Below are 57,671 nucleotides of genomic sequence, written 5' to 3'. Positions count from 1 at the left end.
GTTGTATAATATTATATTTATTACTTAATGATTCACAAGTCAACCATAGATACTGTATTCGAAACTGCCAGATTAGAAGAGGTGATAGGAGATTTTGTACAGCTTAAAAAATCAGGAAGTAATTTTAAAGGGTTGAGCCCTTTTAGTGAAGAAAGAACACCGTCTTTTATGGTTTCTCCTGTTAAGCAAATCTGGAAAGATTTTTCTAGTGGTAAAGGAGGTAACGTAGTTGCATTCCTTATGGAACATGAACATTTCACCTATCCTGAAGCGATAAAATATCTTGCAAAGAAGTATAATATAGAAATTGAAGAAACAGAACAAACTGATGAACAAAAAGAACAAGCTAATGAACGAGAAAGCATGTATTTGGTCAGTGAATTTGCAAATACCTTTTTTCAAAATATACTTCATAAAACTGAACAAGGTAAGGCGATAGGTTTGTCTTATTTTAAAGAACGAGGTTTTACTACAGAGACAATACAGAAATTCGGCCTAGGGTATTCTCCGGATACTTGGGATGCATTTACATCGGAAGCAATAAAAAAGGCTTATAAGCTAGAGTTTTTAGAGAAAACAGGACTTACCATTGTAAAAGAAGAAAAGCAATTTGATCGATTTAAAGGAAGAGTAATGTTCCCTATTCAATCAATGTCTGGTCGTGTGTTAGGTTTTGGCGGAAGAATTTTGACCAATGAAAAGAAGGCTGCAAAATATCTAAACTCCCCAGAAAGTGATATTTATCATAAGAGTAAAGTGCTTTATGGTATATATCACGCGAAGCAATCAATAGCAAAAGAAGATAATTGTTATTTAGTAGAAGGGTATACAGATGTAATTCAGTTTCATCAAACAGGAGTTACAAATGTGGTATCTTCTTCTGGTACTGCGCTTACGTCAGATCAAATTAGATTGATAAATCGGCTTACTAAAAATATTACTGTTTTGTTTGATGGAGATGCTGCAGGTATGCGGGCATCTATCAGAGGGATCGATTTGATTCTAGAACAAGGGATGAATGTAAAAGTATGCAGTTTTCCTGATGGGGAAGATCCAGATAGTTTTGCAAAGCAAAATACATTAGAGGAGCTGACGGCTTACTTAGAAGAAAATGCTCAGGATTTTATAAGATTTAAAGCTTCGCTTTTACAAGAAGAATCTAAGACAGATCCTATTAAAAAAGCAGAATTAGTAAGGGATATGGTAGCGAGCATCGCTAAAATCCCTGATGTTATTAAACGAGAAATCTATGTGCAGGAGTGTTCACGTATTATGGACATTTCAGAAGATGTACTTTTCGATACGTTAGCTCAAATTCGTAATGTTGATATGAAAGATCAACGAAAACAACAAAAAGAGGTTAAAAAACCTTTAGAAGTTGTTAAAGAGCAAGTACAACAGCAACCTAAGATAAATGAGCAAAACGGTCTGGAAAAAAAGATTATCGAAATCTTATTATTATATGGAACTCATGAAGAAGAGTTTGAGGATCTTATTATGAAAGAAAATGATGAAGGAGAGCTTATTCTAGAGCCAGAATTATATACTACAAAAGTTTTTGAGAAGATATACCTAGATCTTCAAGAAGATGAAATTGAATTTACACAAAGTACATTTAAGGAAGTATATAAAATTCTGATGGATCAGTTAAATCAGCAAGAGGATTTTAAAATTGATCATTTCATAAATATAATTCCACCAGAGATTGCTTATGAAATTACAGAAATTATGATGAACGAAGAACGACACTCTCTTCACAGATGGGTAGACATGGAGATTCATGTAAAGAAGAAAGAACATTCTGTATCACAGTATGTTTCTGATACAATTCTTAATTTGAGAAGGTTTTTGATTAACGAAAAAATAAATGAGCTTTCACAGGAAGTGAAAGCCCAAAATTTTGATGATAATAGAAATATCCTCGAGGATATTAATAATTATTATACCCTAAGAAGACTGCTATACAGAAAATTAAACCGTGTGATTTAATTAATATGTAGTAATCTACTTTGATGAATTAGATCCGCTAGATTATCTACTTTTAGTTTCTTAAGTAATCTAGTTTTGTATGTGCTAACGGTTTTTTCGTTTATGGATAAAGTGCTAGCAATATCTTTATTACGTTTTCCCGAAGACAATAAATTCAATACTTCTATTTCTCGAGAAGATAGTTTCTTGTATTTCACAACCATATTGTTTTCGTTGGTATTACCATTCGCTAACTGTTGAGTTAGATTATCATTAAGGTAAATACCACCACGAGCAACACGCTCTATTGCTTTCTTAAGAGTTTTAGTAGCAACTGTTTTTGATAAATATGCAGAGGCACCGGCTTTAATAGCACTTAGTGCGTACATTTCTTCAGGATGAGAGCTAAAAATAATAACTTTAATTCCTGCGAATTCTTTTTTTATGGTTCGCAATGCCATAATGCCATTAATTTGAGGCAAGTCTAATTCCATGATCAATATGTCAGGAGTATTAGATTTCAAAATATCATACATTTCATTTCCGTTACTTACTTTTCCGATGATTTCAAAATCTTCAGAGTTTCTAAGTAAAGAAACAATCCCTTTTCTAGTAATAGGATGATGATCTGCGATTAGTACGTTTGTCATTCTTGTTTACAATTGATAAATGTTAATTTTTAATTTAAAGGGGTTAACATCTCTAGGGGTAATTCTGATATTTAATTTTATTGCAAAATTACTAAGAACTACTAGTCGTAAACTTTTTTTTACGAAGTTATCGATAAAATGTTATTTAAATCAGATCAACGGGTATCTCACAGACAGGAATCGGTATCATTTTGTGTTGATTTACCGTATTTAAACGGGAATAAATATTAAAGACCTCTTGTTCTCGGCCAGAAAAATCCTCATTTTTCTTACCTAAGTCCTTCATTTTCATAGCCCATTCCAATTCGTCATAACTCGCTCCAATCTGATCTTCATCACTTCTGCTATCTCCAAATAAACCATCAGTTGGAGTAGCAACTTGTATCGAATCAGGTACTTCTAGTATTCTTGCTAATTCATAAACTTCACTTTTTAATAAATCTGCAATTGGACTTATATCAACGCCGCCATCACCATATTTAGTATAAAAGCCTACACCAAAATCTTCAACTTTATTTCCAGTACCAGCTACCAAGTAACCATGTAGTCCGGCTAAATAGTATAAGGTAGTCATTCGTAAACGCGCTCTGGTATTGGCTAGAGACAAGTTTAAGCGTGCGTCAGAACCACTTTTTGGAACAGAATTTTTAAATTCTTCAAAAACTGGTGTTAGATCTACTTGGGTGTCCGATACTTTGCTAAATCGTTTTTTTAATTGTGCAATATGTTCTTGTGCTCGGGTTACTTGGCTTTGTGCTTGATGTATTGGCATTTCTACACATAAAACGTTTAAGCCTGTTTTGGCACATAAAGCAGAGGTAACTGCACTGTCAATTCCTCCGCTAATTCCAACAACAAATCCACCAATATTTGCCTTAGTCGCGTAATCTTTCAACCAATGTACAATATGGTCGATTACTTTTTCAGTTTGCATATTTTATTTTTTTAGTAATGATTGTATTAAAGTTAATATTGCTTTTGTAAACAATTATCTTGCAAAACGTAATTTGATAATATTAAATTTGTGGTTATAAAATTAATAAAAAAAGATGGCGTTAAAGGGTAAGGCTAATTATTTATGTAGATATGATAATATTATAATGAAGTGTACTAAGTTTTTAAAAAAAGTTATAGTTTTTTGCATTTTATGCTCATGTGCAAAAGAAAATAAAATCGAAAAAGAAATAACAGCAATACCTATGGAAATCGGTGTTGAACGTTTTGACAGAATTTTTGCCGACGTAACAGCAGAAAATTTGGCGGATGTAAAGATGAGGTATCCTTTTTTGTTTCCAGAAAAAACGCCGGATAGTGTTTGGATGAAAAAAACCGAAGATACTATACAATTGGAAATTAATAGGGAAGTAGAAAAAGTCTTTAGCAATTTCTCAACAGAAAAAGAGCAAATCCAATCGCTCTTGCAACACGTGAAATATTATTTTCCAGAAGTTACAAAGCCAAGAGTAATTACTGTAACATCTAATGTCGATTATCAACGAAAAGTTATCTTATCAGATAATTTGTTAATTATTTCTCTTGACACTTATTTGGGAGCTGATCATCACTTTTATAGTGGAATACAGGCGTACCTTAAAAGTCACTTTGTAAGGGATCAAATTTTACCAGATATAGCTACTATGTATGCCAGACAATTGGTTGAATTGCCACGAAACAGAACTTTTTTGGCAAATATGATATATTATGGAAAAGAAATGTATCTAAAAGACTTGTTTCTCCCTAGCTTTTTAGACAGTCAGAAAATGGCATATACAGAAGATCAATTTGCTTGGATGCAAGCAAACGAAGAAGAAATATGGAGGTATTTCATTGATCGTCAATTATTATATAGTACAGAAGCTGATTTGTTACCTAGATTCTTGTATCCAGCACCTTTTTCTAAGTTTTATTTAGAAGAAATCGATCAGGAGGCACCAGATAGAGTAGGACAGTATATAGGTTGGAAAATAGTAGGCTCGTATATGAAAAATAACAATGTATCTTTGCGACAATTATTATTAACAGATGCTGAAACGATTTTTAATACTTCAAAATATAAACCCGCAAGATAATGGCAGATACTCATAAATCCGAAATCAAAATTGAAATAGAACTTGATGAAAATAAAGTTCCAGAAAAGTTACACTGGACTGCTAAAGATGGAGGGATTGAAAATGAAGAAACCAAGGCAATGTTATTATCCGTTTGGGATAATAAAAGTAAGGAAAGTCTTCGGATTGACCTATGGACAAAGGATATGCCTGTTGATGAGATGAAGGTGTTTTTTCACCAGACTTTAGTATCAATGAGCGAAACATTTAATAGGGCTACACAAGATGAAAAGATGTCTGCAACAATGAAGGATTTTTGTGATTATTTCGCAGAGAAACTAGAGTTAAAAGAAAAATAATCTAATTTTGATATAAGAGATTACCCTTTTTGACGACTAAAGCGTCAAAAGTCGAAAGGTTGAAAAGAACAATTATATTCATATACAATGCTGATTCAAATGTTTGGAGTAAGTATTTAGGTTTTGCACATAAAATTATAAGCCCATCTACCTATTCTTGTGATCTTTGTAGTTTAACACACGGAAATTTTTCGGAAAACAGTATATGGAAGGAGTTTAGAGAAACTACTCCTTATGAATTTGTTTTTAAGTATAAAGATGAATTTATAGAAGAGCTTAAGGATGTTGAATATCAAAAGTTTCAGCTTCCTGTTATTCTAGAGAGAAAAGGAACTATATCGAATGTTTTGGTAAATGCTGAGAAACTTAATTTGATGAATTCTGTAGAAGATTTAATAGCATTTTTAAGAGAGAAATTGACTTAAGAATTAGCCATTTTCTGATTTATATCTTGTATGTAGTTTAGTACTTCGTCTTTACCTAATCCAGAAGAAGATGAGCTAATAAAATAGTTGGGCATTTCTTCCCAGTGCTTTAGCATTTCTTTAGTGTAAGCCTCAATGTTTGAGGGTAATTTTGTTTTTGTGAGTTTATCTGCTTTCGTAAAAACTATAGAAAAGGGGATTTGGTTTTCACCTAGCCATTGCATGAATTCCAAATCAATTTTCTGGGGTTCATGTCTAGAATCTATTAATACGAACGCAGAAACTAGCTGAGTTCTCTTAGCAAAATATGCTGTAATAAATTTCTGAAATACTTTTTTAGATGATTTTGAAACTCTTGCGTATCCATATCCTGGTAAATCTACTAAGAACCAATTTTTATTAATTAAAAAATGATTTATCAGTTGAGTTTTTCCAGGTCTTCCAGATGTCTTTGCTAGACTTTTTCGACTGGTTAACATGTTAATTAAAGAAGATTTACCTACATTGGATCGCCCGATAAAAGCATATTCTGGCAAATCGTTTTTTGGACATTTTGCTACATCACTGTTGCTCATTACAAATTCAGCGCTACTAATCTTCATAAACTATAGTTGATTAGAAATTACGCTCCTGCAACCAAGAATGTAATAATTTATTAAACTCTTCTGGATGTTCCATCATTGCAGCGTGCCCACATTTATCTATCCAATATAAATCAGAATCTGGTAACAATCTATTAAAATCATCTGCAACTTCGGGAGGGGTAACATTATCATTTCTGCCCCAAATAATACAAGTTGGAGTTTTCATGTTAGGTAGATCTTTGGCCATATTATGTCGTATGGCACTTTTAGCAATTGCTAATGTTCTTATAAGCTTATTTCGATCATTAACAGTAGCATATACTTCATCAACAATTTCTTTAGTGGCAATTGCGGGATCATAAAATACATTTTCTGCTTTAGCTTTTATGTATTCATAATCGCCTCGTTTAGGGTAGCTTTCACCCATGGCGCTTTCATAAAGTCCTGAGCTACCTGTTATTATTAAGGCTTTTACTTTTTCAGGAAACATTTTAGTACATAATAGTCCAATGTGTCCTCCAAGAGAATTACCCAGTAAGATTACTTCTTTGTAACCAAGCTGATCGATAAAGTCTTTAAGGTATTTAGCAAAAGTACCAACGCTAGTTTTTATCAACGGCATTTCATATAGCGGAAGCTCAGGTATGAGAACCTTGTATCCATTTTCTGGAAAATAAGTACTTACACCGTCAAAGTTGCTTAAGCCACCCATCAATCCGTGTAAAATCACGATTGGTGTGCCTTCCCCTAATTCAAGATAACTGAATTTTCCGTCTTTTTTTAATTCGTGCTTCATTAATACTTCTTACAAGAATTAGAAGCAAATATAGCATTTTCATAATTAGTTTGAAGATTTTTTATCATTAGTGCGATATGATTTTTTTAGATTTTTTCAATCGGTCATTTTTTTTAATCATGAATACGTCAAAACCAAGATTTTATAACCCTAAGAGTACTTTATTGATAAACAAAATATTAAAGTTCATGAACATATCTGACCTCGCTTTTGAGTGACAACTTATTAACAATGTGGTAGATTGTGGTAAAAAGTGGTAAATTTTTCAATATATTTGACTAATTATAGCAGCAAGAAAGGAAAAGTGGTAAATCTTATAGGTACATACGAGTGTAAAGCAGACGCTAAGGGGCGTCTGATGATCCCTGTTGCTTTTAAAAAACAACTTTCACCTGTATTGCAAGATGGATTTGTGTTGAAAAGAGCTGTGTTTCAGCCTTGTTTGGAGTTATATCCTATGGAGGAATGGAATCTTTTGATGCAAAAAATGAATAAGCTAAATCGGTTTAAAAAGAAAAATAATGATTTTATCCGAAGGTTTACAGCGGGAGTGAAAGTAGTAGAAATTGATGCGAGCGGACGTCTTTTGATACCTAAAGATTTGATAAGTTTTGCAGGAATCAAAAAAGAATTGGTTTTGTCTTCTGCTGTTAATATTATAGAAATTTGGGATAAGGATCAGTACGAAAAAGTAATTGATGATACCGCAGTTGATTTTGCTGACCTTGCCGAAGAAGTAATGGGATTTGACGATGAAACAGATGGAATATCATAACCCAGTTTTATTAAAAGAAACTGTCGATGGTCTAGCGATCAAACCTGATGGAGTTTACGTAGATGTGACTTTTGGTGGAGGAGGTCATTCTAGAGAGATTTTAAAAAGACTTGGAGAGAAGGGTAAATTATATGCTTTTGATCAGGATAAAGATGCATTAACTAATGTTATTGATGATGAGAGGTTTGTTTTGATTAATGAGAACTTTAGGTTTATCAAGCGTTTTCTTCGTTTTCATGGAGTGCGAAAAGTAGATGGGATTTTAGGAGATTTTGGAGTTTCATCTCATCAATTTGACGTTGCAGAACGAGGTTTTTCTACACGGTTTGAAGCGGATTTGGACATGAGAATGAATCAGGGTGATGAGTTGTCAGCTTATCATGTGATCAATGAATACGACGAATCGAATTTGAGAACGATGTTTTTTCAGTATGGAGAGTTAAGAAATTCTCCTAAGCTGGCTAGAGCTATTGTTAACTCAAGAAAAGAAAAACCTATTAAGACGAGTGTAGAGTTAAAAGAAGTGCTAAAGCCATTTATGGTAAAATATAAAGAGCATAAAATATTGGCACAAATATATCAGGCAATTAGAATTGAAGTAAATCAAGAAATCGAAGTATTAAAAGAGTTTTTAATGCAAACACAAGATGTGTTAGATGAAGGCGGAAGAATTAGTATGATATCATATCATTCTTTAGAAGATAGATTAGTAAAAAGATATATCAGAAGCGGTATGTTCGAAGGAGAACCCGAAAAGGATATGTATGGTAATATATCTGTGCCTTTCAAAAAAGTGGGAGGACTTATAATTCCTGCGGATGAGGAGATTAAAATAAATAACAGAGCGCGAAGTGCGAAACTAAGAATAGCGAAAAGAATTTGAAGCAAACAGTATACGATATATTAAAGGGTAAGTTTCTAATTGCTGATGATGCAATGAAGAACTGGCGTATGCTTCTCTTTTTGTCATTTTTGGCAATCATTATGATTGCGAGTTCTCATAACGCAGAAAGTAAAGTTCATGAGATTGCAAAACTAAATAATGAAGTACGAGAATTAAGAACTCAGTTTGTAGATGGTAGAACAGAATTGATGCAATTAAAGATGGAATCATCTGTCATCGAAAAAATGACAAAAAAAGGAATCAAAAGACCAACAAAACCACCACAAAAAATAATAGTAAAAGAATAAAGTTGTTTTGGCAGTAAAAGATAAAAACATATTAAACAGGTTATACTTCATTGCGGGATGTATGTTCATCTTCGCAATTTTAGTTGTGGTAAAGCTGGCAAAGACACAATTCGTAGAAGGTGATATGTATCGTGCTAAGGGAGAGCAGCGTGTTTTCAAAACATTTGATATACCAGCAAACCGTGGCAATTTGTATGATAGTAAGGGCAATTTGTTGGCTACATCCGTACCTAAGTATGATATCCGTTTTGATGCTGTTACTGTTACAGATAAAGATTTTAGAGAAAATATTAAGGAGTTATCTAAAGCATTGTCAAAAGAGTTTGGTAAATCTGCAGAACATTATGATGATGTATTAAGGAGGGCTAGAGATAACAAAAATAGGTATTTTTTAATTCGAAGAAATCTTGGGTATTCTCAGTACATGCGTGTTAAGAATTTCCCTTTATTGAAATACGGTGCAAACCGTGGTGGATTGATTGTAGAACAACGAACAATTCGAGAGCATCCAATCGGGAAAATAGCAGAAAGAACTGTTGGGTACGAACGCCGCGATGATCAAGGCTATTATACCAGAGTTGGTTTAGAAGGTGCTTATGGGCCTTTTTTAAGAGGAAAAGAAGGGAAACGTAAAAAACAAAAAATCGCAAAGAATCAATGGAAACCTATTGGAGATGCTAATGAAGTAGAGCCTCAGGATGGGTATGATGTTATTTCTACAATAGATGTGAATGTTCAAGATATTACACATCACGCCTTATTGGCACAATTAGAAAAGTTTGAAGCGGAACATGGAACGGTCGTGGTGATGGAAACTAGAACTGGAGAGATAAAAGCAATTTCTAATCTTGGTCGTACCAAATCAGGTAAGTATTATGAGAAGTTGAATTATGCCGTAGGAGAATCTCACGAACCAGGATCAACTTTTAAATTGATGGCCTTGGTTGCTGCGTTAGAAGATAGAGTGATTGATTCTAGTTATGTGGTAGATACTGAGAATGGTCGCGTGAAATTTTATGATAGAGTTGTAAAGGATTCTAAATGGGGGGGATATGGCAAAATATCTGCGGCGAAAGCATTCGAATTATCATCAAATACTGCTTTTGCAAAAATAATCGATGAAAATTATAAGAATGATCCAAAGAAGTTTGTGAACCGATTAATGAATATGGGGTTACACAAAACATTGGGATTATCTATTAGAGGTGAAGGTAAACCAAAAATTCCTTATCCCGGTGATAAAGATTGGTATGGTACTACATTGCCTTGGATGGCACACGGATATGGTGTGGCGTTGACTCCATTACAAGTATTAGCTTTCTATAATGCTATTGCCAATGACGGAGAGATGGTAAAGCCACGTTTTATAAAGGAAGTAAAAGCTTGGGATAAAACCAAAGAAAGGTTTGATAAAGAAGTGCTTAATCCTGCAATATGTTCTAAAGAAACTGCAAAAATTGTACAGGAGATAATGAAGAATGTAGTGATTAGGGGAACAGCTGATAACATACAGACGGAGAATTTTCAGATAGCAGGAAAAACAGGGACATGTTGGGGTAACTATGGGAAAGCTAAAGAAAGAGAATATATATCCTCCTTTGCGGGATATTTTCCTGCAGAAGACCCTAGATATTCCTGCATAGTTGTTATTCATAAGCCTAATAAGAAAAAAGGATACTATGGAAATATTGTCGCAGCTCCGGTTTTTAAAACAATCGCTTTAAAAGTTTATAATGATATTCCTGTTGTGGATGAGGTGTCTTCTAGCATAGTTGAAAGCAAAGAGATAGCAAAGAGCTATGAAGAATACTTTCAGAAAGCACGAAAATATAAAACTATAATGCCAAACCTAAAAGGAATGCCCGCTATGGATGTTATTTCTCTTTTAGAAAATATGGGATTAAAAGTAGAAGTAAAAGGCTCGGGTAAAGTAAAGAGTCAATCTATAGAACCAGGAGCTAAAGTACAAACCAATCAAACTATTAGAATAGAATTATCGTGATCGAGCTAAAAGATATTTTATATAAAGTTCCTATGAATGCTGTGGTTGGAAACACAACGACAAGCATTAAAAAGGTTGAATTCGATTCAAGAAAAGTCGAACAGAATGATGTGTTTGTCGCCATCAAGGGAACTGAGGTCGATGGTCATGATTACATAGAAAAAGCTATTAATCAAGGTGCAATAGCTATCATATGTGAAACAATGCCAGAATTCTTGATTGATGGTTTAGTTTATGTTCAGGTAGAAGATGCACAGAAAGCGCTGGCGATTATCGCAGCTAATTTTTATGAGGGCCCATCAGAGAATTTAAAACTTGTTGGAGTAACAGGTACTAACGGGAAAACAACCATAGCTACTTTGTTGTATCAACTCTTTAAAAAGGCTGGTTATAAAGTAGGATTGTTGTCTACTGTGAAAATACTTGTTGATGATTTAGAATATAAGGCAACCCATACAACGCCAGATTCTTTAACAATAAACTACTACCTAAAGGAAATGAATGATGCTGGTGTAGAATATTGTTTTATGGAAGTAAGCTCTCATGGGATTGATCAGAAGCGTACAGCTGGATTGGTGTTCGAAGGAGGTGTTTTTACGAATTTGTCACATGATCATCTTGATTATCACAATACATTTAAAGAATACAGGGATGTAAAAAAAGTGTTTTTTGATGAATTAGGAAATAAGGCGTTTGCATTGACTAACAAAGATGATAAAAACGGAAGCTTTATGCTTCAAAATACTAAGGCGAAGCAATATACGTATGCTCTAAAATCTTATGCTGATTTTAGAGGGCAGATTTTAGAAAATAGTCTCGGTGGCTTACTGTTGAAGATAAATGATAATGAAGTTTGGACAAGACTTATAGGGAGCTTTAATGCTTATAATCTGTTAGCAATTTTTGGGACTGCAGAATTATTAGGACTCGAAACATTGGAGATTTTACAACTATTAAGTGATCTAGAAAGTGTTAGTGGAAGATTTCAATATCTAATTTCTGATAAAAAGATTACTGCTATAGTTGATTATGCACACACACCTGATGCTTTGAAGAATGTTTTAGAAACAATTAATGATATACGTACTAATAATGAAACTTTAATTACCGTTGTGGGGTGTGGAGGTGATAGGGATAAAGGGAAAAGATCTGTGATGGGCAATATCGCTACAACATTAAGTAATAAAGTGGTTTTTACGAGTGATAACCCAAGAACAGAGAGTCCGGAGAAGATTATAGAGGATATAGAGAAAGGTGTAGAACCTCAGAATTATAAGAAAATGATTTCAATTTCAGATAGAAAGCAGGCTATAAGAACTGCTTGCCAATTTGCAGAAGAGAACGATATTATTTTGATAGCAGGAAAAGGTCATGAAACCTATCAGGAAACAAATGGAGAAAGATTAGATTTTAATGATTTTGAAATAGTAAAAGAAGAATTAAAAAAAATAGGAAAATAAATAAATCCTTTCAGTTGTATTCTGTTTAGAATGGAGCTAAAAGGTGAAGATATATATGTTATATTATTTGTTTCAATATTTAGAAAGTGAATACCAATTTCCTGGAGCATCCTTGTTTCAGTTTATCACATTTAGAGCAGCAATGGCAATTATTCTATCGCTATTGATTTCCACTATTTATGGTAAACGAATCATAGTTTTTTTGCAGAAAAAACAGATGGGCGAAAGCATTAGGGAGCTTGGTTTAGACGGGCAGGCTGAAAAAGCAGGCACTCCAACTATGGGTGGTATTATAATCATTCTAGCGACACTGGTTCCTGCATTACTTTTTGCTAAGCTTGATAATATTTATATCATCCTCTTGATTATAACCACTTTATGGATGGGTGTTATTGGTTTTACAGATGATTATCTAAAAATAAAAAAGAAAGATAAAGAAGGATTAGCCGGAAGATTTAAGGTAATAGGTCAAGTGGGGCTTGGACTTATCGTGGGTTGTACTATGTATTTTCATGATGATATTACAGTTAAAGAAGAAAAGGTTAATTCTGATATTGAACAAGTTGTGAAAGTAGAAAGTCAATCTGATTTTAACCCTGCAATTAAATCTACGAAAACAACTTTACCGTTTATTAAAAATAACGAGTTCGATTATGCTAGTTTGATTACATGGATCAATCCCAGTCTAGTTAATTATGCTTGGTTAGTTTTTATTCCTATTGTGATTTTTATTGTGACAGCTGTTTCTAATGGCGCTAATCTTACCGATGGAATCGATGGATTGGCCGCTGGTTCTTCTGCGATTATTGTGCTCACATTGGCATTATTTGCTTGGGTATCAGGTAATATTGTTTTTTCTGATTATCTCAATGTAATGTATATCCCTAATTCTGGTGAGATGACTATTTACATAGCGGCGTTTGCAGGAGCATTGGTCGGTTTTTTATGGTATAACACCTATCCAGCGCAAGTTTTCATGGGAGATACTGGTAGTTTAACAATTGGAGGTATAATAGCGGTAATTGCAATTGCAATACGAAAAGAGTTTTTAATTCCGATTGTATGCGGAATCTTTTTTATAGAAACCTTATCGGTTATGATGCAGGTAAGTTGGTTTAAATATACCAGAAAAAAATATGGTGAAGGAAGAAGGATATTTCTGATGTCCCCATTACATCATCATTATCAGAAAAAAGGAATACACGAAAGTAAGATTGTAGCTAGATTCTGGATCATTGGAATTTTTTTGGCAATCATCGCTGTCATTACTTTAAAAGTTAGATAAAGTGAAAAAACTAGTAGTTCTTGGTGCAGGAGAAAGTGGAGTTGGAACCGCGGTTTTGGGTAAAAAAGAAGGTTTTGATGTCTTTGTTTCAGATAAAGGAACAATTACAAATCATTATAAAGAAGTTCTTAGAAATTTTGAAATCGAATGGGAAGAGCAACAGCATACAGAAGATGAAATTCTGAAAGCAGATGTGGTTATGAAAAGCCCTGGAATTCCGGATAATGTAGCTCTAGTTAAAAAACTAGTAGAGCAACGAGTACCTGTAGTATCTGAAATAGAATTTGCATCAGAGTTTACATCAGCTAAAATTGTTGGGATAACAGGAAGTAATGGTAAAACTACAACAACAATGCTTACGCACTATGTGCTTAAGAATGGAGGTTTGGATATAAGTATGGCGGGTAATATTGGAGATAGTTATGCAAAACAGGTAGCAGAAAATGATACTCCATATTATGTGTTAGAATTAAGTAGTTTTCAGTTAGATGGGATTAAAAAATTTGCACCGCATATTGCTGTGCTAACAAATATTACACCGGATCACTTGGATCGATATGAATATAAATTTGAAAATTATATCGCTTCAAAATTTAGGATTACAATGAATCAAACAGAAAGTGATTATTTTATCTACAATGGAGATGATGAGGTAATTACAAAGTATATAGAAGAGCATCCTATTCGTTCAAAATTATTACCATTTTCATTAAAGAAAAAGGTAGAAAATGGGGCGTATTTGGAAGGAGAAAATATAAAAATAACAATAGACAACAACGAATTTATCATGCCAACAAAAAAATTAGCATTAGAAGGAAATCACAACGTGAAAAATGCAATGGCAGCAGCCACTGTATCACAATTATTGAAAATTAGAAAGACAACGATACGAGAATGTCTTGAAAATTTTCATGGAGTAGAGCATCGTCTTGAGAATGTTCTTAAGATAAACAATGTTCAGTATGTGAATGACTCTAAGGCAACAAACGTTAACGCTACTTTTTATGCTTTGGATGCCATGAAATCAGCAACAGTATGGATCGTTGGAGGTGTCGACAAAGGAAATGATTATACCGAATTGTACCCTCTAGTCAATGAAAAAGTGAAAGCAATTATTTGTTTAGGAGTAGATAATACCAAGATAATTAATGCTTTTGGTAACTGTGTAGATAATATAGTTGAAACACAGTCTATAAAAGAAGCTGTTAATATGGCTTATAAAATAGCAGAGCGAAATGAAAATGTGTTGTTGTCACCAGCTTGTGCAAGTTTTGATCTTTTTAAAAATTACGAAGAGCGTGGGAGGCAATTTAAAGAAGCTGTACGTGAGTTGTAGTGAAGTAAAAGAGAGTAAGGCGAAATAAATAATTTATAATAGAAAATAAAGAAGAGCTAAGTTGACAAAGGTTTTAAGAAATATAAAAGGAGATAGGGTAATATGGGCAATCGTTGCTTTATTAGCCTTGTTTTCGTTTCTTCCAGTGTATAGCGCTAGTAGTAATTTAGCATATTTATATGGGGATGGAAATACTTTTGTGTTTTTGGTAAAGCATTTTGCACATTTGCTTCTGGGGTTTGGTATTATGTACTGGGTTCATAAAATCCCGTATCACTATTTTAAGGGGCTTTCTATTATCATGTTACCCGTAGTAGTAGTGTTGTTGTTGTTTACTATGGCTCAGAATAACACAATTGGAGGAGCAAATGCTAGTAGATGGATTCGTTTGCCATTTGTAGGGGTTACTTTTCAGACTTCTACCTTAGCAGCTGTTGTTTTAATGGCGTTTGTAGCTAGATATCTGTCTAAAATCAAGGATAAAAAAGTAACTTTTAAAGAGTCATTGATTCCACTTTGGCTCCCCGTTTTTATAATCCTTATGTTAATATTACCGGCTAATTTTTCTACCGCAGCGATTATTTTCTCCATGGTGATTATGTTAGTGTTTTTAGGAGGATATCCATTAAGACATATTACGGTAGTGCTTGGAACGGGTTTGTTAGCACTGACATTTTTTATTTTAACAGCTAAGGCTTTTCCAGATGCTTTTCCTAACCGAGTTGATACATGGGTGAGTAGAGCAGAAAACTTTTTTAATGACAAAGATACACCAGAAGATTATCAGATAGAACGTGCGAAAATAGCTATCGCCAGAGGCGGAGTAATGGGAAAAGGTCCAGGTAAAAGTGTGCAAAGAAATTTTTTACCACAATCTTCATCTGATTTTATTTACGCTATAATTATTGAGGAATGGGGGTTAGTTGGGGGTGTTTTTCTAATGTTCCTCTATTTAATGCTCTTATTTAGATTGGTTATCGTTGCTCATAAAAGCTCTGATGTATTTGGTAAGCTGTTAGTAATTGGCGTGGGATTGCCGATTGTTTTTCAGGCGTTGATTAATATGGCAGTTGCTGTAGAATTATTTCCGGTTACTGGTCAGACACTTCCTCTAGTTAGTAGTGGAGGGACATCAATTTGGATGACATGTATGGCAATAGGGATGGTGTTAAGTATAAGTAGTAGTAGAGAGGAAATGTTAGAAACAAATCAGTCTGGTCCGAATAGTGAAAATGAAGAAGATTCAGATATAAAAGAAGAAAATCCATTAGAGGTTTTGAGTGAAGCAATATGAAGCAACAACCAAGAATCATATTATCGGGTGGAGGAACTGGAGGACATATTTATCCTGCGATTTCTATTGCCAATGAATTAAAGAATAGATATCCTGAAGCTTCTATATTGTTTGTTGGTGCTAAAGACCGTATGGAAATGCAAAAAGTTCCGCAGGCAGGTTATGAGATAGAAGGCTTATGGATTAGCGGGATTCAGCGTAAGTTGTCGTTAAGCAATTTGTTGTTCCCTTTCAAGTTATTAAGTAGTCTTTGGAGGTCTAAAAAGATTATTAAAAATTTTAATCCAGATATAGTAATAGGTACAGGAGGTTTTGCAAGTGGTCCATTATTGAAGATGGCAAATTCAGCAAAAGTCCCAACAGTACTTCAGGAGCAAAATTCTTTTCCAGGTATTACCAATAAATGGTTGGCAAAGGCTGCGGATAAAATTTGCGTTGCCTATGATGATATGGAACGCTTTTTTCCAAAAGATAAAATTATTAAAACAGGAAATCCTGTGCGTCAAGATTTATTGGAGATACATAGTAAGAGGAAAGAAGCAATTGCTAAGTATAATCTTGACCCTGAAAAGAAAACAATTTTGGTTATCGGTGGGAGTCTTGGTGCAAGAAGAATAAATCAATTAATAGAAAAAGAACTTGAGTTTTTTGCGAAGAAAGAAGTTCAGATACTTTGGCAATGCGGTAAGTTGTATTATAATGAGTACAAAAAGTATGATGCTAATAGAGATGTGCAAGTACATCAGTTTTTAGATACAATGGATATGGCATATGCTGCGGCTGATGCAATCGTTTCAAGAGCTGGAGCGAGTTCTGTTTCAGAATTATGTATTGTGGCAAAACCAACATTGTTTATTCCATCACCCAATGTTGCAGAAGATCATCAAACTAAGAATGCTGATGCCATCGTAAGTCAGAATGGAGCTAAAATGCTAAAAGAAATTGAGTTAAATGAAAAGTTCCAGAAAACGATCACTCAGCTATTAGAATCTGAAGCTATGCAGATAAAACTGATGCACGCAATAAAAAAATTAGCATTACCAAATGCAACCAAAGATATCGTAAATGAAATCGAACAAATAATTAAATAAAGAAAAGGTAGAGCGTTGAAGAATGAATAAGGGCTTAAAAGACATAAAGAATATATATTTTATCGGTATCGGCGGTATCGGAATGAGTGCTCTTGCACGATATTTTAAGTTTTTGGGTAAAAATGTAGCTGGATATGATAAGACATCAACTCAGATTACTTCAGATTTAGAAGATTTAGGAATTGATATTCATTTTAGGGATGATGAAAATGCAATTCCAGAATTATTTTTAAACCCCGATGAAACACTTATGATTTATACTCCAGCAATCCCAGTGAGTCATAAAGAACTGAACTATGTAAAAAATAATGGGTTTTCGATTAAGAAAAGAGCTGAAGTTTTAGGGATTATTACCGAAAATACTTACACCTTGGCCGTAGCTGGAACTCATGGGAAAACAACTACAACTGCAATTTTGGCTCATTTATTAAAAGAAAGTGGAGCAAAAGTAACAGCTTTTTTGGGTGGTATAAGTGAAAATTACAATTCAAATCTCATACTAGAAGGGAGTGAAGTAGTGGTAGTAGAAGCGGATGAATTTGATAGATCATTTTTGCAACTCTATCCGGATATTGCTGCGATTACCTCTATGGACGCAGATCATCTAGATATTTATAAAAAAACTAATGAACTAGAAGAGTCATTTAAAGAATTCTCATCTAGAGCAAAAGACCACCTTTTGGTTTGTAATGGATTACCTCTTTCTGGTAATACCTACGGAATAGAAGACGATTCTGACTATTGTGCTCAAAATGTACGTATTGATAATGGAGTATATATTTTTGATTTAAAAACACCTATTGAAATAATTAAGGATTTGCATTTAAACCTGCCAGGTAAACATAACTTGTTAAATGCTACAACGGCCTTTGCTATGGCATTGCTATACGGCTCCCCGACCCCTGCCTTAGCAAAGGCTTTATTTTCTTTTAAAGGAGTTCAGAGGCGTTTTAGTTACCAGATTAAGTCCAATGATTTGGTTTTTGTGGATGATTATGCACATCACCCAACAGAGATTAATGCATTACATCAAGCAATAAGAGAAATGCATCCTGAAAAAGAAGTGTTAGCAATTTTTCAACCTCATTTATATAGTAGGACACAGGATTTTGCAGCTGACTTTGCGGAAAGCTTGAGTCAATTTGATCAGTTGTTGTTGTTAGACATATATCCTGCAAGAGAGTTGCCGATTGAAGGTGTAACTTCAGAATGGTTGCTAGAAATGATAAACTTAGAAAATAAAAAACTAGTTAAGAAGGATAATTTAATAGAGGAGATTTTAAAAAGTAATGCTCGTGTTATCACAACCATCGGAGCAGGTGATATAGGAGAAGAGGTAATTAGTATAAAAGAAGCATTGTTGACGTTATGAAGAACATTTTGATATATGCGAAATTTGCAGGCCTTGTTGCTTTGATAGCATTTCTTTTTGCATTTACAGGTAGTCGAAATGATAACAGAAAGATCAAAGAAGTAGAAATAGAATTTGTCGAAGAACAGAATCCTTACGTAAATGAATTGACGGTTAATAAATTGTTAATACAAAATCAGGTAGGAGTGACGGACGTAGGCAAAGAAATTTTAGTTTTGAATATCGTAGAGAAGGGATTGGATGCGCACAAAATGATTGAAGATTCAGATGTGTATCTTACTGTAAACGGACAACTTAAGGCAAGAATCAAGCAGCGTACCCCAATCGCTAGGGTGAATGCAGTTGTTCCTTTTTATGTTGATGTTACGGGTAATACGATGCCATTATCAGATAATTATTCGGCTCATGTTCCTTTGGTAAGTAATGTTTCGGAACGAGAAGTTTTGGAAATTTTTCCATTGTTAAGAAAAATTCAACAAGACGAGTTTTTAAAAAAACATGTGATAAGTGTTTATAAAAACCAAAGTGGAGATTATGAGTTAGGATTAAGAGTGTATGCTTTTGAGGTAATTTTTGGTAAAGTAGAACAATTGGATAGTAAGGTTAGAAATTTTAAGGCTTTTTATCAAAAAGCTTTAAAGGATCATAGCCTAGATAAATATAAAAAAGTCAGTTTGCAGTTTAGTAACCAAGTGGTGTGCACAATAAAATAATACCAATATGGGAAGAGAAGAGAATGAAATAGCGGTAGGATTAGACATAGGAACAACAAAGATTGTTGCTATGGTAGGTAGATATAATGAGTACGGGAAGATGGAGGTTTTAGGTGTGGGTAAATCCAAAAGCCTTGGTGTGCATCGTGGTGTCGTAAATAATATTACCCAAACTATACAATCAATACAACAAGCTGTGCAAGAGGCAGAGAGTGTTTCTGGAATGAAAATAACTGAAGTAACAGTGGGTATAGCTGGTCAGCATATAAGAAGTTTACAACATAGTGATTATATCACACGTCCTAATGCAGATGCAGTTATCGATGAAGACGATATTGATGCTTTATGTAATCAAGTGCATAAATTAGTTATGTTGCCAGGAGAAGAGATATTACACGTATTACCGCAAGAATATAAAGTAGATGGTCAAGCAGAAATCAAAGAACCTGTTGGGATGTATGGTGGACGACTTGAAGCTAATTTCCATGTGGTAGTAGGTCAAGTAACCTCTATTCGTAATATAGGCCGATGCGTAAAAAGTTCTGGATTGGAATTATCTGATGTAACCTTAGAGCCTTTAGCTTCTGCTAATGCGGTATTGAGCCAGGAAGAAAAAGAAGCCGGTGTCGCATTAATTGATATAGGTGGTGGTACTACGGATCTAGCTATTTTTAAAGATGGAATTATTCGTCATACAGCTGTGATCCCTTTTGGAGGAAACGTAATTACTGAAGATATTAAAGAAGGTTGTTCCATTATAGAGAAACAAGCGGAATTGCTTAAAATCAAATTTGGATCTGCATGGCCAGGAGAAAATAAAGACAATGAAATTGTTTCTATTCCAGGGTTAAGAGGAAGAGAACCAAAAGAGATTACACTAAAAAATTTATCTAAGATTATTCATGCACGGGTTGTGGAAATTATAGAACAAGTTTTTTTAGAAATCAAAAATTATGGTCACGAATCTCCTAAGAAAAAATTAATTGCTGGGATTGTTTTGACTGGTGGAGGATCTCAACTAAAACACTTAAAACAGTTGGTAGAGTATATTACAGGTATGGATACGCGTATTGGATATCCTAACGAGCATCTGGCAGGCAATAGTGACCCGGAAACGACAAGTCCAATGTATGCAACAGCGGTTGGATTAGTTATGGATAGTCTTGTGCATATTAGCAAACAGAAAAAAGCGGCGATAAAAGAAGTTATAGTAGAAGAAGAAATAAAAGAAGAAACAACAACAATCGCTGGAGAAGGTATCGAAGAAGAAAAACCAGTAGTGGATCATAGACCCAGAAAAAACATCCTAGAGAAGTGGACAGAGAAGTTCAAGGAGTTTTTGGATAATGCAGAGTAGTTGGAAAATTATATAGTTCAGTTTTGAACATAAGAAGATATTAAAAAAACAAAAGTAAGAGAACAAGAAAATTAGCAATTATGAGTGACAAAGAGGAGTTCGAAAACATTTCTTTTGATTTGCCCAAAAATCAATCAAATGTAATTAAAGTTATTGGAGTTGGAGGAGGTGGTAGCAATGCCATTAATCATATGTTCCAGCAAGGAATCAAAGGAGTTGATTTCGTTATTTGTAATACAGATGCACAAGCATTGGAAAATAGTTCTATTCCGAATAAGATACAGTTGGGAGTGTCTCTTACAGAAGGATTAGGAGCTGGTGCTAACCCAGAAGTGGGTGAGCAGTCTGCCGTAGAAAGCTACGAAGAGATTAAACGAATGTTAGACACCAATACCAAGATGATATTTATCACGGCTGGTATGGGCGGAGGAACTGGTACAGGGGCAGCACCTATCATTGCTAAAATGGCAAGAGAATTAGATATTCTTACGGTAGGTATTGTTACGATACCGTTTCAGTTCGAAGGGAAAATGCGTAATGAACAAGCACAGTTAGGAGTAGAGAAACTTCGAACTCAGGTGGATTCCTTAGTAGTTATCAATAATAACAAGCTTCGAGAAGTATATGGTAATTTAGGTTTTAAAGCCGGTTTCTCTAAAGCAGATGAAGTACTTGCTACAGCATCTAGAGGAATTGCCGAAGTAATAACGCATCACTATACACAGAATATTGATTTACGTGATGCAAAAACTGTACTTAGTAATAGTGGTACGGCTATAATGGGGTCTGCTAATGCCTCTGGTGCCAAACGAGCTCATGATGCTATTGTAAAAGCATTAGACTCACCATTGCTTAATGACAATAAAATTACGGGAGCTAAAAATGTACTATTATTAATCGTTTCTGGAAAAGAAGAGATTACTATTGATGAGATCGGTGAAATCAATGATCATATTCAGCAAGAAGCTGGTCATGGAGCCAATATCATTATGGGAGTAGGAGAAGATGAGTCACTAGAAGATGCCATTTCTGTAACAGTTATAGCTACAGGATTTGATGTAGAACAACAAGATGAAATTGTAAATACTGAAACAAAAAGAATCATTCATACCTTAGAAGAGGAGCAACGTGCGACAACTCAGGATTTGACTCCTAAGTCAACATCTAGAACGATTCCGGTAATAGCTCCTGTCCCTTTGAAGGAGGAGGTGAAAGAAGAGCCGATTATCAAACATGAATTAGTTGAGGAAGAAGAGGAAGAAAATATTAAAGAATCTTTGTTATTACCTACTACCGAATTCCTTAAGAATTTGGATGTTGTAGATCATGAAGTGGTAAGTCCTTTTTCTACAGATAATGATTTTGTTATCATTAATGCTCAGGAAATTATCAACCAGATAGAAGTTAACGATGCTAATGAATTAGCTGCAAAAGCTGAAAAAGAAAAAGAAGATCAGTTTACCTTGGCATTTGATATGCCTGCAAGTGGAAATGAGGATAGAAATGAACAAAATCTCATTGAAGAGACTACACCTACTATCTTAAATCAAGAAGAAGAGGAAAAGCCAATAGTTTTTGACCTCACAGATGATATTTTAGAAGTAGAGGTAAATGAACCTATAGAAGTTGTTCCTGTTAACGAAAACACATCTGGAGGAGTACGCAAGTATAGTCTTGAGGAATATATGGAAGAGGAAAAACGGTTAACAGAAGCGAAACCAGAGGCAGAGGTGATGGAGGAAGATAAAGAAGTAGTTTTCGAAAAGAAAACTATTGCTCCAGCTCCAGCTCCAGAACAAGAACCTTCTGAAAGTGCAGATCCAATAGATCAACCGATTTCTGAAACGCTAAAAGCTAGAGCTGCTGAACGCAGAGCTAAAATGAAGGAGTTTAATTATAAATTCAGAAATAATGCATCTAATATTGATGATATCGAGAAAGAACCTGCGTATAAGCGTGCGGGGTTAGATGTTGATTCTAAACCTGGATCGTCTGAGTTGTCTAGAACTTCATTAGGAACAGATAGTAATGACGATATTCAATTACGAAAAAATAATTCTTTTCTACACGATAATGTAGATTAAGAATTCGTAAGTATTGTTTGAAAAGATGTAATATTTGTCATTCCAGTTTAGACTGGAATCCAAAATTTAGTAATAATAAATAAACTAAACCGATAATCTAAAATGGATTATCGGTTTATTTTTTATCTTCGCAATCCAAAAGATTAAAACTGATTATCTATGAGTTTACAAGCAAAAGTAATGACTGCTATGAAAGAAGCAATGAAAGCTAAGGATACTAATGCTTTAACATCATTGCGTGCTATTAAATCTGCCATTTTATTAGCTCAAACAGAAAGTGGAGCTAAAGAAGAGTTGACAGAGGATCAAGAGCTAAAGTTATTGCAGAAGCAAGTGAAACAACGTAAAGATAGTGCAGCAATTTTTGCAGAACAAGGTAGAGAAGATTTAGCACAACCAGAATTGGATCAAGCAAAGGTAATCGAGCAATTTTTACCAGAGCAAATGAGTGAAGCGGAGATAGAAGCGGTAGTTGTTGATATCATTACGAAGACTGGAGCATCAGGTATGAAAGATATGGGTAAGGTAATGGGAATGGCTTCTGGACAATTAGCAGGTAAAGCAGATGGAAAAACGATTTCTACTATTGTAAAAGATAAATTATCTTAAAAATTTAATAGGCCGTGTGGCGCAACTGAATAGCGCATCAGATTTCGGCTCTGAGGGTTGGGGGTTTGAATCCCTTCACGGTCACATCAAGCACAAAACCTGCAATGAAATTGCAGGTTTTTGTTATTTGAAAAAGATTGAAGCCTAAAGCTTCAAATTTTTGGAAAATAACAAAAATTGTAAAGCGGTAGCTTTGCTAGTTTTGTATTTGGCAAGGGGAGCGCAATAGGAATGAATGCCAGTTAATCCATTCGTTGTCAATGCACAGGACAAGTGTTCTTTCTCTTGTTTTCCTTTTTATTATTTCTTGGGTAAATTTTTGGTTTGTCTAAGTTCACTGCAGAGTATTGACAGAAAATAGATAATGAGATCTCAAAATTAATATTTAGAAAACATTAGATTGTCAATAGTTTTGAATTCTTCTTAGAACAATTATAAGTAATGTGATATGAGTAAATCAAAACTAATGACATTAAAAAAACTTGCAGAGTTGTCTATTTTTTCGATTTCTACAGCTTAAAAAGCATTAGCTAACAATCCCGAAATAAGTGATAAAACTAAAAATAAGATTAAAAAGCTTTCATTGATATAAGAAACAGATTGGAGAACAAAGGTGTAATATTCTTACTTGTATATAGTAAGAACCTTATGAGAAAGAGGTGAAAAGTGTTGACATGTTAGTAAATGAGAGTGTTGATGTTGTTATTACAGCATATGAGCTTTCTGCAATCTATATACTCAATTTAATATAGGGTTAAGATTGAAAAGTTTTTGAGGATGTTTCGGTTATTGGTTTTACTGATGGAATTCTTGCAGAAAACAGTAATCTAACCTTAACCACAGTTGATCAACACGGAACTAATTTTAGGTTTTATAGCTACCAAAAGGATTCTTGATAGATTAAACTAGTGAAGTAGAAAAAGAAAAGTATAATGCAACTACTGTTCTTAAAACCATTCTTATTGAAGAAAGTTCCTTAAAAAAACTTCTATAACCTATTTATTTTAAAATAGTGATTCACTTTTTTTGAAGGTCATATTTTTTAAGATAATCAGATGGCGTAATTCCCATGAATGATCTAAATTGGCGATTGAAATTTGTAATTGTATTAAAACCAGATTGATAACATACATTGGTAATCTGTAACTCTCCCTCTATAAGTAATTTACAAGCATTTCCTATACGGATTTCATTTAAGAATTGCGAAAATGATTTTTGAGTATGTTTTTTGAAGTATCTACAAAAGGAATTAGGCGTCATGTTGGCAATGGATGCTATGGTTTCTAACTCAATTTTCTTATCAAAATTAGCATTCAAGTAATTGATAATTTTTGCCATTTTTTCTTTTTCGTCTTTTTTAAAATAAAAGCTATTCAATCTAGGACACAATTGTTTATAATCTTTATTAGCGCATAGTAAATGTAGTGTTTCAAGTATTTTTAAGATACTCAATGTTCCTTTAGAATCTACTAGTTGTATTAAAATATCACGAATTTTCTTTGTTGATGTTTTGGAAAATTTTAAACCTTTATTAGCTTCTTGAAAAAGAAATTTAATAGCTTGCATTTCAGTGAGATTTAAAAAATGATCACCTAAAAAATCAGGTTTAAACTTAACAATAATGATGTCAACAGCTCTATCATCCACCTCATCATTATTGTAATATTCTCTGTCATTCCTAAATAAATGCGGTAAATCACTTCCTATCAGATATAATTCACCGGGTTTGAATCTGTTAACAGAATTTCCTACATAACGAGTTCCGGTACTTTTTATAAAGTATATTAATTCTAATTCTTTGTGGAAATGCCAATCCTCTTCTATACAGGGAATATTTGCTCTCTTGACGGAAAAAGATTTTTCTGGTTTTAGTTCAACTTTTTTGTAGGTAAGTTTCATTATTCTTTGGGGTTCTTGATTGGCTAAATTTATAATTATATATATATATATTGTCTTAAAATAATATAATAATTACATAATTTTTCTTAAAAATTTTAATAAACTTCTAACAAATGATTTGATTAAGTTTTACTTTGTCGTTGTTAATTATTTTATTTAATTGTATTTCAATACGGTAATAAATAGGTTTTTATGTATTACTAATTTTTAAGTTTTTACTTTGGATTAATACTTAAAAGTCTTGATGCGGAATTATTTTCATTAGAGTCATATCTCAAAATTTTAAAATTAAGTTTTACAACCTTTCTAGTTTATAACAATTTTAAATTGTGTCTAAGAATTCTTTTAATCTTGTTTCTTCCGGAAGTTTCATTTTCTTCTTTATTCTTTTTCTTGCCATTTTAATAGCATGACTTGACACACTAAGGAGTTGAGAACAATCTTTAATACTTAAATTTAATTTTAATAACAAGCAGTGTTTTATATCATTTGCAGTTAGTTGAGGGTAATTATCTTTAAGAACAATAGCTAGATTTGGATACCTTGATTCAAGCTTGTCATAAATCAAATTGATGCCATTGGAACTATTTAGCAAATCGTTTAGTTCTTTTTTTATGTCAGTGAGTTGATGATAATCTTTTTTATTTATTATGACGTTTAACTTTGATTTTACGTACTTAATTTTTTTGTTTTGATCTTGTATTGATGCAGCGGTAGCTATTAGTTCTTCTTCTCTTTTTTTGAGCTGATCTTCATAATTCTTTTTTTCGTTCGCCTTAAGTATTTTAACAGTGATTTTACTTTTATTATATTTTTTTAAAATCAAAGTCGTGATAAAACCTAAACAGATACATAATAAGATTAATGATAGGATTATTATTCTAAATTTCTGTTTTTGATTCCATAATCGTAAAGTGTTTTTTTCTTTTCGCTCTCTTATAAATCGTAAATCTGAATTATAATAGTTCAAGATATTCTTATCTGTTATATTTCTTATGCTATCTGTTATTTCAATATATGATTTGATAGCTATATTGGCTTCTTTATGCATCTTAAGAAGATGATAGTTCTCAGATTTATACTTGTAAGCTTTCATAAGAACTTTCATATTTACTTTTGGAATTGTTATAATACTATCATAATATTTATTGGATATATGTAATTTGTTTAGTTTAAAGTTTAATTGCCCTTTGATTTCATAAAAAAGAGAAAGTATTTCATTATCCAAGGGACTAATAATTGTTTCAGAGAATTTATTAATTATAACTTCTGCTTTCTGTAAACTATCCGAGAGTAGAAAAAGGTTAGATGTCTTAAGTAAAGAATATGCCTTTAATCTTTTGTTTCTGTGATCGTTAGCTACAGATGTGTTTTTTTTCCAAATTTTTAATGCATTTTTTAGATCTTTTTTTCTTTCATAAGCATTGGCTAGAGTTTCAAAATAGTTAAAAACAATTAACCAATTTTTTAGGGTATCATTGGTAAATCTATTTTTTAATTTTGTTAATCTTTCAATGGTTTTTTTTTCTTTACCTAATTCGTTGAACATATTAAAAATGTTAAGCTTTAGAAGTAAAGTGTCTTCCATTTTATTGTTTATGGCTATTTTATACGCTTTTCGGTATAAAAAAAGAGCTTTTGTGTATAAGCCGTTTTTAGCATTGATAGTTGCCCTATTAGTAAGTATATTTTTTTTTAATTTCTTATAGTTTCTTTTTTTTTGAATTATTGAATAGGCCTTATCTAAATAGTAACCAGCACTATCATATTTGTTTAGTCTCATAAAATGATCACTATAGTTGTAGTACACAGTAATTGTACCTCGTTCATAGTTATGTTTTTTGGATAAACTATCAGCTTTGCTTAAAGCTTTAATATTGTAATTAGCACCTTTTCTCGATAATTTTAATAAGCTATCTATTTGCGTGTGGAATTTATTTTGTTGTCCAAAACAAAAACAGAATTTTATAATCAATATTATTTTTAAAAGCTGAATGGGTTTAGGAGTTTTTAGTTTATCGCAAAGTTTAGAAAAGTATGGGCGCATTAGTTCTGATATGGGGTTATACTATTTAGAATTGTTTTATAATTATAGATAAGTTTTTTTTCAAACGCCTTAAATTTATTCATAGTATACTAAATGTACTCCTTAAAACTTAAGAATAATAAAATGTACACTTATTGTACACCAAGTTCTATAACTGAAGCATTAGAAACTATATACTTTTGTTCCCACACTTTTAAAAACTAATACTTTAAACTCAATAACGCAAAATTATGTTAGTATCCATTTACTCATATTATCCTCTCAAAAATTAAAGATTTGAGGATATGAATTTTTACTGATCCCACTCTTTATATTCATTTTAATCCAGACTTCTACAAATATTTTTTATAAAAGTTAGTATGTTTTGAAAATTCATTTTTGAGTTTCACTTTTTGATAGAAAGCTTTTAAAAAAACTATTTGCTACAATAAATAAGGATCAAAAAATGAGATTTATTTTATTAAAAACAAAACTTAAACAATTACACAATGAAAAATCACACACTTATTAAGTCTTATCTATTAATTTTTTTAGTAAGTACTTTTTTTACAGGATATTCACAATTTGAAAGAATGATTCCAGAAAATACTGTAACTCATAAAGCTGTTACGAGCGGAAATTGGTCTGACCCCAATACTTGGGGGAGTAATAATATTCCTGGTTTAGCATCTATAGTATGGATACCTGAAGGAATCAATGTAGATTATGATATGAATAGTAACGAACACATTTTTGTGATAAGAAACGATGGGACTATTTTGATGAATGCAAAAAATAATAAGAAGAGGAAGTTGGTAGTAGATTCCTTTTTAGGGAGCAGCAATTCATTTCTAAATATCAATGCTTCAGGAGAAAATAGTGGTGCTGTAGAAATCGTTCTAAAACCTTTTGATATTGATAAGAAAAAAAATCAAGAAATACGAGGGGCCAATTGGAATACATATGCAATGGCTCATTACAATGATAACAAAAGAGTAACTAATCATTTTGGAAATCAGTTGTCATCAGATGGGACTGGAGTTTTGGGGAGGTATGAATGGGATCCCAAACAAGCATCGATTTCAATAATGACTTGGGGAAAAGTTAGGATTAAAGGGAAAGATAAACTAGATTTTTCCGAATCTTCACGAGATATTTTAGCAAATCAAGATAAAGTTTATTTGAAATCTCAACCAGTGGGCTGGAAAAAAGGAGATTTCATTTTAATTTCAGGAACTGAAGGAGGAGGAGATAACGAGGTTATTCAAATTAAAGAAGTTTCTGGAAACGTGATAACTTTAGAAAAGAGAACTAAGAAGAATCATAAGGGCGTAAAATTAAATGGAAAAGATTATTTTACTTATATAGCTAATCTGTCAAGAAATGTAATAGTTAGATCATTTCATACTAGTATTGAAGAAAACCATACAAGAAGGGGGCATGTTATGTTTATGTTTAATGGTGATGTAATTGTGAAAAATGCTACTTTTAAAGATCTGGGTAGGACAAATAAGGTAAATGTTTTAGATGACTTAAAAATTGGAACACCTGTAATTACTGGATCAGGAGATAAAAGAGAAATAAGTCTGCCAAATTTTGTTAATGAACCAGAAACGAATTTCTCTAAAATTGAAAATCAAAGAGGAAGATATGCCTTACATTTTCATAAAAGTCTTAGAGGAAAAAATAAAGAGAAATTAATTAAAGCGATTGGTAATGTAGTGTGGGGGTCTCCAGGATGGGGTATGGTACATCATGATAGTCACGCAGACTTCAGTAACAATGTAGTTCTAGAAATTAACGGAGGAGCTATGGTTGCAGAAAGTGGTTCTGAAACTGGTATTTGGAAAAATAATTTTGTAACAGGAGGTGCTCCTAAAAGGATAAACAATGAACCAAGTGGAATTCCTTTAACTGACAAAATTCGTAGAGTTCTTAGAGAAGTAATTGATGATGACTTTAAAAATCCGTCTGGATATGCATTGCAAGGTCGAGCGGTAGAGATGGTAAATAATGTAGCATCTTCTATTAGTGCTGCTTATCATTATCAAGGAAGCGGAGAAAAAGTGCTCGTGGCTGACAGATTGGATGTTAGTGTGTTTGAAAAACATGGTAAAGTAAATCCTTTTCCATTTCAGGAATCGGTAGTACGTACTGCTGCACCTTTCATAAGGTTTGATGGAAACATAGCTTTTAATTGTGCAGATGGATTTAAATCTCAAAATCGATCAGTTTCTGGTGCTTTTAATCGAGTAACTTCTATAGTTTCTAATATGTTAGTATGGAACGCTGATAGATTCGGTATCTACATCTCAACTAATTTTGGTTATCTAATTAAAAACTCCCAGTTTCACGCAAATGAGAATACAGGGAGACAAAATACAACAGGTGTTTTGATTCAAAAAGATAATGATAATTTAAATTTTCACAATGTTACGTTTTATGGTTATCAAGATAAAGGAGTTAATATTAACAATAGTTTAAATAGTAATACTTCTGGAAACAGTTCTAAAGCACGATTTATATTTAATAAAGTCAAATGGTTAGGTAGTCCTTCTTCTTTTAAACCATATAAGAATAATACAGATAGTCAAATCCGAGTGATGGATGTGGAACCCATAGAAAATCCTGAGATACGTTTTATAAAATCAAATGATATAGATGATACGATAGATTTAAATGGTGATTTTGAGTTTACAATAAAAGGTGAGGTTATTGATCAGATTGGTAAAAGTGATTTTGCACATTATGCACCAAAGAAAGCTCCTTTTTTGAAAAGGATATATAGTTTTGATAGTAAACAAAAATTGGAAGAAAAATTTCTAGATGGACGAGAAGTGAAATCTGATCAGAGAGGTAGTTATGTGAATTTTATAGAATATATATCAGATAGAATAACAGGAGTTACAAAACCAGTTAAATTTAAAATCTACATAAAAAATTATAGTACTAGAGGAAGTAAGAATCAAACTAACGACGATTTTTTCATTTATCCCAATCCATCTGACGAATATATTTCTATAAAACTTCAAGACAAAAATGAAATAGTTTTGAGAAAAATTATTATAACTAATCTTAATGGAATTATTGTAGGTCAAATTGATTTGACTGGAGAACAAAAGGTGTTTGATGATCTTATTAAACTAAATATTGCTAATTATAGTTCTGGGATCTATTTAATTAGCTTTATTGACAACAATGATTTGATCGTAAAGACAGCAAAGTTTGTGAAAAAATGACAAGATATTTTAGAATATATAATTTTTAATCATAAAAGCAAAGGAAAAACACATCTGACTTTTATTAAAAACAAATAGGTTAAGAAAATGTAGTTGAAGGATAAAATATGAGAACTAAGATACTCAGACTTCAATTATTTTTGAATCAAACTTAAAACCTCATTTTTAACCAAACGTAAATCACACAATGAAAACTCCTCTAATTAATATTTTTTGATAGACTAACTCGTGGTATATCAATTCTCTTCCTAGTGACTTAACTAGTTACAAGGTGATATATATGCAATTTATTGATTAAAAAGTATACGACTTTTTGATCTAATAGATAATTGCACTGATCAAAAATTTATTTCACAAACTCAACTGTACATATGAAAAATTTAAAATTATTTGCGCCGATCGCAGCGATTTTTTCTGTGATTGCATCTTGTTAAAAGGATGAAATTATAGATAATACTCAGACAGAGGTTCAGTCACTTACATAAAGTATCTTGATGCCTTATGTAAGGCGTGAGTGAACCCTAATGGAGCAATCCATTCGTCGGTGAGATATTTGGATGAGCCAAATAGCATTATAGATTCTCCTTGGAGTACCTTATTAGTTAATTAAGAACTGAAATGCATGAACTTTTATCTGGTGTAGACTTTAATAATCTTTACGGGGTTAGGTCTTATTTAGGCGTTATTTGATTTTTATGTGTTGCTGCACCAGATATAATATTTAACATTTAAAGCATTGTTAGTTATTGCTTTATGTTTGTTTTGATTCTACGCGAGGTAGATGTTACTATAATTTTTTGATTTATTGAATCTGATTAGTCTACAGTCCCCAATTGAGTTCCAGTCAAATTTTGAAAAAAAATAAAGAGTAGTGTCTCCTCGTGTATATCATTTTAGCCCTTTAATTTTTAAAACTCAAATCAAGTTAATACTTAAAACTTAACATAATGAAACTTTTAAAACCTTACTTTTTAATTGCCTTTGTTTTTTTTGGATTTATTTCAAAAGCACAGGTTCTCGAAGGAGAACCTAGACGATGGCACAAACTGAGTCTTACATTTAATGGACCTAATACAACAGAAACGTCAAACCCTAATCCTTTTAGTGATTACAGGTTAGAAGTTACTTTTATTCATAGAGACAGTAATAGAAGATACATAATACCTGGCTATTTTGCGGCTTGTGGAGATGCTGAGGATACTAGTTGTGACACTGGTAATAAATGGCGAGTACATTTTACTCCAGATGATATCGGAGCTTGGAATTGGTCAGCTTCTTTTACATCAGGATCTAATGTTGCTATTAATGGAGGAGGATCTGCTGCAGGATTTATGAACGGCGAAACAGGATCCTTTACTGTTATTGAATCTAACAAATCAGGTAAAGATTTTAGGAATAAGAATTTAGGAAGACTAACGTATGTAGGTGAGCATTATCTTAAACATACAGGAACGAATCCTGAAAATCCTAATGGACCGTGGTTTTTAAAAGCAGGAGCTGACTCTCCTGAAAATCGTTTTCATTATGATGATTTCGACGGAACACCAGGTAACACAGCAGGTGGAAACAGAAGCAAGACATGGCAACCTCACCAAAGAGACTACGTGAGTGCAGATGCGAGTGCATATACCTGGAACGGAGGAAAAGGAACTGAATTATTAGGAGTAGTTAATTACCTGTCAGGTCAGGGAGCAAATGTAATGTCATTTTTAACTTGGGCAGCAGGAGGCGATGATGGTGCCGTTTTCCCTCATATTTTGAAAGGTTCATTACAAGATTATTCCAATACGGGTAAGGCTGGTCAATGGAATAAATTACACAAAGATCGTTTTGATGTTTCTAAACTAGCACAATGGGAAAAGATAATGGAGTATGCTGATAAGAAAGGTGTATATCTACATTTTAAAACAATGGAAACAGAGAATTGCGAGAAAATGGATTCTCATACTTTTGGTAGAGAGAGAAAATTATATTATCGTGAACTTATTGCTAGATTTGGTCATCACCTAGCGCTTAATTGGAATCTTTCTGAAGAAACGACAATTAAGGACGGTGTAACCAAAGCGACAGCAAGTTATATAAAAGAAATAGATGCCTATGGTCATCATATTGTGATACATACATATCCTGGAGAACAGGATCAAAGATATACTCCACTATTAGGCAATAATTCTAGTTTGACAGGAGCATCGGTTCAAACAGCTCAAAACAATATACACAGAGATGTAAAAAAATGGATTACAAGATCTAGTGAATCTGGTAAAAAGTGGGTAGTTGCTAACGATGAACAAGGTAGCGCTAATGAGGGTATTATGGTTTCCGATAAGCAAGTGAGAGAAAAAGTACTTTGGGCTACTCTAATGGCAGGAGGTACTGGAGTAGAGTATTACAGCGGTTATACAAATGATGATGGAGATTTAAATGGACAAGATCATAGAAAAAGAGGTAAGAAATATAAAGAGGGAAGTTATGCTCTTGATTTTTTTAATACTCACTTGCAGTCCTATTTGACAGAGATGACTTCTTCGGATGAGGTAACTTCTGACCGTAAAGATTATGTATTTACAAAAGCAGGAAGCATCTATGCAGTTTACAGACCTAATGGGGGATCTACAGGATTAAATTTACCATCTGGTAATAACAAATATGATGTACAATGGTTTAATCCTAGGACTGGAGGAGATCTTACTACCAAAAACACATTAGGAAGTAATTTAGTAGCACCGGATACCAATGACTGGGTAGCTTTAATAACAAGCAAGGATGACGACGGAAACGGCGGCAGTTGCGATAACACAGAAGTAGTAACCTCATCACAAGATGCTTATCTACAAGGAAACACTCGATTTAATAATGGAGAATTAAGAGTAGAAAGTGGAAAAAGAGTATCGTATACTCAGTTTATAGTACCAACAATAACAGAAAATGTTACGAGTACAAAATTAGAACTTTTTGTATCTGCAGATGGCGGGAATGGATTAATAGAAATCTTTAAAGGAAGTTCGAATAACTGGACAGAGGCGAATCTTTCAGGTGCTAATAAACCTTCTGAAGGAACCAAAATAGGGTCTCTTAATACTACTTATAGTAAGGGGCAATCTTATCAGTGGGAATTATCAGGAGTTACTTCTGGTGAAACAGTTTCTTTAATTATTAAGCAAACAGGAGGGAATGATGTTTCTTTCTCATCAAAAGAAGGAACTACAGCACCAAAACTTATTTTGGAACTGGATTGTAATGATGCGAGGAATAATAATGAAGTAGTAGAAATTTCTGGAACTGTAGAAGCTGAGAGTTTTGATACTCAATCAGGAATTCAAGTTGAAAGTACTTCTGGTATCGGAGGAGAACAAAATATTGGATATATTGAAAACGGTGATTTTGTTACTTATAATGTAAAGGTAAAGGCATCTGGAGAATATGAGTTGACCGCAAGAGTTGCTGCTAATACATCAGGCGGAAAAATAATAGTAAAAGCAAAAGGTGCTAAAGTAGGAGAATTATCCGTGGTGAATACAAGTGGATGGCAAACTTGGGAAACCGTAACAACCTTAATTGATCTTGAGGAAGGAGAGCAAATTTTAAGATTGGATTTTTCTGGTGGGAATGGATTCTTATTTAACTTAGACAAGTTAATTTTCATTGAGAGTGATAATAATGGCGGTACAGGAAAAGATTGTATAGCTGTAGAAAAAAATGGAATATTAGCTGTAGAGGCCGAACATTTTGAGAGTCAATCGAAAGATGGAGATAGAAAATGGTATACTTTTGATGAAACTACAACAGGTACTCCGACTCCTGATCCAGATCCAAATCATTCTAATGGAGCAAGTGGTAATGGATATTTAGAAATTTTGCCAGATACAAGAGTTACTCATGGTGACCCTCTTACTTCTGAAAGTTTCTCGAATAAACCAGGAAAAATAGCAATAGTTGATTACAAAGTTAAGTTCACTAGTCCAGGAAAATATTTTGTTTGGGTAAGAGCTCATTCTACGGGATCAGAAGATAATGGTGTACATGTTGGTATTGATGGAACGTGGCCATCTTCTGGACAAAAAATGCAATGGTGTACAGGTAAGCGTGAGTGGACTTGGGAGAGTAAACAACGAACAGGAGCAAATCATTGTGGAGAGCCGCAAAAAATATTCATAAATGTACCAACGGCAGGTGTACACACGATTTCTTTTTCAATGAGAGAAGATGGATTCGAAATGGATAAGTTTGTATTATCAAAAACATATACAAAACCCACAGGATCTGGACCAGCTGAAATACTGGAGGATTGTACGACTACACGTATGTTTGGGACTAATGTTGAACCTGAAAATATTCAAATCAAAGCTTTTCCTAATCCTGTAGATGATTTGGTAACTATTTCAGGAGCTGAAAAAGGAGATCATATTATATTTTATAATCTCTTGGGTAAGGTTGTTTCAACAAAAACAATTTCTGGACAAAAAGAAGTGATAAACCTTTCTAATATTCCCTCAGGAATATACTTAGCTAAAATACTCGGTAAAGGGGTTATTAAAGTAATTAAGAAATAAAAATATGATATATAGAGCAGACACAACATTTTTTGTGTCTGCTCTTATAGTATATTAATGTATAAACAATAAAATTAATTGACATAAAAATCAAATAATGAAAAATCAAATAATAGGATTTGGATATTTAGTCTTGATGATTATGATGTCTATGCTATATGCTCAAACTAGAGTTGGGGACCCAGGAGTTTCTTTTGATTCTAGTAAGTACGACAGCCGATACCCACAGATGAAAGAGTGGGAAAAAGCAGGTGTTAGAGGAGGTGTTCCATTAATGAATAACTTACAAATAGTGAAAACTATTGACGCAGGTGCTAATAGTATAGTGATTAATCAGGCTATTAAAGATGCATCTAGAGAAAATGGATTAGTGGCAGTATTATTAAAAAACGGGAATTATACTATTGATGAACGGATTAATATGAGATCTAATGTCTCATTAATAGGTGAAACAAGAGAAGGTGTAACTTGTACTATTAGAATGAATAATAATAGTGCATTCTACTTTGATGATGTCGAGTATAGTGGAATTTATAGGCTTACGATCCAAGGAAGTTGGGGTAAACCAAAATATGATTGGAATTATAGTTTAAATGCGAATGATGAACTTCCTAGGAATGATAACATAGCTGTTAAGTTTAGAAAATCAACAGACTGTTGGTTGGATAAAGTGAATATTTATGATTGCGCAAAAGATCCGGTAAGAGTACCTTCTAACCACATTACACTAAGAGATCTAAAAGTAGATGGAGCTCATAAAAAAGCTGGAGGAGCGCAAGGATACTTTTTTATTCAGGGAGCTTATAATCTTATTACAGGATGTCAGATTACCCATTTACGTCATATATCACTACAAGGCGGTAATGTAGAATATAATGTGGTTTATGACAATAATTTTAGACAAGAGGTAAGCTTTCATAGCGGCGATAATGGAAATAATTTGATAGAAAATAATACAATAGTATTGCCTTGGGATATGCCGAATTCTAAAGCAGATACCCCTAATGCGGTTTACAATAACAGAAATGAACCAAATTATTACGCCATAATGGGGCCTTGGTCAACACAACATCAAAACTCTAAGAATCCTAATTTTATTTTTAAAAATCGATGTAAAGAGCAGAATCATAATGATGCTACACCTTGGTCTGACCCCAACGTATTATATAAAGGCCCAAGAAAGGTTAAACCCGCAGATCCTTCCACTAATTTTCCAGCTCAACCATTATCTGAAACACCAACAGGAGAAACCTTGTATCCAATAGTGCTTGATAATATATTGAGTATAAGCAATGATGACGTAGAGTTACGATCTGATAATGAGGTGATTTTTTCCCCGAATCCTGCACGAAATTCTATAGCTATCACTGGATTAAAAAAACCGACATTAATAAGGATATATGATCTGCAAGGTGTCGTTGTTAAAGAGGCCATGTCTAATGATTTTAAAGAACTTTTGGATGTTTCTTCATTACAATCAGGGACTTATTTGATTAAATTATCAGGTAGTAAAACCTTTCAGCTAGTTAAAATTTGATGCTTTAAAAATCAGTAGATATTATTAAGTAATGCATATGAATAAAATTATAGAATATGATTTTTATCTGATTTCTAACAGTCATATTTCAGTCTAATAAGAATAAGATGTTTTTCATTTTTTAGTATTGCTAAATGTCATTTTTTTTGATAATTAGATTCGAATAAAAAACAGTAATTAGTTAACACATAACTCAATATTTAGATTAAAAAGAATTTTATTAATCATCTTAAAACCCTAATTAAATTATGAAATTTCAATTATTAATGTTTGCCATTTTATTATCATCCTTGAATATGGCAGCAAAGGATTTTTATGTGTCTGTAAATGGAAAGGATACTAATACAGGCAATTTACAATCGCCATTTAAAACAATTCAAAAAGCAGCTGATATGATGGCTGCAGGTGACACTTGTTATATACTGGCAGGAACCTACAGAGAGAATGTTACAGTTAAACAAAACAATACAACGTTTAAAAATTACAACGGTCAGAAGGTAACAGTATCTGGAGCAGATCAAATCAAAAATTGGTCTCTTTATAAAAATGGGATTTATTCTGCAAATTTCTCAGGAGCAGAAACAGAATTCACAATGCTATTTTTAAATGGTAAGCACCAACAAATGGCACGATGGCCGAATAATAAAACAGGCGAGATGATGAATCCAGAAAATAAAAACTCTGGATACGAGGATTGTCAAGTTTTTACTGGAGTTAAAGGAAGAAAAAACAGAAAAGTATTGTTTCCAAATATGACTGGTTTTCCTACGGATTTTTTCAAAGGAGGTATTTTTAGAGGAATAAATGGGAAAAAGTGGATAAACCCTATGGGAGTCATCACTGCTTCAAACGGAAAAGAACTTAGAGTAGATGCAATAACTGAAGGTTGGATAGATAACAGCGAAAAAATCTTTACCGATAATGGGAAAGGTTTTGGATTTATTTTTCATTTAAATGCGCTTGACAGGGACGGAGAATGGTTTCAAAAAGGGAACAAAATTTATTTTAAACCTCCTAATGGTGCCAATCCAAATAATTTATCGATTTCAGCTAAAAACAGAAAATGGGCTTTTCAAACGAATAAAAAAAACGGAGTTAAAATACAAGGAATAAATATCCATGCTGCTTCTATTCAAATGGATAAATCCTCAAATTGCCAAGTCACGGATTCTTCAATTCAATATTTATGGCCATTTTTTACCAGAAAAGGATACGGAGTTTCTAGGACAGAGCAAGGTGGTGTTTTTGTAAATGGTGATAATAATAAGTTTACAAACTGCTATATCGCTCATAGTTGGGGACACGGACTATTTATAGATGAAGGAAGAAACACAAAAGTGAAAAATTGTTTTATCGAAGATATCGGTTGGATCGCTCAGTTTACCTCATCTATACAGAATAATGGCGGAGATGGAACCGAAATAACGAAAACAACACTCGGATCAACAGGTAGATTTCATATCCGTACCAATGACGGTAAGATTGATATTAAGTATAATGATTTATATGATTGTATGAAAATGGGGCAAGATGCTGGTTCTATTCAATGTACCAATGGAAGTAACTGGGGTGTTCCTGTAGATATGAAAGGTTCAGAGATAGCTTATAATAGGATACATGATTCCAACACATTAACAGATGGTCATAAAGAGTTTGTGTTAGCATTATATCTAGAAGGATGTTATAATTATACGGTTCATCATAATTTGATTTATAATTTTAAAACTGATGTAGTACCAGATGGAACTTTTGCTTATCTAGGACCTAGACAAGCTAAGATAAAGGATAGTTATTTTTATAATAATACAGTTTGGAATATGGATTGGGGAATTAGAATATGGAATAGAGATAATAAAGGTAAGATAGAAAATATACGTTTCTGGAATAATATTATTGATACTAAAGCTAAAGATGATGATAAAAACCATATTTATCAAAATATAAATTTTCAGAATAACGTAAGAAATGTAACAGGTAATGGTAATGCATTATTTGTTAATGCAGCACAAGGAGACTTTAGGTTAAAACAAGGTACCTCTCCAATAAATAATGGAAGATTTATTAACGGAATAACAACAAATGTTAATGGAGCTAAACCAGACGTTGGAGCTATAGAATATGGTAGCTCATTTCCTGATGTTGGATCTACTCTTAACCCAAATGATTTTAACCCTAGAAACAATTCAGGAGGAAATTCTTCGGAAAAGAGACATATAATTCCAGGAAAAATAGAGGCGGAAGCTTTTCTAACTCAATCAGGAGTTAAAATAGAAAATACTACGGATAATGGAGGAGGAAAAAGTATTGGGTATATAGAAAATGGTGATCATGCAGAATATTTAGTGACCGTAAAAGAGGCGGGAGAATATAAGATATCTGCTAGAGTAGCTTCTTTAAACTCAAGTGGTAAGATAAATGTTACCTATAAAAAAAGAAATATAGGAGAATTAAATGTTGTTAATACAGGTGGATGGCAATCTTGGAAAACAGTTACGATGGTTGCTAATTTGACAGATGGTGATAATAAAATCAGATTAGATTTTTCTGGAGGAAATGGATTCTTGTTTAATCTAAACTGGGTAAAATTTGTAAAAACAGGATCTAATAAGGTGCTAAATATAGATCAAGAGGATAGAATTGATTCTTATCTTAAAATTATTCCTAATCCTATAAAAGAAGGTTCTATGCATCTTTTTCAAAAAGGAAATACAGAACTTAAAATTGTCAATATGTCTGGTGCTGTTGTTAAAGAGATAACTGTTAATCAAGAAGAAACAACTATAGATGTTTCTGGATTAACTAAAGGAAATTATATATTAAAATCAGGTTCAAGTAGCACAAAATTCACAATTCAATAGCATTATTAAAAAAATCAATTTTTAAACTAACGTAACTCTGAACAATGACAAGCTAAGTTTAAAGAAATTATTGAGTTTTTTGTTTGTTGTTTTTTCAACAAAATGTAACTAGAATTTCTTTATTTCATTTATACATAAATATCCTTGTACAGTGTAAGCGATAAAATCCAATAATTAGGATAGGGTCGGATTTCAGAACAACAAAATCGAATGTTATTATGTTAAAAAAGAAATAAACTTTTTTTAACATAATAACATTCAAACTCACAAACTCATAAAACTCAAAAAAATGTCATTAGTAACAAAACCTACGATCCTGTTTCCGGATCATCAAATAAGTCAAGAACAGATGATAGATGTTCTAAAAAATTTATTTCCTTACCATCCAAAATGGAATACTGTAGAACGAATGATTAAAAATACCCAGGTAAACACAAGGAATCTTCTATCTCCTATTAATCAAGTGATCACCCATCCTGGTTTTGAATACCGCAATACACTTTACAAGGATCAGGGATTAGAAATGTCTTCTAAGGTTGCTAAGAAAGTATTATCAGATAATAACATGAAACCGGAGGATATTGATTTACTTATTGTTGTTTCTTGTACTGGTTTTCTGATGCCTTCGCTAACTTCATATTTGATAAGTGATCTTAATTTTAGGTCCAATACGAAACAACTTCCTGTAGTGCAATTAGGTTGTGCTGCTGGTGCTTGGGCACTAAACAGAGCACATGAATATCTAAAAGCGTATCCCGATCATAATGTTTTACTTATCTCGGTTGAGTTTTCATCCCTTTTATTTCAGCCTCAAGACGACAAAATATCTTCTTTAATTTCCAATTGTTTGTTTGGAGATGCCGTTTCTGGTTGTATTATAAAAGGAATTCCAGAAAGTGGTGATGAAGGTTATTTAATAGAAGGTATTGACTCTTATTTAAAAAAGGATTCAGATCATTATATCAAATATGATGTAAAGTCAACAGGTTTTCATTTTGGATTGGATAAAGATGTTATGCACAGTATAAAAGAAGTGGCTCCAATAATGAACGGTTTTATTCAAAAAGATTTTAATACTAATATTAATGAACTCGATTTCCATGTATTTCATACCGGAGGTAGAAAGATTATGGATGAATTAGTTTCTAATCTAGATCTTGTGGAAGAGAATATAGTCAATAGTAGAGATAGTCTTAAAAATCATGGAAATATAGCAAGTGGTGTTGTCTTAGATGTTCTAAACAGCGAGTTTACCTCTAAAACCAGAAAAAATGGTGATAAAGGTATTATGGCAGCTTTTGGACCAGGTTTTACAGCAGAAATTAATAGAGGAACTTGGATTAAAAATTAGATAATGATTGTGCATATTGTAATATTTAAGCTAATTCAACCTAGTACCTCAGTTATTACTAATCTAAAAGAAGAGTTATTAACGTTAAGAAAGCTATCTCATTTTTTAGAGTTCAGTGTTTCAGAAAAGTTTCAGATGTTAAAAACCTCTTTAGAAGGAGATGTTATCTTATTCTCTACATTTAAGAATGAAAAACAATTAGAGCTATATATGACTGATCCAAAACATTTAGAAGTTATAAAGAATACTTCTGAAATTATTAAAGAGAAGTACGTTTTTGATTTTATTACTAATTAAAAACTTTAATCTACAAAGGGTCAATATTAGACTATTGACCCTTTAATATTTCGGCTTTTCTTTACCATTCTTTTTAATCTTTTTTCAGCTTAACTATTTGGGTATGAATGTGTTTTTTTGCTAAATATGTTTTTTTTTAATTTATAATCGTTGTTCTAATAACAATGATGAGTATTATTTAAGTATTCCCAATATATGAGCTGGAGGATGGAGAAAGAACTATCATTTTTCACACACAATGTAAGTCTATAAAATATAAAACCTTGTAACATCAAAAATTGATAATTATGACTCAGATACAATGGATTGAAACACTGGGGTATATCGCCTCTATTTGCATAGCAATTAGTATCACTATGAATTCTCTAATTAAACTTAGAATGATTAACCTGATAGGAGCATTTTTATTAGGCACTTACGGAATATTGATTAATTCTTTACCAGTTACATTATTGAACTATTTTATTGTTTTGACGAATATTTATTTCATCTATAAAGTATATAGAAAAGGATAGAGTAATGATATAAACTATGATCAATCTTATCAGTATGTACAACTTTTTTGTAAATATAAATTTAGGCAATGTTTAGTACGAATTTTACTGAATTTAAGTAGGTTATAGTCTTCTTTTTTCATTCAATTAATAATAGCTTATACAATTATCATTATAACAATCTCTAACAAAGAGTTTAATTCTTTAAAAAGTTATGGAAAATCATAAGTTTAAAAAAAAGGTGGTATTAGGTTTTATTTTTATCTTCTTTATAATGTTTAATCTCTTTTCAAGGAATATACATATATCAAAATCTGGAGATGATAGTAATCCGGGAACCATAAATCTACCTTATTTAACAATACAACAAGGAATTAATGAGGCTATGGAAGGGGATATAGTTCTTATCAGTCCTGGCATATATAGAGAAGATTTAAAATCTGTACGTAGTGGAATAGAGGGTAAGTTTATTACTATTAAGTCTAAAAACCTTCAAAATTCTGCAGTTGTTATAGGATCTTTTTCGTCTTTTAAAAAAAGCTATTTAAGGATTAAGGATATAAGATTCCAAGATGCTAAAAATGGTATATATATAGAGGGACCTTGTAACAATATAGAAATCACAGGAAATCATACGTATAATACTACATCTTCTGGAATAGCGATATGGGGTGTTGCATGGAGAAAAGATCCATTAGTTTATGAGAATATAAGCAATGTAATTATTAGAAACAACACTGTAGAAAATGCTTGTAATGGAGGTTTCAATGAGTGTATTACGCTAGCAAATGGCATTACAGATTTTGAAATTAGCAATAATGAGGTGTTTGGAGGGCAAGATGGATCTAATGGAGGAGAAGGAATAGACGTTAAAGAGGGAGCAAAAAGAGGTGAGATTTATGGTAATAAAATACACGGTTTAAAACGTCAGGCGGGCATCTATTTGGATGCAGGAGGTTTGCTAGGGTTTACTCCTCCAGAAATCAAAGACATTAAAATTTACAACAATATTGTTTGGAATAATGTAAATGCCGGAGCAGGAGGAGGGGCTTACACAATGGGTACCGAAGGCGACGGAAGCACATTTGATATATTGTTAGTCAATAATATCGCTCATAATACAGGCGAAGATGGCTTTATGATTTATAAACACCCAGCCGGATCGGGGAATATTTATAATGTTAAAGCAATTAATAACACTTTTGTCGGTAATGGTAGATTCGGAATGTTACTCAATTTTTCATCAGCAGAGAATATCGTGTATCGAAATAATATTTGTTTTGGAAACAGTTGGGAGAATTTCAAACTTTCGGATTACTCAAGTTTTGAAGCATCTAATAATTTGACGGATGGAACTGACCCTAAATTTGTTGATAAAGATAATGCCGATTTCAAACTTAGACCAGACTCTCCTGCTATTGATGCAGGAACCTTTCAGGATAGTTGGGATAGAGATATTGAAAATTTACCAAGATTTGGAGCAATCGATATTGGGGCTCATGAATATCAAAAAGATGCATTAAGTATCAATGATTTTACATTTGATTCTAATAAGTTTAGAACAAAGATATTTCCTAATCCCATTAAATCAGGAAATATATTAAAAATTGAATCGTCGATAAGAAGGATGAGATTTAGAATTACTGATATGAAAGGGGCCTTAATTCGGGAAAACAAAGCTATTGATCAAATACAACTAGATATTAGTCCTGGACTATATATCATATCATTTTATGATCCCTTGAATAACGCAAAAATTAATGAACACAAATTGATTATTTATTAAACATTTAACCTTTAAATTTAAAATGAAAACTACATTCTTAAAACCTAATACTTTTATAATCGATTTATTAGACTTTAGGTAATATATGTAAATGTATCAAATACTATTTAGTTCTCTGCGGATTCTAAATAACAAGATAATATCCTATTAACAACAACTAACCTTATGATCATCTATGTTTAGATGTTTTGAATTGTAACGCTCTATTAACTAATAACCGACTTTATAAAAGCTAATCATCTTCAGCTTTTATTGACTTAATCACAAAAAAATCTAATTAAAACACAAACTCATGAAAAAACTAAAACTTAAAAATTTGATTTTAATGGTATTTATATCATTAGGAATCCCTAGTTCTTTAATTGCTCAATTTACAGGGCTTATTCCTGAAAATACAGCAACTCACATTGCTACTAAAAATGGAAATTGGACGGATTCATCAATTTGGAACAGCGGAAGTGTTCCTGGACTGTCATCGATAGTTGTAATCCCTTCAGGAAGAACTGTAAATTATAATGGTAATAGTGATGCACATGTTTTTGCCATAAGAAATGATGGTACAATAGAGTTTAAAGCACCCAATGGTGTTAAAAGAAAATTAACAGTGGATACATTTGTTAATAGTTTAGGGTCTTCATTATTAATGAATGCTGAAAAGACATCTGATGGTACTATAGAAATTATTTTAAAACCTTTTGATATCGAAGGAAAAAAGAGAGGAAGTATAGCAGGTGTAAATTGGAACAATGCTGCTAAATCTCACTATAGTGACAATGCTTCTGTGTCCAATCATTTCGGACAGAGATTACCGAGTGATGGACCTGGAGTATTAGGGCGATATGGTTGGGATCCGGCGCAAGTTAGTCTTTGTTTGATGGCTAGAGGTAAAACCAGAATTTTAGGGCAAGATAAAACAGATTTTGTAAAGACCTCGAATAACGCTACAAAAAATTCTAATAGAGTTTCTTTAGCATCAGCACCAAATGGGTGGAAAGCAGGAGATAATGTGATGATTACGGGTACTGAGAGTATTACTCAAAGTGAAATTATCAAGCTTAGGTCAATAAATGGAAGTCAGCTTACATTGGATAAAAATTTAGGAAATGATCATAAGGGATATAATAACAGAAAGTTATTTCCTTATGTAGCCAATATGACAAGAAATATAACAGTAAGATCTGCAGAAAAAAATGTAATTACGCGTAGAGGACATTCTATGTTTATGTTAAGCCCTGATGTGGTTATAAAAAACACTGCTTTTGTAGAACTTGGAAGAACTGATAAAAGTAATATTATCGATGATTTTAAGTTTGGTCTTCGTTATAAGGGAAATGGAAATCAAACTGATGTTGATCTAACAGGGTTAGATTATACACCAGCACAGCCTAAGAATATAGAGAATCAAAGGGGTCGATACGGACTCCATTTTCACAAAACATTTACTGATGGTAATGGCTTAGTAATTGCTCAAGGAAATGTGGTATGGGGTTCACCAGGATGGGGAATGGTGCATCACGATAGTAATGCTAATTTTATAGACAATGTAGTTTATGGTGTTTTTGGTGGTGGTATGATAGCAGAAAGTGGTTCTGAAACTGGAGTTTGGAGGAATAATTTAGTAGCTGGAACTCTAAAATCTTCTAGTTCTCCATTGAGAAATGGAATGACAGCACCTATTAAAAGAACCGTAAGAAAAAAAGTTGATGACGATTTTAAAACAGGTAGTGCTTATGGATTACAGAGTAGAGCTGTAAGAATGGTAGACAATGTTGCAGCTTCTTCTACAATTGCATATTCTTATCAAGCTTCTGGGCAAGAAGTGCCAGTTGCAGATAAAGTGAGAGCAAGCGCTTTTCCATTCGATATGTTTCCATTACAAGATAAGGTACAACGAGATGTGCCTGCTTTGATCGAATTTAAAGGAAATGAATCAGCAGCATGTAGAAACTCATTCAAATCATTAGGGAGAGAAGAAGGATCTCATAGAGTACAATCGATGATTGAGGATTTAGTAGGATGGAATAATACACAATTTACTGTTTATGTTGCTACTAATTTTGCTTATACGTTTAAAAATTGTTATTTTCATGGTCAACCAGGTGCACGAAATGTAGCTGCATCATTAGTGCAAATAAATGATGATAATATAGTGTATTCTGACGTGACATTTGATAACTATAAAAAATTAGGAATTAATGGAGCGCAAGAAAATTTTGACCCTAAAGCAAGATTCCTATTCCATAATATTACTTGGTTAAACTCAGTAGCCAACCCTTATGCGAAACTTAGTGCAAATTTTAGAACTATTATAAGCGATAGTGATTTAAGAAACGGGCCTATGAGGTTTACGCCAAATAATAAAATGGATACCAATATTAATGTCAACTCAGGAGATTATAAAGTGGTTGTTGATGGAGTGATTAAAGATAGTGCTGGAGATAATGAATTTGGGCATTTTAGTCGTAATAATCCTGGAAATTTACAAAGAGTTTATGATTTTAAGAATAGAGCGGCATTGGATAAGTATTTAAATAAATATGGAACTTTTACGGATGCCAGAGGTACCTATACCGAATTGACAGAATATATGTCGGATCGTATTACAGGAAAAGTAACACCTTTTAAGTTTAGAATTGACTTAGCTGGAATAAATGGATCAGGATCAGGATTAGAAAATCGTTTTTCTATTCCAGGTTTAATTCAGGTAGAGAACTTTACAAGTCAAAATGGTATAAAAGTTGAAAATACATCAGATACAGGTGGAGGTGAAAATATAGGATTTATAGAAAATAATGATTTTGTAGAGTACTTAGTTGATGTAGAAAAAACAGGAGATTATGTATGTAATGTTAGAGTTGCATCGGCTAGATCAGGAGGTGATATAGAAGTTGTCCATAAAAATGTTACAGTTGCCAATATGAAAGTTAATAATACTGGAGGATGGCAATCTTGGAGAACAGTTACTAAAACCCTTAGGTTAACTGCTGGTCAAAATAAAATTAGATTGAATTTTTCTGGAGGAAATGGTTTTTTGTTTAATGTAAATTGGATTGAATTTCAAGATGCAAATAGAAATTTTAGTTCTTTAGAGAAAGACCCAAAGCAACTATACTTAAAGATACAATCGAACCCAGTTGAAAATGGGATATTAAAAATAGAGCAGCAAGGGCATTCTATCCTTAAGATTGTAAATGCTTCTGGAATAGTTGTTAAAGAGATTGTAAATTTAGAAGAGTTCCAAAGTATTGATATTTCTCAATTTTCTGCAGGGATCTATTTTATAAAAGTAGGAAATGAAACCCAAAAGATTTTGAAAATGTAAAGTTTAAACCACTTCATTTATTATTTTATTCTATAAATAAACCCCGAGACAGAGCCTCGGGGTTTATTTGTTTACGTATTTATATTGATTTTAAACACTTTTTAAATATTCTTAAGGTTAAAATAGATTTTTTACCTTAAAAATGATCTTAATTTTTTTATACTAATTAATCCTGTGTTTTTTTTATTGAAAAATCTAATGCCTTATTTATTTTACTTTCTAAAATTTTGTTCCCATTTCCAAGATGAACTTATCATTTCGTCTAGTTCTTTTTTTGCAGACCAGCCTAAGGTTTTATTTGCAAGTTTAACTTCTGCATATAGCTCCGGAACATCTCCTTCACGGCGATCAGTAATCTCATAATTAAGTTTAGTTTCTGAGATTTTTTCAAATGAGTTAATAACATCTAAAACAGAATAACCATTACCAGTACCTAGATTAAAAAATTCAAGAACTGTTTTGTTTTCGTTATTTATCAGGCGCTGCATGGCAATAACGTGTGCTTGTGCTAAATCTTCCACATGAATATAATCTCTAATCGCAGTACCATCTCTTGTAGGGTAATCGTTACCATAAACCATGAGTTTTTCTCTAATACCAATAGCAGTTTGTGTAATGTACGGCATTAGATTATTAGGAATTCCATTAGGTAATTCACCTATTAATCCCGATTCGTGGGCACCGATTGGATTAAAATAGCGTAAGGAAATGGCTGAAAAATCAGACTTAGATTTGGTGAAATCATCTAGAATTTCTTCAGCTATCTTTTTAGTATTACCGTATGATGAAAAAGGGCGTTGAGTTTCATTTTCTTCAGTGATAGGCAATTTTTTTGGTAAACCATAAACGGTTGCAGAAGATGAAAAAATAAAGCTTTTTATGCCAAACTGATTCTGTGCTTCTAAAACATTTAATAATGAACAAAGATTATTCTTATAGTATAATAAAGGTTTTTCTATAGATTCACCAACAGCTTTATGTGCTGCAAAATGTATAACGCCGATTGCATCTTTATGAATTTCAAAAATGCTCTTTGTTTCGGAATCATTCTTTAAATCTATAATTAGAAGTTTAGGTTTTACATCGGTAATTTTATAAATTCTTTCAATTGTTTCTTTGCTTGAATTCGAAAGATCGTCTAGAATTATTACTTCAAAATTATTTTGGATTAAGGCTATAACAGTATGTGATCCGATATAACCACATCCTCCTGTAACAATTATTTTGCGTTTCATTTTAACAGTTTTTGAACAAGCAAATTTATTAAATTTTCTATATTTTAACTACTAGTACCTACTAGTTTGATCTGTGTGTGTTTTTAATTATATTTGTCTTATGGGAATAGTATCAATTACTAGTAAAATTGGTGTGCCAAAATATAAGCAGATTATTTCTTCAATAGAGAATGCTATACACACAGGTGTTCTTAAAAAAGGGGATAGGTTACCATCATTAAATAGTATAAGAAATCAGCATTCTCTATCTAGAGATACGGTACTTGTGGCATTTAATGAATTAAAAAACAGAGGGATCATACAATCTGTTGTTGGTAAAGGTTATTATGTGATTAGTGAGGATATTAATGTGAATCAGAAAATATTTTTATTATTTGATGAGTTTAATTCTTTCAAAGAAGATTTGTACAATTCTTTTAAAGCTGGTCTTAGAGTTAATACCAAGATAGATATTTTTTTTCATCATTTTAATGGTAGAATGTTTGATACACTTATTCGTGATAATGTAGGTGATTATAGTCATTATGTGATCATGCCTGCGAATCTTAAAAGAGTGGAGCTAAGTATCAGGCGTCTACCGAGTGAGAAAGTATATATTCTAGATCAAACACGTGAAACGCTATCGAACTATCCATCAGTGCATCAGGATTTTAAAAAAAATATTTACAGTGGACTTTTAGAAGCATTGCCTTTAGTGAATAAATATGATGAATTAGTATTATTATTTTCAGATAAAAAGCAACCAGATAATATCATAGAAGGATTTAAGTCATTTTGTTTTGATTATGATAAGCCATACGAGATAGTAGATAATGTGGGCATAAGAAGTTTGAAAAAAGGTGAAGTTTATCTGATTTTGGATGATAGAGATTTAATTCAGATCATAAAAAAAATGAAGGAGAGTGATTTAGAACTCGCTAAAGATATTGGCATAATATCCTATAATGATACATTACTAAAAGAAATTGTTGAAGATGGAATTACTACTATTTCTACGGATTTTAAAGAAATGGGAACGTGTTTGGCAAATATGATCGTTAATAATGAACGAAAAACTATTGAAAATAAAAATCAATTGATAATCAGAAAATCCTTATAGTATTTTGTTTAAGTTGAATAGAATTGATATTGATGGAATAATTTACTTGGATATTCAAAACCATGATAAATCATCTAAATTAAGAATATGTCCGAATGAAGGTGGACGAATTGCTCATTTCATATATAATGGTTTAGATGTTTTTCCCGAAACAAGTTTTACAGTTTATAAGAACAGATATGCAGCTGCTATTTTGTTTCCCTTTACTAATAGGATTAGAGATGGGAAATATACTTTTAAAGAAAAAGATTATCAATTAAACTGTAATGAGCTGGATAAAAACAATGCGCTTCATGGTTTGGTATATGATAAATCATTTAAACTTATAGATGTTAAAGTAACATCAGAGTTTGCTTCTGTAAGTTTAAAATATAAAAATGATAAACAAGATAAAGCATTTCCTTTTTTTTATGAAATTGAATTAGTTTATACTTTAAATCATACAGGCTTAAATCTAAAGATGAATGTCATTAATCTAGGAGACTCTCCATTTCCTTTTACTATTGGTTGGCATCCTTATTTTTCAAGTTCAAACTTAGATGAAAGTACTATTCGTTTTGATAGTAGCATTAAATATTTAACAGATGATAGAAATATTATTGTTGGTAAATTACCTTTCAATAAAGAAAAACCTATTGAATTGAAAAATTTAGAAATAGATGATGGTTTTATGCTTAAAACAAATATCGTAGAATTTACTACACCGGACTACAAAGCCAAAATTATATCATCAGGTGAAAAAAATTTCTTGCAGATATATATACCACCTAGTAGAGAGGTTATAGCAATCGAACCCATGACAGGTGCATGTAATAGCTTTAATAATGATATTGGTTTACAGACTCTCTTACCGAATAATAATTATGAAATAGAATGGAGTATGATAATTGTATAGTATTCGTTTTTATTAAAAAAGGAAATATTAATATTGTATTTTAATGATCTACCAGTGTGACTTAATTATAGTATTCATCTTAGTTTTGAAGCATATCTTTATTCACTACCGTTCTAAAACCCATATGATCACTACCAGAGTCTTGAGCTACTCCCATTCTAGCAGAGATTCTAAAACTTGCGCAGTAAGATTGATGACATAAAAATGATCCTCCTTTCATAACATTTTCAATTTGGTAAGGATTATTTGTGCTTAAACTATTAGAAGCACCTTTAGGATTGTTTAATGGCTGAGAAGTGTTTAAGTTTTTATAATAATTAGGATTAAACAGATCAGAGGTTATTTCCCAAACATTACCAATCATATCGTATAAACCGATACTGTTTGGAGGATAAGATCTTACGGGGGATATAAACTCAAAACCATCTTTAGATTCATTACTGGTAGGGAATATACCTTGCCAAGTATTGGCACTTTTGTTTAATAAATTATCATCATTACCCCAAGTAAAAATAGTATTTGTGTTACTTCCTAAGGCAGCTGCTTCCCATTCAGCTTCTGTTGGCAATCTACGATTTGCCCATTTACAATATTCCAAAGCATCTTCTAACGCTACATGAACCACAGGGTAATCATCTTTTCCTTCTATTGAGCTTGCTTGACCATAAGGGTGTTTCCAATTTGCACCGATCATCCAAGTCCACCATTGTCCATAATTTTGCATATTAGCAACAGCATTTACATTTTTATTAAAAACCAGACTTCCTGGTTGCAATATAGAATCGTGAGGTTTCGGTGTTCCTGGAGGAAGTTCTTTTTTCATTGAATCCCAGTTAATAGGACGTTCTGCAACAGTAATGTAATTAGTAGCTTCGACAAAATCTTTAAATTGTGCATTGGTAACCTCTGTTTCATCTATATAAAAACCATCAACCGTTACATTATGGGATGGTTTTTCTCTTTTCATAGCAAATTTGTCATCTTGTTTTGCACCTTGTAAAAACGTTTTAGATTCCACCCATATCATACCACTTGGTTGTTCGGTTATAACGCTAAGTTGATCTGATTTACTAGGTTTGTCCTTGCAATTAATAAAAATAATTGCAAGTAAAAGAAGGACAGTTTTGTAATGTTTCATGAATTTTATAAATGAATTCTTAAAAGGTTTATTGATAATATGATCACTAATCTCCTTAGGTTAAAAAATGATTGTAATTAATTTGGAAAAAGGTAACTAAATTTTTTTTAGTAAAACAAATTTTGGATAAAAGAGTGGTATTAAGGGGTAATTGATGTCTATGAAAAAAAAGAGCTTTCTTTTAAATTTAGTTGATTAATATAAAATGAATTCTAGAATAATTTTGGAATTCATTGAGAACAAAAGTTTTAAAAATCAAATTCACATTATTATGAAAAATCTTTTTTTTTTATTGACTTTAATGGCATCAACTTGGTTTGTAACTGGCCAGACATTTAGTGGTATTATACAAAACCCAGACTTTGAAGATTCTTCAGGAATAGCACCTTGGAATAGTGGGAATTCAAGTGCTGCTATTTCTATAAACACTGATATGGCGAATGTGCAAAATGGAATACAGAGTTTACAATTTGAAAACCAACAAAGCAATGGCGTTCACTTCATAAATTCTTCTTATTCTGATACAACACCAGGAATTGCAGGTGATGTATTTACTACTACTGTATGGATCAAATCTAATCAGGATGCTACTTTTTTTATACGGGGTAGAATTAGATTTTCTAGCGGTGGTTCCAACGTATTTGTAGATGATCGAAGAGAATTCACTTTTGCCGCAGATGTATGGCAGCAACTTACTTTTTCTAGCACAGCCACTGGAGATTATGATAGTATTGCATTCTTTTTACAACCTCAAACCGCTGCTCTTGATGCTGGATTGATTTTACATATTGATAATTTAGAAAATTCTAAAAATAATACATTAAGTATAGGGGATTTTGAGGAAGCTACAGGCTTTGGTATATATCCAAATCCTGTAAAAGAGAAATTACTGATTGATTCTAACAATATATCTATTAAAAAGTTAGAAGTTTTTGATTTACTAGGTAAGCGTATTTCTATTTCGAATAGTGTAGTAGGTTCAGTAGACGTTTCTTTACTTGATAAAGGAACTTATATGGTAAGAGTCACTACTGGTAAAGGTATATTTGCTAAGAAGTTTATAAAGAAATAATATTTATGAATGAGAAATAATTACGAGGTAAAAAAAATCCCTTACACTTTGTAAGGGATTTTTTACTCAATTTTCACCTCTAATTAGTTTGCAATTGAGACACGTTTTTTTATTAGATAATCATCTAAGGCTAAATGAGAACAATCGTGTCCAATACCACTATTTTTAATTCCACCATGAGGTAAATAAATAGAATATTTCACACCATTGATTTGAATTTCTCCAAACTCTAATTCTTGGGTAAAACGTTCAATGCGTTTATGGTTATTTGTAAAAATGTAGGATGCCAATCCATATTCGGTATCATTTGCTAATTCCAAAACTTCATCATCAGTCTCAAAAGACATAATACCCGCAACTGGTCCAAAGGTTTCTTTAGCAAAAAGATCCATATCATGGTTGGCATTAGAAATAACAGTTGGTGTTATCCAGTTTCCATCTTCTGGCAAATCCTTTGGAATACTATTACCATATTCTAGAACACCTCCTTTTTGAACTGCATCTTCTATTAAAGAAAACATCCGATCTCTATCTTTTCTGGTAGCAACTGGCCCCATAAAGACATCTTCGTTTTCTTTTGTGCCAAAACCAACTTTTATATTTTTAGCTTTTTCTACATACGCTTTAACAAATTTTTCATAAATTCTTTTATGTACATAGATCCTGTTAGCGGCTACGCAGACTTGACCAGTATTTCCAAACCTTAGTGCAATTCCTAAATTAATAGCTGTATCGAAATCTGCATCTTCAAAAACTATGAATGGTGCGTTACCTCCAAGTTCCATGCCTAGTTTCTTGATACTTGTTGTACTATCGGCAATGACTTTTTTACCAGTTTCGGTGGAGCCTATCATAGTGAGGACAGAAGGTATTTTACTTGTTGATAACACTTTTGCTACATCACTAACGGGTCCAGCAAGAATATTGACAACACCTGCAGGAAACTCAATCCGATGTAATATTTCGCCAATAATGTAAGTTGATAAAGGGGATATTTCTGAGGGTTTTATAATTATAGAACATCCAGAAGCTAATGCAGGAGCAAGTTTGAAGCCTACATTGAGTATTGGGAAATTCCATGCCAAGTAGGCTACAGCAACACCAGCAGGTTTTGAAATCATCTTATGTGTATGTGTTCCTTCGTAGTCCGGAATTTGTTCCTCTCGAAGGTTTTTCATCGCATTTGGATACCAGTCTAGGCCATTAATTATGCCTTCGATATCTTCATAAGCACCCGCGTATGTTTTACCCATCTCATAAACCATGGCAGTTCGCAATTCGTGTTCCTTTTCTTTGATAGCATCACGTAGCTTATGCATCCACTCAGTGCGTTGAACTAGTGTTAGATTAGACCAATATTTAAAACCTTTTTGAGCGGCAATTAAAGCAGCCTTGGTATCTTCTTTACTTGCCTCGGCGACTTGGGCAATTACTTCACCATTTGCTGGGCAGATGACATCCATTTTTTTATTGTTTTTGGAATCTAGCAGTTTGCCATCTATATATAATTTTTTGTATCCAAAATTTTGGGGAATCATATTTTTTCTATTAAGTGTATAATCCGTTTAATTTTTTGTTGTCTATTGAATATTCTAATAGTATTTCTTCATTAACTTCCAACCCAAGTCCTGGACTTGTTGGTATTTTGATCATTCCATTTTTCATTTCGACTTTAGGAAAAGTTAGGTGGTCTCGTAATCTATTCTCTGTTTGGTCATATTCCATTAAAAAATCTGGTGATTTCATTCTACCAGGCATGCATTCTAAATTGGCGATAAAATGCAGAGCTACATGAATTCCGATAGATGTCCCCCAAGTATGAGGTACAACATCCACGCCATATGTGCTTGCTAGAGTTGCAATACGTTTGGCTTCCGTAATCCCTCCACTTGAACATATGTCTGGCTGGAGTATGTCAACTGAATTATTTCTTAAAAGTTGATGAAATCCAAACCTTAAGTACTCACATTCACCACCAGCAATCGGAATATTTGTTTTACTCCTAAGTTCATTGTATTGTTTGTAATATTCTGGTGAAACTGGTTCTTCAAACCAGCTTATATTGAATTTTTCAATCTTTTGTGATAAAATTACAGCTTCTCTGAGATTGTAAGCGTGATTAGAATCAATCATTAGCTGGATGTCTTCACCAAGAAGTTCTCTAACTAACTTTACATTTTTATAGTCTTCTTCAATACCAAGACCTACTTTCATTTTTAGAGCTTTGAATCCTTGTTTTTTATATAAGGCTATTTCTTCCTCAAAATCTTTTGTTGGATTAAGCTTGTCGGTAAAATATAATCCAGTAGCATAAGGTTTTACGTGAGTTCTATGAGCACCACCAAGTAACATGGATATGGGTAATCCAAGAATTTGTCCTTTTAGATCCCAAAGAGCAATGTCAATAGCACTCATCGAAGCTACTAAAATTCCTCTTCTGGCATAATCTAATGTTTTTCGGTACATGGTATTCCATACTACCTCATTCTCTAATGGGTTTTTCCCAATTACAAGTGGTGCTAAAAATTTGATACCTTCATTTAATATGTGAGCCGGGCCATAACCCTCTCCCCATCCGAAATGGCCATCTTTTGTGGTGATTTTTACAACGCAAATACAACGTTCCGAATATTCCCATTGCGAGAAGAAAAAACTTTTAGATAACTTATCGTTTAGTATAAAGGTTTCTATTTTTTCTATGATCATGATTGTGGTTTATTTAAAATAATGTAGTGTTTTTTTTTTTTGATAAAATGATGTTTAAGGTCTATTTTCCACAACTAAAACCCTTATATTATCTAAATAGAAAGTTTGTCTTCCTGTAATTCCAACATTATCATTATTTCTAAAATTGAAAATAATATTTCCAGATAAAGGATCAGTTAAAGTGAATTGACGTTCGACCGTAAACCATTCATCACTAATGGAGTTATCTAATAACATTACTTCATTCGCAGGCGTGGCACCAACAATTCTACTAAAAATACCATTAAAAGTAGATCCTCCTTCAATATAAATATCATAAGCAAGTATAAATTCGCCACTTGGTATATTAGAGTTTGAAATTATAGTATTACTATAACTTAGAAAACCAGCAATTAAAGGCATTTCAGCGTCAAACCTCATCGATGCACTACCTTCGCTAGATTGCTCTGTACTTCTATTAATCTGTAAACTACCATCTGTATTTCTAGCATTATCTAAATTATTACCACCGCCACCAACAAAAAGATTATATCCTTGCGAATTACCTCTTCTATCATTACTAACACCAACTTCAAAACTTGGATTAGAGGCAGGTTGTAATACATTTATTAGTACTGGTTCAACAGATAAATCTATAAAAGAATTAAGTGTTCTTGTGTCTACAGACATAATTGGTGTTAACGCGTCGTAAGAAATTGTGATAGTATCTGAATTATATACCTGCTCTGCTAAGTTTAATCTTATTACAGTTGGGTCAGTAGTGCTTACTTCAGCAGAAGTAACAGAAATATTTTGATTGAAGCCCGTATTTACCACATTTATTGTGAAGTTGCTCTCTGCTCCAGAAAAGTCTTCCAACTCACCGTTTACTGCTAACTCAATTATAGAACTTCCCTCACCTAAGATTCCACCATCATCAATAACCCTGGCATTGGTAGCAATAAAAGGCTGTGAAGAGGGAATTACTTTGATAATATATGGAAGTGTTTTTGTTTTTGATGCAGCGTTTAAAGTATTACCTCTTGGAGCCCTTGTTGAGGTTATATCTATTAAATATTCACCTAATCTGTTGTAAGATACGTTGACTGATTCTTCAGTGCTTTCCGACGGACTGCCTTCAGAAAACTCCCATATTCTTCCGTCTGGATTACCAATTGTAGTATCATCTCTGAAGTTCAAAGAACTTCCTGCCTCAATTGTAATGGTTTCAAAATTACTAATATCATTACGATTGGGATTCTGATTAGCGTTTAGACGTCCTAATTCAGTAGATTCATCTTGATTAAAAATTACTGCTTCCGGATTTAGGTTATCAAATACATTGTAGAAAAAAGTAGTTTCTAATATCCAATTGTCTCCTTCCTGTACTGCTGTTTGGCCAGAAAAATTAACCTCTTCGTCAAAAACTTGTCTTAAGTTAACTTCTTTTGATCCAGCTTCATCGAAAAGGAAAAAGATATTGGAACGAGAACTCCCTCTTCCTCCCAAAATAAACTGATTTAAATTTAAACTATCAGCTGGTGTAAATTCTTCATTTAAAAATGACATTCCAGTATCTATTCTCCAAGATCTAGAAATAATGCCTCTCGATACATCGGCTATAGAGGAGAAATTATCTACAGCAATCGGTATTGGAGTTTGTAGAGTTTCTTCATTAATTGTTGCCAGTGCAGGAGTAAACAACTCTGGTTTAGAAAACTCCGTAAAATTAGCATCATCCTTGTTACATCCTATTAATGAAATAAGGGTAATCGACATTAAAAAAATATATCTTTTCATCTTATTTAGTTTAAAGTATTGTTGTTTACTTCATCCTCTGGAATAGGAAGGTAACCTTGATTAATACTATAGTTAGCTGCAGCACCTTCAAATTCGTTGTATATAATATTTAAATTGCCAGGAGGGTTTGAAGGGTCGAGTAGCGTAATTGTTCCATTATCTCGAGATGTTATGGAGCCTCTGGATAAATCCGTTGGAGCATTGTATGGTATTGGGTGGTACTGTCTTAAAGCTAAATCAGAAAACCTGGCTTGCGCAATATTCCAACGGCGTAGATCAATGTTTCTTATAGCTTGACCTTCCGCAGATAATTCCAAAGGTTTTTCAAAAAACATTAGACGTTCCATTAAACTCGTTTGATCGTACATGATGTTGTCAAAACTTGCACTTGGAGAACCAACTCCTAATTGTACTAACCCCCAGCGTGATCTGACCGCATTAATAGCATTTAATGCATCATTAATTTGATTTTGTCTTATATAACATTCTGCAAGATTTAAGTAAACCTCTGATAGTCTATTAATTGTGACGTTTTTTCCTGATTTATTACGATCTCCAGAGGCAGTAGCTTGCTCGCTATTAGCAATATCTTGGTTTGTATACTTTTTGAACATTGATGCAATAAAGTTATTATTACCCCCACCTAGATTTCCAGCTTGAAGCACATTTGTACTTTGATAAACACGAGTGTCTAGATCATCATTTAATGCAACCATAGCAGAAGCTCTCATGGATACTCTTCTAGTAACTGTTGATCCGTTACCGGCCTGAATAATATTTCTATTATCCAATGGGTCTATTTCTTCATTTAGATATTCTAGAATAAGCCAAGAAGATGGCAGGAAACGCTGTTGACCTCCAAAAGCAAAAGGCGCACTACGTCCTGCTAATCTATTGTGAAGGCTGTTTTCGTCAAATGCATTATCAGTAACATTAAAATCTATAGTGTATGGTATTTCAAATATAGACTCCCTATTAAATTCTCCTTC

42 protein-coding genes and 1 tRNA gene (1 of these 43 cut by a window edge) are annotated in these 57,671 nt (G+C 32.7%); 31 read left to right on the top strand and 12 right to left on the bottom strand.

From position 1 onward, the window contains the following. Positions 1 to 27 precede the first annotated feature (27 nt). A complete protein-coding gene (dnaG, locus tag Q0921_RS07975; RefSeq protein ID WP_299255734.1) occupies positions 28 to 1,989 on the top strand; it encodes a DNA primase in 1,962 nt (653 codons plus the stop codon). On the opposite strand, the gene Q0921_RS07970 is transcribed toward dnaG, so the two are convergent. Beyond that, complete coding sequence (locus Q0921_RS07970; protein WP_299255733.1) at positions 1,986 to 2,618, bottom strand: response regulator transcription factor; 633 nt, start codon at positions 2,616 to 2,618, stop codon at positions 1,986 to 1,988. The genes dnaG and Q0921_RS07970 overlap by 4 nt on opposite strands. A 145-nt stretch (positions 2,619 to 2,763) precedes the next feature. Continuing rightward, positions 2,764 to 3,552, bottom strand: coding sequence for an NAD(+) synthase (gene nadE, locus Q0921_RS07965; protein WP_299255732.1), 789 nt, complete (start codon positions 3,550 to 3,552; stop codon positions 2,764 to 2,766). A gap of 166 nt (positions 3,553 to 3,718) precedes the next feature. Here nadE and gldB point away from each other — a divergent pair, with 166 nt between their 5' ends. Genes gldB through Q0921_RS07950 form a run of 3 tightly spaced genes read left to right on the top strand, consistent with a single transcriptional unit; the run spans position 3,719 to position 5,450 of the window. After that, on the top strand, positions 3,719 to 4,687 hold the full coding sequence (gene gldB / locus Q0921_RS07960; protein ID WP_299255731.1) for a gliding motility lipoprotein GldB: 969 nt from the start codon (positions 3,719 to 3,721) through the stop codon (positions 4,685 to 4,687). Further along, positions 4,687 to 5,025 carry a gliding motility protein GldC gene (gldC, locus tag Q0921_RS07955; RefSeq protein ID WP_299255730.1) on the top strand — a complete coding sequence of 113 codons (339 nt, stop codon included), beginning with the start codon at positions 4,687 to 4,689 and terminating at the stop codon, positions 5,023 to 5,025. The genes gldB and gldC overlap by 1 nt, the downstream gene beginning before the upstream one ends. A 59-nt stretch (positions 5,026 to 5,084) precedes the next feature. Next, positions 5,085 to 5,450 (top strand): GTPase, encoded by a 366-nt coding sequence (locus Q0921_RS07950; RefSeq protein ID WP_299255729.1) that lies wholly within the window; start codon positions 5,085 to 5,087, stop codon positions 5,448 to 5,450. Here Q0921_RS07950 and yihA read toward each other — a convergent pair. Together yihA and Q0921_RS07940 are read right to left on the bottom strand one after the other, a co-directional pair. Continuing rightward, complete coding sequence (gene yihA, locus Q0921_RS07945; RefSeq protein ID WP_299255728.1) at positions 5,447 to 6,052, bottom strand: ribosome biogenesis GTP-binding protein YihA/YsxC; 606 nt, start codon at positions 6,050 to 6,052, stop codon at positions 5,447 to 5,449. The genes Q0921_RS07950 and yihA overlap by 4 nt on opposite strands. 13 nt (positions 6,053 to 6,065) lie before the next feature. Beyond that, positions 6,066 to 6,830, bottom strand: a complete 765-nt coding sequence (locus Q0921_RS07940) for an alpha/beta hydrolase (protein ID WP_299255727.1) — start codon at positions 6,828 to 6,830, stop codon at positions 6,066 to 6,068. A gap of 304 nt (positions 6,831 to 7,134) precedes the next feature. On the opposite strand from Q0921_RS07940, the gene mraZ reads away from it, so the two are divergent. From mraZ to Q0921_RS07865, 15 genes are all read left to right on the top strand, one after another. Next, positions 7,135 to 7,605: a division/cell wall cluster transcriptional repressor MraZ gene (gene mraZ, locus Q0921_RS07935; RefSeq protein ID WP_299256129.1), complete on the top strand. Its 471-nt coding sequence runs from the start codon at positions 7,135 to 7,137 to the stop codon at positions 7,603 to 7,605. Beyond that, on the top strand, positions 7,592 to 8,488 hold the full coding sequence (rsmH, locus tag Q0921_RS07930) for a 16S rRNA (cytosine(1402)-N(4))-methyltransferase RsmH (RefSeq protein WP_299255726.1): 897 nt from the start codon (positions 7,592 to 7,594) through the stop codon (positions 8,486 to 8,488). The genes mraZ and rsmH overlap by 14 nt, the downstream gene beginning before the upstream one ends. Continuing rightward, on the top strand, positions 8,485 to 8,796 hold the full coding sequence (locus tag Q0921_RS07925; protein WP_108801995.1) for an FtsL-like putative cell division protein: 312 nt from the start codon (positions 8,485 to 8,487) through the stop codon (positions 8,794 to 8,796). The genes rsmH and Q0921_RS07925 overlap by 4 nt, the downstream gene beginning before the upstream one ends. Before the next feature lie 7 nt (positions 8,797 to 8,803). After that, positions 8,804 to 10,798, top strand: a complete 1,995-nt coding sequence (locus Q0921_RS07920; protein ID WP_299255725.1) for a penicillin-binding protein — start codon at positions 8,804 to 8,806, stop codon at positions 10,796 to 10,798. After that, a complete protein-coding gene (locus Q0921_RS07915; protein ID WP_299255724.1) occupies positions 10,795 to 12,258 on the top strand; it encodes a UDP-N-acetylmuramoyl-L-alanyl-D-glutamate--2,6-diaminopimelate ligase in 1,464 nt (487 codons plus the stop codon). The genes Q0921_RS07920 and Q0921_RS07915 overlap by 4 nt, the downstream gene beginning before the upstream one ends. Positions 12,259 to 12,313: 55 nt before the next feature. Continuing rightward, a complete protein-coding gene (gene mraY / locus Q0921_RS07910; protein ID WP_299256127.1) occupies positions 12,314 to 13,543 on the top strand; it encodes a phospho-N-acetylmuramoyl-pentapeptide-transferase in 1,230 nt (409 codons plus the stop codon). A gap of 1 nt (position 13,544) precedes the next feature. Beyond that, entirely contained in the window at positions 13,545 to 14,879 is a 1,335-nt protein-coding gene (murD, locus tag Q0921_RS07905) for a UDP-N-acetylmuramoyl-L-alanine--D-glutamate ligase (RefSeq protein WP_299255723.1), read from the top strand. Between the two features lie 61 nt (positions 14,880 to 14,940). Continuing rightward, positions 14,941 to 16,173: an FtsW/RodA/SpoVE family cell cycle protein gene (locus Q0921_RS07900; RefSeq protein ID WP_299255722.1), complete on the top strand. Its 1,233-nt coding sequence runs from the start codon at positions 14,941 to 14,943 to the stop codon at positions 16,171 to 16,173. Further along, positions 16,170 to 17,264, top strand: a complete 1,095-nt coding sequence (gene murG, locus Q0921_RS07895) for an undecaprenyldiphospho-muramoylpentapeptide beta-N-acetylglucosaminyltransferase (protein WP_299255721.1) — start codon at positions 16,170 to 16,172, stop codon at positions 17,262 to 17,264. The genes Q0921_RS07900 and murG overlap by 4 nt, the downstream gene beginning before the upstream one ends. 22 nt (positions 17,265 to 17,286) lie before the next feature. Beyond that, positions 17,287 to 18,636 (top strand): UDP-N-acetylmuramate--L-alanine ligase, encoded by a 1,350-nt coding sequence (murC, locus tag Q0921_RS07890; protein ID WP_299255720.1) that lies wholly within the window; start codon positions 17,287 to 17,289, stop codon positions 18,634 to 18,636. Beyond that, positions 18,633 to 19,349, top strand: a complete 717-nt coding sequence (locus Q0921_RS07885; protein ID WP_299255718.1) for a hypothetical protein — start codon at positions 18,633 to 18,635, stop codon at positions 19,347 to 19,349. Before murC ends, Q0921_RS07885 begins: the two co-directional genes overlap by 4 nt. A 7-nt stretch (positions 19,350 to 19,356) precedes the next feature. Beyond that, the gene (ftsA, locus tag Q0921_RS07880) at positions 19,357 to 20,706 is read left to right on the top strand and encodes a cell division protein FtsA (protein WP_299255716.1); all 1,350 of its coding nucleotides are present in this window, start codon (positions 19,357 to 19,359) and stop codon (positions 20,704 to 20,706) included. 80 nt (positions 20,707 to 20,786) lie between these two features. After that, entirely contained in the window at positions 20,787 to 22,790 is a 2,004-nt protein-coding gene (gene ftsZ / locus Q0921_RS07875) for a cell division protein FtsZ (RefSeq protein ID WP_299255714.1), read from the top strand. Positions 22,791 to 22,949: 159 nt separating this feature from the next. Then, positions 22,950 to 23,399 (top strand): GatB/YqeY domain-containing protein, encoded by a 450-nt coding sequence (locus Q0921_RS07870; RefSeq protein ID WP_299255712.1) that lies wholly within the window; start codon positions 22,950 to 22,952, stop codon positions 23,397 to 23,399. A gap of 10 nt (positions 23,400 to 23,409) precedes the next feature. Then, positions 23,410 to 23,483, top strand: a tRNA-Arg gene (locus Q0921_RS07865). 933 nt (positions 23,484 to 24,416) lie between these two features. Here Q0921_RS07865 and Q0921_RS07860 read toward each other — a convergent pair. Next, the gene (locus Q0921_RS07860) at positions 24,417 to 25,298 is read right to left on the bottom strand and encodes an AraC family transcriptional regulator (protein WP_299255710.1); all 882 of its coding nucleotides are present in this window, start codon (positions 25,296 to 25,298) and stop codon (positions 24,417 to 24,419) included. 322 nt (positions 25,299 to 25,620) lie between these two features. After that, entirely contained in the window at positions 25,621 to 27,345 is a 1,725-nt protein-coding gene (locus Q0921_RS07855) for a tetratricopeptide repeat protein (RefSeq protein ID WP_299255708.1), read from the bottom strand. A gap of 488 nt (positions 27,346 to 27,833) precedes the next feature. Here Q0921_RS07855 and Q0921_RS07850 point away from each other — a divergent pair, with 488 nt between their 5' ends. The 9 genes from Q0921_RS07850 to Q0921_RS07810 all read left to right on the top strand — a co-directional run bounded on the left by Q0921_RS07850 (position 27,834) and on the right by Q0921_RS07810 (position 46,758). Then, complete coding sequence (locus Q0921_RS07850; protein ID WP_299255706.1) at positions 27,834 to 30,563, top strand: T9SS type A sorting domain-containing protein; 2,730 nt, start codon at positions 27,834 to 27,836, stop codon at positions 30,561 to 30,563. Between the two features lie 947 nt (positions 30,564 to 31,510). Then, a complete protein-coding gene (locus tag Q0921_RS07845; protein ID WP_299255704.1) occupies positions 31,511 to 35,113 on the top strand; it encodes a carbohydrate-binding protein in 3,603 nt (1,200 codons plus the stop codon). A 97-nt stretch (positions 35,114 to 35,210) separates the two neighbouring features. After that, entirely contained in the window at positions 35,211 to 36,650 is a 1,440-nt protein-coding gene (locus Q0921_RS07840; RefSeq protein ID WP_299255702.1) for a T9SS type A sorting domain-containing protein, read from the top strand. Positions 36,651 to 36,898: 248 nt separating this feature from the next. Beyond that, entirely contained in the window at positions 36,899 to 39,508 is a 2,610-nt protein-coding gene (locus tag Q0921_RS07835) for a carbohydrate-binding protein (RefSeq protein ID WP_299255700.1), read from the top strand. 289 nt (positions 39,509 to 39,797) lie between these two features. Next, complete coding sequence (locus Q0921_RS07830) at positions 39,798 to 40,859, top strand: type III polyketide synthase (protein ID WP_299255698.1); 1,062 nt, start codon at positions 39,798 to 39,800, stop codon at positions 40,857 to 40,859. Between the two features lie 3 nt (positions 40,860 to 40,862). Further along, entirely contained in the window at positions 40,863 to 41,156 is a 294-nt protein-coding gene (locus tag Q0921_RS07825) for a Dabb family protein (protein WP_299255696.1), read from the top strand. 287 nt (positions 41,157 to 41,443) lie between these two features. Beyond that, entirely contained in the window at positions 41,444 to 41,671 is a 228-nt protein-coding gene (locus tag Q0921_RS07820) for a YgjV family protein (RefSeq protein WP_299255694.1), read from the top strand. 193 nt (positions 41,672 to 41,864) lie between these two features. Beyond that, on the top strand, positions 41,865 to 43,436 hold the full coding sequence (locus tag Q0921_RS07815; RefSeq protein WP_299255692.1) for a choice-of-anchor Q domain-containing protein: 1,572 nt from the start codon (positions 41,865 to 41,867) through the stop codon (positions 43,434 to 43,436). Positions 43,437 to 43,728: 292 nt separating this feature from the next. Then, positions 43,729 to 46,758 (top strand): carbohydrate-binding protein, encoded by a 3,030-nt coding sequence (locus tag Q0921_RS07810; protein WP_299255690.1) that lies wholly within the window; start codon positions 43,729 to 43,731, stop codon positions 46,756 to 46,758. 212 nt (positions 46,759 to 46,970) lie between these two features. On the opposite strand, the gene galE is transcribed toward Q0921_RS07810, so the two are convergent. Next, positions 46,971 to 47,993, bottom strand: coding sequence for a UDP-glucose 4-epimerase GalE (gene galE, locus Q0921_RS07805; RefSeq protein WP_299255688.1), 1,023 nt, complete (start codon positions 47,991 to 47,993; stop codon positions 46,971 to 46,973). A 100-nt stretch (positions 47,994 to 48,093) separates the two neighbouring features. Between galE and Q0921_RS07800 the strand changes: the two genes are divergently transcribed. Further along, positions 48,094 to 49,092 carry a GntR family transcriptional regulator gene (locus Q0921_RS07800; RefSeq protein ID WP_299255686.1) on the top strand — a complete coding sequence of 333 codons (999 nt, stop codon included), beginning with the start codon at positions 48,094 to 48,096 and terminating at the stop codon, positions 49,090 to 49,092. A 13-nt stretch (positions 49,093 to 49,105) separates the two neighbouring features. Beyond that, a complete protein-coding gene (locus Q0921_RS07795) occupies positions 49,106 to 49,987 on the top strand; it encodes an aldose 1-epimerase (protein WP_299255684.1) in 882 nt (293 codons plus the stop codon). Between the two features lie 79 nt (positions 49,988 to 50,066). Here Q0921_RS07795 and Q0921_RS07790 read toward each other — a convergent pair whose 3' ends face one another. Beyond that, a complete protein-coding gene (locus tag Q0921_RS07790) occupies positions 50,067 to 51,125 on the bottom strand; it encodes a formylglycine-generating enzyme family protein (protein WP_299255682.1) in 1,059 nt (352 codons plus the stop codon). A 271-nt stretch (positions 51,126 to 51,396) separates the two neighbouring features. Here Q0921_RS07790 and Q0921_RS07785 point away from each other — a divergent pair, with 271 nt between their 5' ends. After that, positions 51,397 to 52,197 carry a T9SS type A sorting domain-containing protein gene (locus Q0921_RS07785; protein WP_299255680.1) on the top strand — a complete coding sequence of 267 codons (801 nt, stop codon included), beginning with the start codon at positions 51,397 to 51,399 and terminating at the stop codon, positions 52,195 to 52,197. Between the two features lie 83 nt (positions 52,198 to 52,280). Here the strand turns inward: Q0921_RS07785 and Q0921_RS07780 are convergent, their stop codons facing one another. The 4 genes in view from Q0921_RS07780 to Q0921_RS07765 are tightly spaced (at most 54 nt apart) and all read right to left on the bottom strand, a layout consistent with a single transcriptional unit that may run on beyond the window. Beyond that, the gene (locus tag Q0921_RS07780; RefSeq protein WP_299255678.1) at positions 52,281 to 53,735 is read right to left on the bottom strand and encodes an NAD-dependent succinate-semialdehyde dehydrogenase; all 1,455 of its coding nucleotides are present in this window, start codon (positions 53,733 to 53,735) and stop codon (positions 52,281 to 52,283) included. A gap of 10 nt (positions 53,736 to 53,745) precedes the next feature. Further along, positions 53,746 to 54,903: a mandelate racemase/muconate lactonizing enzyme family protein gene (locus Q0921_RS07775; RefSeq protein WP_299255676.1), complete on the bottom strand. Its 1,158-nt coding sequence runs from the start codon at positions 54,901 to 54,903 to the stop codon at positions 53,746 to 53,748. 54 nt (positions 54,904 to 54,957) lie between these two features. Beyond that, the gene (locus Q0921_RS07770) at positions 54,958 to 56,682 is read right to left on the bottom strand and encodes a hypothetical protein (protein WP_299255674.1); all 1,725 of its coding nucleotides are present in this window, start codon (positions 56,680 to 56,682) and stop codon (positions 54,958 to 54,960) included. A 5-nt stretch (positions 56,683 to 56,687) separates the two neighbouring features. Further along, on the bottom strand, positions 56,688 to 57,671 hold the 3' portion of the coding sequence (locus tag Q0921_RS07765; RefSeq protein WP_299255672.1) for a RagB/SusD family nutrient uptake outer membrane protein. Its footprint extends 798 nt past the window's final position; only the last 984 of its 1,782 coding nucleotides appear in the window; its start codon lies off the right edge, out of view; its stop codon occupies positions 56,688 to 56,690.

The organism is uncultured Aquimarina sp. (assembly GCF_947496855.1).
GTDB lineage: Bacteria > Bacteroidota > Bacteroidia > Flavobacteriales > Flavobacteriaceae > Aquimarina.
This window is presented reverse-complemented; position numbering and strand designations above follow the sequence as displayed.

Excerpts from the sequence above, each read along its gene's own strand:
- dnaG (WP_299255734.1), top strand. The coding sequence starts at position 28 with ATGATTCACAAGTCAACCATAGATACTGTATTCGAAACTGCCAGATTA.
- Q0921_RS07970 (WP_299255733.1), bottom strand. The coding sequence starts at position 2,618 with ATGACAAACGTACTAATCGCAGATCATCATCCTATTACTAGAAAAGGG.
- nadE (WP_299255732.1), bottom strand. The coding sequence starts at position 3,552 with ATGCAAACTGAAAAAGTAATCGACCATATTGTACATTGGTTGAAAGAT.
- gldB (WP_299255731.1), top strand. The coding sequence starts at position 3,719 with ATGAAGTGTACTAAGTTTTTAAAAAAAGTTATAGTTTTTTGCATTTTA.
- gldC (WP_299255730.1), top strand. The coding sequence starts at position 4,687 with ATGGCAGATACTCATAAATCCGAAATCAAAATTGAAATAGAACTTGAT.
- yihA (WP_299255728.1), bottom strand. The coding sequence starts at position 6,052 with ATGAAGATTAGTAGCGCTGAATTTGTAATGAGCAACAGTGATGTAGCA.
- Q0921_RS07940 (WP_299255727.1), bottom strand. The coding sequence starts at position 6,830 with ATGAAGCACGAATTAAAAAAAGACGGAAAATTCAGTTATCTTGAATTA.
- rsmH (WP_299255726.1), top strand. The coding sequence starts at position 7,592 with ATGGAATATCATAACCCAGTTTTATTAAAAGAAACTGTCGATGGTCTA.
- mraY (WP_299256127.1), top strand. The coding sequence starts at position 12,314 with ATGTTATATTATTTGTTTCAATATTTAGAAAGTGAATACCAATTTCCT.
- murG (WP_299255721.1), top strand. The coding sequence starts at position 16,170 with ATGAAGCAACAACCAAGAATCATATTATCGGGTGGAGGAACTGGAGGA.
- murC (WP_299255720.1), top strand. The coding sequence starts at position 17,287 with ATGAATAAGGGCTTAAAAGACATAAAGAATATATATTTTATCGGTATC.
- Q0921_RS07885 (WP_299255718.1), top strand. The coding sequence starts at position 18,633 with ATGAAGAACATTTTGATATATGCGAAATTTGCAGGCCTTGTTGCTTTG.
- ftsA (WP_299255716.1), top strand. The coding sequence starts at position 19,357 with ATGGGAAGAGAAGAGAATGAAATAGCGGTAGGATTAGACATAGGAACA.
- ftsZ (WP_299255714.1), top strand. The coding sequence starts at position 20,787 with ATGAGTGACAAAGAGGAGTTCGAAAACATTTCTTTTGATTTGCCCAAA.
- Q0921_RS07870 (WP_299255712.1), top strand. The coding sequence starts at position 22,950 with ATGAGTTTACAAGCAAAAGTAATGACTGCTATGAAAGAAGCAATGAAA.
- Q0921_RS07860 (WP_299255710.1), bottom strand. The coding sequence starts at position 25,298 with ATGAAACTTACCTACAAAAAAGTTGAACTAAAACCAGAAAAATCTTTT.
- Q0921_RS07855 (WP_299255708.1), bottom strand. The coding sequence starts at position 27,345 with ATGCGCCCATACTTTTCTAAACTTTGCGATAAACTAAAAACTCCTAAA.
- Q0921_RS07850 (WP_299255706.1), top strand. The coding sequence starts at position 27,834 with ATGAAAAATCACACACTTATTAAGTCTTATCTATTAATTTTTTTAGTA.
- Q0921_RS07845 (WP_299255704.1), top strand. The coding sequence starts at position 31,511 with ATGAAACTTTTAAAACCTTACTTTTTAATTGCCTTTGTTTTTTTTGGA.
- Q0921_RS07840 (WP_299255702.1), top strand. The coding sequence starts at position 35,211 with ATGAAAAATCAAATAATAGGATTTGGATATTTAGTCTTGATGATTATG.
- Q0921_RS07835 (WP_299255700.1), top strand. The coding sequence starts at position 36,899 with ATGAAATTTCAATTATTAATGTTTGCCATTTTATTATCATCCTTGAAT.
- Q0921_RS07830 (WP_299255698.1), top strand. The coding sequence starts at position 39,798 with ATGTCATTAGTAACAAAACCTACGATCCTGTTTCCGGATCATCAAATA.
- Q0921_RS07825 (WP_299255696.1), top strand. The coding sequence starts at position 40,863 with ATGATTGTGCATATTGTAATATTTAAGCTAATTCAACCTAGTACCTCA.
- Q0921_RS07820 (WP_299255694.1), top strand. The coding sequence starts at position 41,444 with ATGACTCAGATACAATGGATTGAAACACTGGGGTATATCGCCTCTATT.
- Q0921_RS07815 (WP_299255692.1), top strand. The coding sequence starts at position 41,865 with ATGGAAAATCATAAGTTTAAAAAAAAGGTGGTATTAGGTTTTATTTTT.
- Q0921_RS07810 (WP_299255690.1), top strand. The coding sequence starts at position 43,729 with ATGAAAAAACTAAAACTTAAAAATTTGATTTTAATGGTATTTATATCA.
- galE (WP_299255688.1), bottom strand. The coding sequence starts at position 47,993 with ATGAAACGCAAAATAATTGTTACAGGAGGATGTGGTTATATCGGATCA.
- Q0921_RS07800 (WP_299255686.1), top strand. The coding sequence starts at position 48,094 with ATGGGAATAGTATCAATTACTAGTAAAATTGGTGTGCCAAAATATAAG.
- Q0921_RS07790 (WP_299255682.1), bottom strand. The coding sequence starts at position 51,125 with ATGAAACATTACAAAACTGTCCTTCTTTTACTTGCAATTATTTTTATT.
- Q0921_RS07785 (WP_299255680.1), top strand. The coding sequence starts at position 51,397 with ATGAAAAATCTTTTTTTTTTATTGACTTTAATGGCATCAACTTGGTTT.
- Q0921_RS07780 (WP_299255678.1), bottom strand. The coding sequence starts at position 53,735 with ATGATTCCCCAAAATTTTGGATACAAAAAATTATATATAGATGGCAAA.
- Q0921_RS07775 (WP_299255676.1), bottom strand. The coding sequence starts at position 54,903 with ATGATCATAGAAAAAATAGAAACCTTTATACTAAACGATAAGTTATCT.
- Q0921_RS07770 (WP_299255674.1), bottom strand. The coding sequence starts at position 56,682 with ATGAAAAGATATATTTTTTTAATGTCGATTACCCTTATTTCATTAATA.